General features: G+C 35.0%; 63 protein-coding genes, 1 pseudogene and 1 riboswitch (2 of these 65 cut by a window edge). Of the genes and pseudogenes, 49 read left to right on the forward strand and 15 right to left on the reverse strand.

Annotated elements, in window-relative coordinates:
- The 5 genes from ACFSTA_RS15385 to ACFSTA_RS15405 all read left to right on the forward strand — a co-directional run.
- On the forward strand, nt 1–559 hold the 3' portion of the coding sequence (locus ACFSTA_RS15385) for a permease prefix domain 1-containing protein (protein WP_377557679.1). 311 nt of this gene lie to the left of the window's left edge; the window shows 559 of its 870 coding nt (coding positions 312–870); its start codon lies off the left edge, out of view; the stop codon is at nt 557–559.
- A 125-nt stretch (nt 560–684) separates the two neighbouring features.
- Nucleotides 685–1,047, forward strand: coding sequence for a hypothetical protein (locus ACFSTA_RS15390; RefSeq protein WP_377557680.1), 363 nt, complete (start codon nt 685–687; stop codon nt 1,045–1,047).
- A 355-nt stretch (nt 1,048–1,402) separates the two neighbouring features.
- Nucleotides 1,403–1,918, forward strand: a complete 516-nt coding sequence (locus ACFSTA_RS15395) for a DUF6141 family protein (RefSeq protein ID WP_377557681.1) — start codon at nt 1,403–1,405, stop codon at nt 1,916–1,918.
- A 107-nt stretch (nt 1,919–2,025) separates the two neighbouring features.
- Complete coding sequence (locus ACFSTA_RS15400) at nt 2,026–2,223, forward strand: hypothetical protein (RefSeq protein ID WP_377557682.1); 198 nt, start codon at nt 2,026–2,028, stop codon at nt 2,221–2,223.
- A 177-nt stretch (nt 2,224–2,400) separates the two neighbouring features.
- Nucleotides 2,401–2,583: a PspC domain-containing protein gene (locus tag ACFSTA_RS15405; RefSeq protein WP_377557683.1), complete on the forward strand. Its 183-nt coding sequence runs from the start codon at nt 2,401–2,403 to the stop codon at nt 2,581–2,583.
- A gap of 160 nt (nt 2,584–2,743) precedes the next feature.
- On the opposite strand, the gene ACFSTA_RS15410 is transcribed toward ACFSTA_RS15405, so the two are convergent.
- Complete coding sequence (locus ACFSTA_RS15410; protein ID WP_377557684.1) at nt 2,744–3,226, reverse strand: DUF2798 domain-containing protein; 483 nt, start codon at nt 3,224–3,226, stop codon at nt 2,744–2,746.
- A gap of 274 nt (nt 3,227–3,500) precedes the next feature.
- Between ACFSTA_RS15410 and ACFSTA_RS15415 the strand changes: the two genes are divergently transcribed.
- The 13 genes and pseudogenes from ACFSTA_RS15415 (at nt 3,501) to ACFSTA_RS15475 (ending at nt 13,972) form a co-directional block, all read left to right on the forward strand.
- Nucleotides 3,501–4,031 carry a GNAT family N-acetyltransferase gene (locus tag ACFSTA_RS15415; protein WP_377557685.1) on the forward strand — a complete coding sequence of 177 codons (531 nt, stop codon included), beginning with the start codon at nt 3,501–3,503 and terminating at the stop codon, nt 4,029–4,031.
- Between the two features lie 27 nt (nt 4,032–4,058).
- The gene (locus ACFSTA_RS15420; RefSeq protein WP_377557686.1) at nt 4,059–4,619 is read left to right on the forward strand and encodes a hypothetical protein; all 561 of its coding nucleotides are present in this window, start codon (nt 4,059–4,061) and stop codon (nt 4,617–4,619) included.
- Between the two features lie 452 nt (nt 4,620–5,071).
- Nucleotides 5,072–5,362: a hypothetical protein gene (locus ACFSTA_RS15425; protein WP_377557687.1), complete on the forward strand. Its 291-nt coding sequence runs from the start codon at nt 5,072–5,074 to the stop codon at nt 5,360–5,362.
- Between the two features lie 318 nt (nt 5,363–5,680).
- Entirely contained in the window at nt 5,681–6,061 is a 381-nt protein-coding gene (locus ACFSTA_RS15430) for a hypothetical protein (protein ID WP_377557688.1), read from the forward strand.
- Nucleotides 6,062–6,145: 84 nt separating this feature from the next.
- The gene (locus ACFSTA_RS15435; protein WP_377557690.1) at nt 6,146–7,234 is read left to right on the forward strand and encodes a sensor histidine kinase; all 1,089 of its coding nucleotides are present in this window, start codon (nt 6,146–6,148) and stop codon (nt 7,232–7,234) included.
- A 24-nt stretch (nt 7,235–7,258) separates the two neighbouring features.
- A complete protein-coding gene (locus ACFSTA_RS15440) occupies nt 7,259–7,861 on the forward strand; it encodes a response regulator transcription factor (RefSeq protein WP_377557691.1) in 603 nt (200 codons plus the stop codon).
- 750 nt (nt 7,862–8,611) lie between these two features.
- Nucleotides 8,612–9,103, forward strand: coding sequence for a DUF2975 domain-containing protein (locus tag ACFSTA_RS15445; RefSeq protein WP_377557692.1), 492 nt, complete (start codon nt 8,612–8,614; stop codon nt 9,101–9,103).
- 10 nt (nt 9,104–9,113) lie between these two features.
- Nucleotides 9,114–9,335 carry a helix-turn-helix domain-containing protein gene (locus tag ACFSTA_RS15450; protein WP_377557693.1) on the forward strand — a complete coding sequence of 74 codons (222 nt, stop codon included), beginning with the start codon at nt 9,114–9,116 and terminating at the stop codon, nt 9,333–9,335.
- A 107-nt stretch (nt 9,336–9,442) separates the two neighbouring features.
- The gene (locus ACFSTA_RS15455; RefSeq protein WP_377557694.1) at nt 9,443–10,264 is read left to right on the forward strand and encodes a DUF817 domain-containing protein; all 822 of its coding nucleotides are present in this window, start codon (nt 9,443–9,445) and stop codon (nt 10,262–10,264) included.
- A gap of 469 nt (nt 10,265–10,733) precedes the next feature.
- Complete coding sequence (locus tag ACFSTA_RS15460; protein ID WP_377557695.1) at nt 10,734–11,501, forward strand: CAP domain-containing protein; 768 nt, start codon at nt 10,734–10,736, stop codon at nt 11,499–11,501.
- Nucleotides 11,502–11,554: 53 nt separating this feature from the next.
- Nucleotides 11,555–11,638: pseudogene (locus ACFSTA_RS15465) on the forward strand (IS200/IS605 family transposase); the annotation flags it as partial.
- A gap of 469 nt (nt 11,639–12,107) precedes the next feature.
- Nucleotides 12,108–13,373, forward strand: coding sequence for an MFS transporter (locus ACFSTA_RS15470; protein WP_377557696.1), 1,266 nt, complete (start codon nt 12,108–12,110; stop codon nt 13,371–13,373).
- A 158-nt stretch (nt 13,374–13,531) separates the two neighbouring features.
- A complete protein-coding gene (locus tag ACFSTA_RS15475) occupies nt 13,532–13,972 on the forward strand; it encodes a hypothetical protein (RefSeq protein ID WP_377557697.1) in 441 nt (146 codons plus the stop codon).
- Between the two features lie 54 nt (nt 13,973–14,026).
- On the opposite strand, the gene ACFSTA_RS15480 is transcribed toward ACFSTA_RS15475, so the two are convergent.
- The 4 genes from ACFSTA_RS15480 to ACFSTA_RS15495 all read right to left on the reverse strand — a co-directional run bounded on the left by ACFSTA_RS15480 (nt 14,027) and on the right by ACFSTA_RS15495 (nt 17,796).
- Entirely contained in the window at nt 14,027–14,458 is a 432-nt protein-coding gene (locus tag ACFSTA_RS15480) for a disulfide oxidoreductase (protein ID WP_377557698.1), read from the reverse strand.
- A gap of 3 nt (nt 14,459–14,461) precedes the next feature.
- Entirely contained in the window at nt 14,462–15,139 is a 678-nt protein-coding gene (locus tag ACFSTA_RS15485) for a DsbA family protein (protein ID WP_377557699.1), read from the reverse strand.
- A gap of 166 nt (nt 15,140–15,305) precedes the next feature.
- Complete coding sequence (locus ACFSTA_RS15490; RefSeq protein ID WP_377557700.1) at nt 15,306–17,441, reverse strand: heavy metal translocating P-type ATPase; 2,136 nt, start codon at nt 17,439–17,441, stop codon at nt 15,306–15,308.
- Nucleotides 17,410–17,796, reverse strand: a complete 387-nt coding sequence (locus tag ACFSTA_RS15495) for an ArsR/SmtB family transcription factor (RefSeq protein WP_377557701.1) — start codon at nt 17,794–17,796, stop codon at nt 17,410–17,412. The genes ACFSTA_RS15490 and ACFSTA_RS15495 overlap by 32 nt, the downstream gene beginning before the upstream one ends.
- Nucleotides 17,797–17,937: 141 nt before the next feature.
- Here ACFSTA_RS15495 and ACFSTA_RS15500 point away from each other — a divergent pair, with 141 nt between their 5' ends.
- The gene (locus ACFSTA_RS15500; protein WP_377557702.1) at nt 17,938–18,975 is read left to right on the forward strand and encodes a flavin-containing monooxygenase; all 1,038 of its coding nucleotides are present in this window, start codon (nt 17,938–17,940) and stop codon (nt 18,973–18,975) included.
- Between the two features lie 80 nt (nt 18,976–19,055).
- Complete coding sequence (locus tag ACFSTA_RS15505) at nt 19,056–20,003, forward strand: nucleoside hydrolase (RefSeq protein WP_377557812.1); 948 nt, start codon at nt 19,056–19,058, stop codon at nt 20,001–20,003.
- Nucleotides 20,004–20,280: 277 nt separating this feature from the next.
- Here the strand turns inward: ACFSTA_RS15505 and ACFSTA_RS15510 are convergent, their stop codons facing one another.
- The gene (locus tag ACFSTA_RS15510) at nt 20,281–21,339 is read right to left on the reverse strand and encodes a M42 family metallopeptidase (RefSeq protein WP_377557703.1); all 1,059 of its coding nucleotides are present in this window, start codon (nt 21,337–21,339) and stop codon (nt 20,281–20,283) included.
- Nucleotides 21,340–21,493: 154 nt separating this feature from the next.
- Here ACFSTA_RS15510 and ACFSTA_RS15515 point away from each other — a divergent pair, with 154 nt between their 5' ends.
- From ACFSTA_RS15515 to ACFSTA_RS15550, 8 genes are all read left to right on the forward strand, one after another.
- Nucleotides 21,494–22,012, forward strand: a complete 519-nt coding sequence (locus tag ACFSTA_RS15515) for a MarR family winged helix-turn-helix transcriptional regulator (RefSeq protein ID WP_377557704.1) — start codon at nt 21,494–21,496, stop codon at nt 22,010–22,012.
- Nucleotides 22,013–22,124: 112 nt separating this feature from the next.
- Nucleotides 22,125–22,829: a cytochrome c biogenesis CcdA family protein gene (locus ACFSTA_RS15520; protein WP_377557706.1), complete on the forward strand. Its 705-nt coding sequence runs from the start codon at nt 22,125–22,127 to the stop codon at nt 22,827–22,829.
- Nucleotides 22,830–23,009: 180 nt separating this feature from the next.
- Complete coding sequence (locus ACFSTA_RS15525) at nt 23,010–23,576, forward strand: RNA polymerase sigma factor (protein WP_377557707.1); 567 nt, start codon at nt 23,010–23,012, stop codon at nt 23,574–23,576.
- Nucleotides 23,554–23,874, forward strand: a complete 321-nt coding sequence (locus tag ACFSTA_RS15530; protein WP_377557708.1) for a hypothetical protein — start codon at nt 23,554–23,556, stop codon at nt 23,872–23,874. Before ACFSTA_RS15525 ends, ACFSTA_RS15530 begins: the two co-directional genes overlap by 23 nt.
- Complete coding sequence (locus ACFSTA_RS15535; RefSeq protein ID WP_377557709.1) at nt 23,864–26,134, forward strand: hypothetical protein; 2,271 nt, start codon at nt 23,864–23,866, stop codon at nt 26,132–26,134. The genes ACFSTA_RS15530 and ACFSTA_RS15535 overlap by 11 nt, the downstream gene beginning before the upstream one ends.
- 120 nt (nt 26,135–26,254) lie before the next feature.
- Entirely contained in the window at nt 26,255–26,695 is a 441-nt protein-coding gene (locus ACFSTA_RS15540; protein WP_377557710.1) for a VOC family protein, read from the forward strand.
- 73 nt (nt 26,696–26,768) lie between these two features.
- Nucleotides 26,769–27,707, forward strand: coding sequence for a hypothetical protein (locus ACFSTA_RS15545; protein WP_377557711.1), 939 nt, complete (start codon nt 26,769–26,771; stop codon nt 27,705–27,707).
- A gap of 168 nt (nt 27,708–27,875) precedes the next feature.
- Nucleotides 27,876–28,931, forward strand: a complete 1,056-nt coding sequence (locus ACFSTA_RS15550) for a M42 family metallopeptidase (protein ID WP_377557712.1) — start codon at nt 27,876–27,878, stop codon at nt 28,929–28,931.
- Between the two features lie 41 nt (nt 28,932–28,972).
- Here the strand turns inward: ACFSTA_RS15550 and trhA are convergent, their stop codons facing one another.
- Nucleotides 28,973–29,620, reverse strand: coding sequence for a PAQR family membrane homeostasis protein TrhA (gene trhA, locus ACFSTA_RS15555; RefSeq protein WP_377557713.1), 648 nt, complete (start codon nt 29,618–29,620; stop codon nt 28,973–28,975).
- Nucleotides 29,621–29,761: 141 nt separating this feature from the next.
- Between trhA and ACFSTA_RS15560 the strand changes: the two genes are divergently transcribed.
- The 7 genes from ACFSTA_RS15560 to ACFSTA_RS15590 all read left to right on the forward strand — a co-directional run bounded on the left by ACFSTA_RS15560 (nt 29,762) and on the right by ACFSTA_RS15590 (nt 35,416).
- Entirely contained in the window at nt 29,762–30,343 is a 582-nt protein-coding gene (locus tag ACFSTA_RS15560) for a DUF1836 domain-containing protein (RefSeq protein ID WP_377557714.1), read from the forward strand.
- Between the two features lie 205 nt (nt 30,344–30,548).
- Complete coding sequence (gene ltaE / locus ACFSTA_RS15565) at nt 30,549–31,571, forward strand: low-specificity L-threonine aldolase (RefSeq protein WP_377557715.1); 1,023 nt, start codon at nt 30,549–30,551, stop codon at nt 31,569–31,571.
- Between the two features lie 345 nt (nt 31,572–31,916).
- Entirely contained in the window at nt 31,917–32,276 is a 360-nt protein-coding gene (locus ACFSTA_RS15570) for a lmo0954 family membrane protein (RefSeq protein WP_377557716.1), read from the forward strand.
- A 14-nt stretch (nt 32,277–32,290) separates the two neighbouring features.
- Nucleotides 32,291–32,926 carry a PspA/IM30 family protein gene (locus tag ACFSTA_RS15575; RefSeq protein WP_377557717.1) on the forward strand — a complete coding sequence of 212 codons (636 nt, stop codon included), beginning with the start codon at nt 32,291–32,293 and terminating at the stop codon, nt 32,924–32,926.
- An 87-nt stretch (nt 32,927–33,013) separates the two neighbouring features.
- Nucleotides 33,014–33,748, forward strand: a complete 735-nt coding sequence (gene liaF / locus ACFSTA_RS15580) for a cell wall-active antibiotics response protein LiaF (protein WP_377557718.1) — start codon at nt 33,014–33,016, stop codon at nt 33,746–33,748.
- A complete protein-coding gene (locus ACFSTA_RS15585) occupies nt 33,745–34,791 on the forward strand; it encodes a sensor histidine kinase (RefSeq protein ID WP_377557719.1) in 1,047 nt (348 codons plus the stop codon). Before liaF ends, ACFSTA_RS15585 begins: the two co-directional genes overlap by 4 nt.
- Entirely contained in the window at nt 34,784–35,416 is a 633-nt protein-coding gene (locus ACFSTA_RS15590) for a response regulator (protein WP_377557720.1), read from the forward strand. Before ACFSTA_RS15585 ends, ACFSTA_RS15590 begins: the two co-directional genes overlap by 8 nt.
- Before the next feature lie 29 nt (nt 35,417–35,445).
- Here ACFSTA_RS15590 and ACFSTA_RS15595 read toward each other — a convergent pair whose 3' ends face one another.
- Nucleotides 35,446–36,474 carry an FUSC family protein gene (locus ACFSTA_RS15595; protein WP_377557721.1) on the reverse strand — a complete coding sequence of 343 codons (1,029 nt, stop codon included), beginning with the start codon at nt 36,472–36,474 and terminating at the stop codon, nt 35,446–35,448.
- A gap of 311 nt (nt 36,475–36,785) precedes the next feature.
- Between ACFSTA_RS15595 and ACFSTA_RS15600 the strand changes: the two genes are divergently transcribed.
- From ACFSTA_RS15600 to ACFSTA_RS15610, 3 genes are all read left to right on the forward strand, one after another.
- Entirely contained in the window at nt 36,786–37,976 is a 1,191-nt protein-coding gene (locus ACFSTA_RS15600) for a C40 family peptidase (RefSeq protein ID WP_377557722.1), read from the forward strand.
- Between the two features lie 124 nt (nt 37,977–38,100).
- Nucleotides 38,101–38,685 carry a nitroreductase family protein gene (locus ACFSTA_RS15605; protein WP_377557723.1) on the forward strand — a complete coding sequence of 195 codons (585 nt, stop codon included), beginning with the start codon at nt 38,101–38,103 and terminating at the stop codon, nt 38,683–38,685.
- 532 nt (nt 38,686–39,217) lie between these two features.
- Nucleotides 39,218–40,711 (forward strand): BCCT family transporter, encoded by a 1,494-nt coding sequence (locus ACFSTA_RS15610; RefSeq protein WP_377557724.1) that lies wholly within the window; start codon nt 39,218–39,220, stop codon nt 40,709–40,711.
- Between the two features lie 601 nt (nt 40,712–41,312).
- Here the strand turns inward: ACFSTA_RS15610 and ACFSTA_RS15615 are convergent.
- Nucleotides 41,313–41,903 (reverse strand): YitT family protein, encoded by a 591-nt coding sequence (locus ACFSTA_RS15615; RefSeq protein WP_377557725.1) that lies wholly within the window; start codon nt 41,901–41,903, stop codon nt 41,313–41,315.
- A gap of 171 nt (nt 41,904–42,074) precedes the next feature.
- Here ACFSTA_RS15615 and ACFSTA_RS15620 point away from each other — a divergent pair, with 171 nt between their 5' ends.
- From ACFSTA_RS15620 to ACFSTA_RS15650, 7 genes are all read left to right on the forward strand, one after another.
- On the forward strand, nt 42,075–43,295 hold the full coding sequence (locus ACFSTA_RS15620; RefSeq protein ID WP_377557726.1) for an MFS transporter: 1,221 nt from the start codon (nt 42,075–42,077) through the stop codon (nt 43,293–43,295).
- A gap of 85 nt (nt 43,296–43,380) precedes the next feature.
- Complete coding sequence (locus tag ACFSTA_RS15625; protein WP_377557727.1) at nt 43,381–44,325, forward strand: AAA family ATPase; 945 nt, start codon at nt 43,381–43,383, stop codon at nt 44,323–44,325.
- Nucleotides 44,322–45,539, forward strand: coding sequence for a DUF58 domain-containing protein (locus ACFSTA_RS15630; protein WP_377557728.1), 1,218 nt, complete (start codon nt 44,322–44,324; stop codon nt 45,537–45,539). Before ACFSTA_RS15625 ends, ACFSTA_RS15630 begins: the two co-directional genes overlap by 4 nt.
- Nucleotides 45,529–46,716, forward strand: coding sequence for a hypothetical protein (locus ACFSTA_RS15635; protein WP_377557729.1), 1,188 nt, complete (start codon nt 45,529–45,531; stop codon nt 46,714–46,716). The genes ACFSTA_RS15630 and ACFSTA_RS15635 overlap by 11 nt, the downstream gene beginning before the upstream one ends.
- Nucleotides 46,717–46,802: 86 nt before the next feature.
- Nucleotides 46,803–47,990 carry a hypothetical protein gene (locus tag ACFSTA_RS15640; RefSeq protein ID WP_377557730.1) on the forward strand — a complete coding sequence of 396 codons (1,188 nt, stop codon included), beginning with the start codon at nt 46,803–46,805 and terminating at the stop codon, nt 47,988–47,990.
- Between the two features lie 145 nt (nt 47,991–48,135).
- A riboswitch (guanidine-I (ykkC/yxkD leader) is annotated at nt 48,136–48,225 on the forward strand.
- 143 nt (nt 48,226–48,368) lie between these two features.
- On the forward strand, nt 48,369–48,698 hold the full coding sequence (locus ACFSTA_RS15645; protein WP_377557731.1) for a DMT family transporter: 330 nt from the start codon (nt 48,369–48,371) through the stop codon (nt 48,696–48,698).
- 5 nt (nt 48,699–48,703) lie between these two features.
- Nucleotides 48,704–49,018, forward strand: coding sequence for a DMT family transporter (locus ACFSTA_RS15650; protein WP_377557732.1), 315 nt, complete (start codon nt 48,704–48,706; stop codon nt 49,016–49,018).
- Here the strand turns inward: ACFSTA_RS15650 and crcB (ACFSTA_RS15655) are convergent.
- Genes crcB (ACFSTA_RS15655) through ACFSTA_RS15680 form a run of 6 tightly spaced genes read right to left on the reverse strand, consistent with a single transcriptional unit; the run spans nt 49,013 to nt 52,745 of the window.
- Nucleotides 49,013–49,357, reverse strand: a complete 345-nt coding sequence (crcB, locus tag ACFSTA_RS15655; RefSeq protein WP_377557734.1) for a fluoride efflux transporter CrcB — start codon at nt 49,355–49,357, stop codon at nt 49,013–49,015. The genes ACFSTA_RS15650 and crcB (ACFSTA_RS15655) overlap by 6 nt on opposite strands.
- On the reverse strand, nt 49,354–49,740 hold the full coding sequence (crcB, locus tag ACFSTA_RS15660) for a fluoride efflux transporter CrcB (protein ID WP_377557735.1): 387 nt from the start codon (nt 49,738–49,740) through the stop codon (nt 49,354–49,356). Before crcB (ACFSTA_RS15660) ends, crcB (ACFSTA_RS15655) begins: the two co-directional genes overlap by 4 nt.
- On the reverse strand, nt 49,737–50,150 hold the full coding sequence (locus tag ACFSTA_RS15665) for a Fur family transcriptional regulator (RefSeq protein ID WP_377557736.1): 414 nt from the start codon (nt 50,148–50,150) through the stop codon (nt 49,737–49,739). Before ACFSTA_RS15665 ends, crcB (ACFSTA_RS15660) begins: the two co-directional genes overlap by 4 nt.
- Before the next feature lie 10 nt (nt 50,151–50,160).
- A complete protein-coding gene (locus tag ACFSTA_RS15670; RefSeq protein WP_377557737.1) occupies nt 50,161–51,000 on the reverse strand; it encodes a metal ABC transporter permease in 840 nt (279 codons plus the stop codon).
- A gap of 18 nt (nt 51,001–51,018) precedes the next feature.
- Complete coding sequence (locus tag ACFSTA_RS15675; RefSeq protein ID WP_377557738.1) at nt 51,019–51,774, reverse strand: metal ABC transporter ATP-binding protein; 756 nt, start codon at nt 51,772–51,774, stop codon at nt 51,019–51,021.
- A gap of 20 nt (nt 51,775–51,794) precedes the next feature.
- Nucleotides 51,795–52,745, reverse strand: a complete 951-nt coding sequence (locus ACFSTA_RS15680; protein WP_377557739.1) for a metal ABC transporter solute-binding protein, Zn/Mn family — start codon at nt 52,743–52,745, stop codon at nt 51,795–51,797.
- A 191-nt stretch (nt 52,746–52,936) separates the two neighbouring features.
- Between ACFSTA_RS15680 and ACFSTA_RS15685 the strand changes: the two genes are divergently transcribed.
- The 4 genes from ACFSTA_RS15685 to ACFSTA_RS15700 form a co-directional block, all read left to right on the forward strand.
- Entirely contained in the window at nt 52,937–53,110 is a 174-nt protein-coding gene (locus ACFSTA_RS15685) for a PCYCGC motif-containing (lipo)protein (RefSeq protein WP_377557740.1), read from the forward strand.
- A 208-nt stretch (nt 53,111–53,318) separates the two neighbouring features.
- Nucleotides 53,319–55,718, forward strand: a complete 2,400-nt coding sequence (locus ACFSTA_RS15690; protein ID WP_377557741.1) for a 3-hydroxyacyl-CoA dehydrogenase/enoyl-CoA hydratase family protein — start codon at nt 53,319–53,321, stop codon at nt 55,716–55,718.
- Between the two features lie 18 nt (nt 55,719–55,736).
- Nucleotides 55,737–56,912 carry an acetyl-CoA C-acetyltransferase gene (locus ACFSTA_RS15695; protein ID WP_377557742.1) on the forward strand — a complete coding sequence of 392 codons (1,176 nt, stop codon included), beginning with the start codon at nt 55,737–55,739 and terminating at the stop codon, nt 56,910–56,912.
- Nucleotides 56,913–56,984: 72 nt separating this feature from the next.
- Nucleotides 56,985–57,671 carry the start of an acyl-CoA dehydrogenase family protein gene (locus tag ACFSTA_RS15700; protein ID WP_377557743.1) on the forward strand. It continues 1,098 nt past the right edge of the window, so only the first 687 of its 1,785 coding nucleotides appear in the window; it begins with the start codon at nt 56,985–56,987; its stop codon lies off the right edge, out of view.

Raw genomic sequence — 57,671 nt, forward strand, 5'->3', positions numbered from 1 at the left:
AGGGATACTAATTGGAGCATACTTTCAACCATATTTTATTGTTGCACCAATCCAAGCTTTAGTAGTCGCTTATTTTATCCATAGATTTATTATAAAAAAACAAACCTATTGGATGTTTTCCATCATTGGATTCATCCCTATTTACGTCATATTCTTGCAATTTCTAGCTCAAATGTATGGCTCGCCATTAACATTAGAGCTTTACCTCAGTGAAATCTTCAGCTTAGATTGGAATCGTTTAGCAGGATTAAACGGACTCTATGAATTCCCTACGCTACATATGTTCTGGTACATCATTTTGTTAGCTCAATTGGTCAGTGGAAACAATTATGTTTCTGTTTGGAAGCGAATGTGTAATGTTACATTTCATTACTGGGCGATGCTTTTAATTGCTTTAGTTATTGCTAGATTTCAATCGAGTGCTGAGTGGTCTGTAATATCGATGAATGTTATTCTTTTGTATGCCTTTTTACAGCAAGTTATCTCCAATCAACAATTCATTCAATGGAAAGAAAAGATCAATCGATTAGTTGCGAAATCAAGGAAGGAGGAAAATTGAATCGACTTAAAAAGAGTTATTTTCCTTTATTGTAATCGTGATCGTTGCTTTGCAATTCGTAATTAAATTATAGGGGGGTTAGTATTATAAAAAAAATATTAGGAATTTCAGCAGTTATTATAGGAATGATCATCTTACTTTCTTTTATGGTTGGGAATTACTTTGACCTTCAAATATCTTGGCAAAGAGCGTCAGAGGATGTACTTAAACTCCAAATAATGATGACATTGTGGGCATTTCTATTTGGTATATTGATGGAATGGAAAGGCTTAGTAGAACTTATCGAGAGAAGGGTTAAACTTAATTGGAAACTCCTTATACCAACAGTTGTATTGTCAGTTATTATATTTATACCAAACATCTATTGGGTGAAATGGTATGGAATATCACAGGATTTGTACCCTAACATCTTCTTATTGCCTGAAACAAATATGATTTTATCAGTTTTAGCAGGGACAATGTTTGTTCGTTCTTTTGTGAAAAAATAAAGTAGAGATTTATATAGGGTATGTTTTAAGTTTTATTTATTGTTTGGATGATTTTTCAGGATAATCGAAAACAGAAAAAAATTTCATGATCCGTAACAAGAAAAGACAGAATAAGAAAAAGAAGAAGAAAGAAAAATCGAAACAGATAAATACAAGAAAATGGTCCTCTAGGTAGAATCGGCTACGGAGGAATGTAACACTTGCGTTATTGAATTATCACAATAGTTAAACAAGGTGATTACCATGGTCTCCTTTTTCAATTACAAATAACATAAACTTTCGTAATATTATGTTATTATTGAAATAATTATTTACCTAGCAGTGCAGAATTGTTGAATAAAGGAGAGGGGATTAAGTGGAAAAACACACTAATGTAGTGTATCGAGAAACACAACGACCACGACAAATTTTGTGGTGGGTGTTGATTTTATTACCAGCTACTTTCATGTGGTACTGGTTCATTCAGCAGATTATTAATGGTGTTCCAGTTGGGAATAAACCTGCCCCAGATGTGGTCACAATTATTTTTTGGGCGATTTTTGGAATTGTTTTCCCAGTATTTATGCTAGGATTATCAAAGCTTATAATCGAAGTTCTCAATGATGGGCTTTATATACGTTTTGTACCTTTTCATTTTAAATATAAACAGTATCTCTTTAAAGATATCCGTCATTATGAAAGTATCACTTACAGCCCGCTAAAACGTTTTGGAGGTTGGGGAACACGAATAAATTTTAAAGGGGAAATGGTTTATAACATCAATGGAAAGAAAGGTATAGAGTTAAGGTTGAGAAATAATACAGTGGTAGTTGGCACTCGAAAACCTGATGAATTAAAAAAAGCATTGGAATTAGTACAAAGAACACAATGAAAATTATTCTCCAATAACTGGGGGCAAGAGTTAAAGAAGTACATTAGGGATCTTTATTCTATGGATCTCTTGGATTATTAAAAAGTTTTAAGGGAGAGAGAGTCTACATGGGAATTAGAATAATAGTAGGAATTGTTGCGGGTGGATTACTTGGTTTTATAAGTAGTCTAATTATAGGAAGTGCTTTAGGCGCACCAGATAGTACTGCAGTTATTGCTACCTATTTCGGAGTGCTTTCGGGTTTATTGGTTTGTTTGATTATAGAAGTTAATAAACTACATAATGTAAATAAAGGAAATGAGTGATTGTATATTGATAATTAACAATAGGGTGTGATTGTTCAAAAGGAGTAGTTGATTTTCGCTAATGAAGCAGATTAGTACAAAAATGTTGTATTGATTATAAATGAAACATTTTGATTAAAAATACGTAGAACTTTAGTAGAGTATGTTACTTTTTAATAATAGTTTGGGGGGATTGCAATGAATAGAAAACTAAAAAAATCATCAACCGATAAGGCTTTAACTGGAGTATGCGGAGGGATTGCCGAATATTTTGGTATTTCCTCGTTAGGCGTAAGACTTACTTTTATTTTTCTACCTGTTAATTTGATAATTTATTTAATCCTTGCAGTGACACTTCCTGATAGTCCTCCATCATTGTAAAGAACAACTTTGTTACCAATTTTCATTAACTGGCTTAAAAGTTAAAGATTCATAAACCGATCGCCAACTTTTGTCAATAATGCTAACCTGAAACAAGACATTGAAAACTATTTTGGAAGTTCTATAAACCAACAAGCTACCAAAAGTAGCTTGCTAGTTATTACACGTTTAATTTTGGCATTTGTGTAGATGGTTTAATGTATTTTGTTAGTAGCCAACGTGAGATTGGTCCAACAATTAGTAACTGCGATGGAAGCGCCACGATAAAATTTAGACCAACTGTTTTAAGGTATGCTGAGAAAATTGAACCTTCAATTCCTGTCATTAAAGCCGTTAAAATAAGTCCGTATACTGACATAATAAGAACCATTATAGGTACCATACAAAAAGCAATCGCCACAATAAAGTTGATTTCTTTCGATTTATCATAAGATAGTGATAATGCAAATTTACGAGCTTTCGGTTCAACTAATGACTCTGCGATAAAAGCGACGATAAATGTTATGGTAAATTGAATCACTATACTTCCTACTGTAAACGATGAAAATCCGTGTAAAGCTGTGTTGTAAACTGTCATAATAAGTACCATTCCAAAACACATAAAAATTCCAAATATAATACCTTCTTTTTTATTACTAGGCAAATAAAAACTCCCTTTCTTTAGAGCATAAAGGTAATTATATATCCCTAGATCTTTTTACATAAGTGACATTTTTGTGAATTTCACCTTAAGTTAGTTTAAGTTTTGACGTAATTCGCTTGACTAATTGAAATGCATAGCCTCGTTGATATTATCTGAGTCTGTAAGAAGTTTGCTTCAACTATAGGGTGATAGAGTGAAAAAAGGAGTAAGAGAATACATTTCCATTATGGTTTCGTGATAATGACAATTTCTTTTTATGGTGGAAGATATCGAGATGTTGAAAACTTTTGAAACAAATAGACTAATCTTACGAGAACGAACTTTGGAAGACATTGAGTCATGTATTGAAATGGATCGTGATCCGGAGGTTGTAAAATATATCCCTGAGATAGCAAACCTTGTAGTCGGGTCTTCAACTAACGAAGAAGAGCATAGGAAATTTGTTAAAGAAAGAATTATAACTGAATACCCAAAAGGAATGGGATACTGGACTATAGAAAAAAAGGGGGAGAATAAAGATTTCATTGGATGGATAATGTTAATTCCTATTAATATGGTTGGACCTGAAATAGAGGTTGGGTGGAGGTTAAGACGTAAATATTGGGGAAAGGGTTATGCAACTGAAGCTGCAAATGAAATTTTACGTTATGCTTTTGATATCCTTAAAATAAAAGAGTTAGTGGCTGATATTCATCATTTGAATAAGGGTTCTAGGAGAGTTGCTGAAAAAATAGGTCTTATTAATAAAGATATGCTTAAAAATAATACCAATAATCATATTAGGTACTCTATCTGTAAGGATTAGTCCCAACATTAAAGAGGAGAGTTATGTATGAATCAAAAAGATTTTGCTTTTATAGCGTTACGAATTTTTGCTTGTTATCTCTTCATAAAATCATTCATGGATGTATCACATATTGTTAATTATTATGTATTACCTATGTACTATGAGGATTTGCAAGAGCTTGCTCAATCCAATGTTATCAATTTGATTCTTGTCCTAGGTCCAGTTTTGGTCCAGATTTTGATAAGTATAGTTGTCTGGTTATATGCTGAGAAGTTTAGTCGTTTTGTTATTCCGAAATATAAAGAAATAAAAATCAAAGAAGAATCTAATCAAAACGAATTTTCATTAACCGCCCATCAGTTTCAAGTGGCTGCAGTTTCAATTGTTGGTCTTGTTTTTATCGTATATACCCTCCCAACATTTTTCTCTTTGGCACAAAGCTGGATAAGTCTCAAAGAAGTAGGAGTGGGTTTTGATACGACCGAAATGAAGAGAGAATTATTGTTTGCCTTTTTAGAGAAATTACTCCGATTGATATTGGGGATTGTTCTATTTTTCGGCAGCAAAGGTATTGTTGGATTACTAAGGAGAATTCGTGAATTTTAGTTTTAACTTAGAGTTCCATTCCATGAATAAATTATTTTATGGGGGTATTACATATGGATAATGCATTGTGGATAATTAGTTTAATCTTTTTTATAGTTATATTCGCTGGTACAATGGAAGTATTTTCCGTAAGTGAAAGGCAATTAGATGAATATTGGATAATGTAGATGAAAAATTAAATATACTATTGAAAAGGTGCCACAGTGTTAGTTTACCAGCTTGAAAGTTTTTTGAATGGAAGGGGAAAGAGAAAATTAGACCCTTCAAAAAAACGAGTACTACAGTTAAATAAGGTGATCATTGATCGGTTATTCAATAATGATTTTGGAATATAATGTTAGTATTGAAGTGTGGAGTTATTTAGCTAAAATGGCAGAATAGTATAAAAAAGGAGGGTGATTTCAATTAGAAATACATCGAAGTTTTTAGGTATAATTGGAGGGTTTTCCAGCATGATTTTATGGATGGTCCTTCATTTTTATAATCCGTATGTAAACCTAAATGAAATCGGACCAATGGGTAGCACATTTTTTATGTTATTTCTTCCTGCTTGTTTAGCAATCATTTCATCTTTAACAACTAAACAATGGTTAATGTTATTCGCTATTTTGTGGTCATTGCCATTCAGTTTATATTTCGTCCTTACACCAGGGATTTTTGCTTTGTTCGGAATAACTTGGATTACTTACTTAGTTAGTTTTCTTTTTATGAAATTACCCAAGAGCAAAAAAGTATTAGAGTAGCAATTCTTTTAATAAATGACACAGACAGCATGGAGAATAGTAAATCGAGTCTTCTCATTAGTTAACAGAAATTTTGAGAAGACTCTTTTTTGGCTTTTATATAATAATAAAACTTTTCCGTGAAAATAGTACCTTTAATCTTTCAACCGTATCACTAGTCCATTCATCAAATAAGAACCTGACTGAACTTTTATCCTTAGGTCATGTAAATTTTCCGAAATGATATTTATCATTTTTAATAAGTGATGTCCATAACTACTAATTAATCTCCCATTTATTTACGATAAAAACATCTTAAAAAAAGAGGAGATTTGATTTATGAAAAGAAGTATTATAATTGGATGTTATGTTGGAACTATTGCTGGTATTGCAGGAATAATGACGGTCTATTTAATTGGTATATTTACAGCACTTTGGTTTGATCAGTTGACTTGGATTTCTATCGGAATGGCGGCAATTGTAGCGAATATTGCTGGGGCATTAATTTACACAAAATGGTTTCGGTCTACCAATAAACCAAGAATTTACTACATCATTCTTGTTATGGGAATTACTTTGTTGATGACAGTTAATGATGTTTTAAACCCACCAGCAATGGATTTTGGGATTGTCGCGCATCCTTTGCATATTGTCGTCGCATTATTTTCGGTTTGGTTAGTACCTAAATGGCTGAAACCGAAAAAAACAGCACTTACATGATAAGTTCAGTATTGGATTAATTCTTTTTTAGCAACAATTCCATGATAGTTTAGTCATATATTAATTTTCGGGGAAGCGGTATAAATGAGAACACAATTGTTAATTAAACATTCGAAGGAAACAGCCTTACTGGGGCTGTTGATCCTTCCGGTTAGTTATTTATTTTTCATGCCTGTGGAGCCAGGTTATCTGGTATTATTCTTAATCCTCGGGATCAGCTACTACAAAAGTCTTGCAGATGATAAGTTTCGGATCGTATATATTATTGTCCAGCTAGGAACTGTGGCAATTATAGGTGCATTTTATACACCTTGGAGTTTATGTTTAGGTTTTTATCCAGCAATTGTGACTGGATTGCTTGACTCCTATCGTATAATCACACGGATCATGCTATCCATGACAATCTTCTATGCAGGAGCAATCTCTCTATATTATATGCTATCGTTGGACGAATTTCAGCCATATTGGATCCCAGTTGTCCTTTCATTGTATGTAATCCCTTATGTAATAAGGGCGTTATATCGGTCCTGGGAAACGAGTATGAAACTTAATAGAGCTAATAAGGAGATTGAGCGACTTGTGAAAAATGCCGAACGTCAACGTATTGCGCGGGATTTGCATGACACTTTAGGGCAAACATTGTCCATGATTACCGTGAAAAGTGAGCTTGTGGAACGCTTAATCCCTACAGATAAGGAACAGGCAATGGCAGAAGTTCGAGAGGTTCAAACTATTTCACGCTCAATTTTGCTTCAAGTCCGGGAGCTGGTTAGTGATATGCAATCTATTAATATTGAAGATGAACTCAAACATGCTGTGTCAATTCTTCATACTGCTGGAATACGATTTATTCATGAAAAAAATCCCTCAACCAGTATAGACTCTACTATTGAGCATATTCTCGGGATGTGTCTTCGTGAATGCATTACCAATGTCGTCAACCACAGTAATGCTGAAACATGCACTATCAGTCTGCAGGAATTTCAAGAGGAGTACGTGCTTGTTGTCAAAGATGATGGTAAAGGGATGAATAAAGAGAATACGAGATTCGATGAATTCGGTAATGGAGTACTGGGAATGAGAGATCGTTTATTATTAATTGAAGGGAAAATCAATTATGAGTCCAGTCTATCGCAGGGAACTAAAGTAACAATCACTGTTCCAAAAAAGTGAATTTCTTAGGATAGGGGAGATTATATGCTTATCGTTATAGCAGAAGATCAGGGAATGCTCCGAGGCGCAATCAGTAAATTGTTGGCTATGGAAGTGGATATTGAAATTGCTGGAGAAACTGATAATGGTAAAGAAGCATTGCAACTAATCCAACAGCATAAACCAGACATTGCCCTTTTGGATATAGAAATGCCTTTATTAAGTGGTTTGGAAGTAGCAGAAAGGTTAAAATCCGAGGGAAGTGAATGTAAGGTTGTAATTGTTACCACCTTTGCACGAAGCGGGTATTTGCAACAGGCTGTGAAAGCTGGAGTCCGGGGGTATTTGCTAAAAGATGCACCGGTATCAGAACTTGCTGAATCACTTCGAAAGATTCAATCAGGAAAGCGGTTCTTCAGTCCGCACCTGACCTTCTCAATGATGGAAGAAATAAATCCACTCACTGAACGGGAAACTGAAATCCTTAGTTGTTTGCAAGCAGGCGATTCTGTGAAAGATATCAGTTCTAAACTATATTTATCACCCGGAACCATCCGTAATTATATATCTGAAGTTATTCAGAAACTCGAAGCAAAAAATCGTATTGACGCCGTCTCCATAGCCGAAAATAAAGGTTGGCTGAAATAAATTACGTATTTATAGTTTTTGCGAGACTAAACGGATATTGTTAAACCGGATGAAGAGGGCGCATTTTGGAAAATCATTCCATTCATCTATTGAATTTTATTCCCTAGAACCTTGCAATTAGTTAATATTTACTTTGTTCAATTAAAGAGCGAATTGCGGACGAACGTCTATATAAACAACTTACTGATATATAAGGGTCTCAGAATGAAACTTTCCATTTTGGAAAGTTTCTTTTTCTATTCTACCAATGAATCACCTTCTCCTATTTGGTTTTTCTATAGGGCAATATTGTCAATCACCCGGGTATTTCCTTTCCGTCCAAAACAGTGTTGGTGAAAAAAGGGACACTGAGATGAGGGTGAATTCCCAGAGTAGAAAACCGATGACATTCTTTCTGTTTCTTTTGGGACCTAGCATTCATTAAAAGTTATAGGTTTTAGATTAATATCTTGTTTTCTATTCATGAAATTCACCACTTTGAAGCGCTGTCTCAAATTAGACCCGCGTTAGTAAAAATTCTGTCGTCTTTTTTTTGTAAACAAAGTCATGATTGCAAAGTAATGGTCATTCTACTAAATAACAGATTTAAGACGGCATAACTTGTGATGAAAAATGCTTTTTATCTTTGTCTAAAATTTCAAGGACATTTGCATAACAACATTAATATAATAAAATACAATAATATTTTATTGTGAAACGATAAATATCGTGTTAATATCAAATAAGAAATAAATTAGTGAGGTGCTTTTTATGAAACGAGGATCAACATTGTTTTTAAAAATAGCAGTTGTTATTATTGGAACTCCAATTCTTGCTTTGTGTATATTTTTGTTGCCTCAGATAGCGAATGAAGCAATTGAAGCAGCGGAAAGGGGTTCAGAGTTGGCATATATGGTATTTGGCATCTTAAGTATTATGTATTTATCGACGATACCGTTTTACGTAGCATTATATCAAGCATTTAGACTATTAAGCTATATTGACAAGAACCTAGCTTTCTCTGGATTATCTGTAAGAGCGCTAAAAAATATAAAAAATTGTGCAATCACAATTAGTTGCTTGTATGTGGTGGCTTTACCATTCGTCTATATCATAGCAGAGTGGGATGACGCACCAGGGCTCGTATTAATCGGAATGGTTATTAGTGGTGCTTCAATGGTTATCGCAATCTTTGCTGCTGTTCTCCAAAGACTTTTGGAAGAAGCGATTAATATAAAATCAGAAAATGATTTAACGGTCTGAGGTGAGTAACATGGCGATTATAATCAATATTGATGTGATGTTGGCTAAAAGGAAAATGAGTGTAACTGAACTTTCGGATAGAGTTGGAATAACAATGGCTAACCTTTCTATATTGAAAAATGGAAAGGCAAAAGCCATTCGATTATCAACTTTAGAATCGATTTGTAAGGCGTTGGATTGTCAACCGGGGGATATTTTAGAATACCGAAGCGATGAAGACGCTCAAGATTAATAAAAAGGAATATGTAACATTGAAAGGAAAGAACAGATTGCTTTTACTTATTTCATTAAAGGGAAGTTACTCATGAATTTTACCAATCAAAAATGGAGGAACAAGTCATGAGAGCACTAAAACAACTCATTCGTTTTGGTTGGGAGCAGGCCTTATCATGTTTGTTTCCTGTCGTTATTTTTGCATCTTTGGCTCTTACACAATTCATACCACTACCTTTCTTACCACGGTATGACTGGCTACTCATCATCTGTCTTCTGATGCAGTGGTGGATGGTAAGATCTGGACTTGAAACACGGGATGAACTAAAGGTGATCACGTTGTTTCACCTTATCGGACTTGCTCTTGAATTATTTAAAGTACATATGGGCTCCTGGTCTTATCCAGAGGAAGGATATTTCAAAATTTTTGGAGTGCCTTTGTATAGCGGATTCATGTACGCAAGTGTAGCGAGTTATCTTTGTCAGGCGTGGAGGAGGTTAAAGGTTGAACTGGTTAAGTGGCCGCCGTTTTTGGTAGTAGTGCCTCTAGCAACTGCCATTTATTTGAATTTTTTCACCCACCATTATTGGATTGATGTGCGTTGGTGGTTATCTGGACTTGTCCTGATCGTCTTTTGGCAATCATGGGTCACATACGAGGTTAATGGAACTCGTTACCGAATGCCACTTGCCATTTCTTTTGTACTTATCGGATTTTTTATATGGATAGCCGAAAATATCACAACGTTCTTTGGAGCTTGGGAATATCCGAATCAAACCGATGCGTGGAGTCTTGTTCATTTAGGAAAGGTTAGTTCATGGCTTTTATTAGTGATTGTTAGCTTTCTTATAGTCTCGACGTTAAAGCAGGTTAAGGGGAAAAATTCCACTAGTATAGATGCTAGTCAATATTTGATAACTTATAAGAACCCTCGGAAAAAGGCATGAATTCTTTTTGGATTCATGCCTTTTAACTTTACATTCGCAGTCCGTACGTCGCTAAACGGGGTCTTGCGCCTTTGATCTTGTTTTGTCCTCGTCAAATCTTATTGAAAAACATTTACCCTTCAGAAGCCTTCCATACTACCACAGTTAATAAGACACTCCAACTTTCAAATAAGTGACATTTCAATTACAAGTGGACATAGAATGTTACAATTCCCTAGCTATTAATATGTTGTCAATACTATTTTTATGGAATGTATTACCGTTAAGTGAATTTAATTCCAAATTATTTATGTCTAGTATTTTTCTATATTTTTTAATAGGTCAAGGTTTTAATAATCTGGAAGATGTTATGAAAGACTCAAAACATTGATAATGGAAAATTCATCCAAAATTATTACAAAAAACACGTGCTATGATGTGAATGTAAGTTGATTTACAAACTTGTAGCGAAAAGGAGAGGAATTTTTCAATGTTTAAGAAGATTGGAATGGTTACAGCTATATCAGCAGCTTTTATTTTTGGAGCGGCTTTTGATACAGCTAATGCCGAATCAAATAATTCGTTTAACCATAATGTCTACTATTCTTTTAATGGAGAAAATAGTAGTTTAAATGGGGAAAAAGCACAAACACAAATCAATGATCTAATCAATCAATTGTTGGAAAAATATCATATAGATTGGAAAGAATTTAATCAGAAGCAAGAACAAAAAGAAGAACCTGCACAAAAAGAAAAGTCTGAGCAAAATGAACAGTCTGTAAAAGACCCGGACGTCAAGGAGCCATCTGAAGAACAAGAAACAGAACAAGAAACAGAACAAGAAACAGAAGCTGACGAAAGCCAATCGCAAGAATCTGAACTTAGTCAATTTGAACAGGAAGTAGTGGGCCTAACTAATCAAGAAAGAGAGAAAAATGGCTTAGCCCCACTGAAAATTGATACGGAATTAAGTAAAGTAGCTAGAGAAAAATCACGTGATATGGCAACAAACAATTACTTTAATCATAATAGTCCAAAATATGGTTCACCATTTGACATGATGAAAAGCCATGGAATAACTTACCGTACTGCAGGTGAGAATATTGCCAAAGGTCAACGCTCTCCTGAAGAAGTTGTGAATGCATGGATGAACAGTGAAGGGCACCGTGCAAACATTTTAAATGAGAACTTTACGCATATTGGTGTAGGGCATGTTGAACAAGGAAACCACTGGACACAACAATTTATTGGGAAGTAATTTTGATGCATGAAGAGGTTAGCATAAATTGCTAACCTCTTTTTGTTAATTAGCTTAAAGAAGACTACATGGCTGATCAATTAACATTATTCGAAGAGTATGATCCATTTACAGGAAAAAGAAATAAGAAGAAATAGGAGATTCTTTAGAATCCGTGAGTGAATGTGGTGCAAGAGGGAAATCCGTTCGGTGGGCTATTAAGGCCAAGGCCGGTAACAAAGAATTTCAGCCGCAGAGCAAACCACAAGTTCACACTGGTGGTTTTAATTTTTAGTAATATTTTTTGGAATATCATGTTAGTATCAGTATAGAGTTATTAAACCAACAAGGAAGTTCAGTTTACAAAGGGAGGAGTTCTTTTGAATAAACTATTGTTGTTTATTATTCGAACTTAGTTTTAATTGGTGCGCTTTTCAAAAGGAATCGCATCATTTTTATTGAAATTAAGGAGCAGATTAGTGTTTTGAAAAGCCCTTGTGGAACGTGCTTAAAATCAAGATTATGAACTTCATGCCTGAATTACCAATGAGTGAATATGTGACGATTGCAGAATGAACTCTTTTTAAGCATTTAATACGGGCGAATTTTAATAAGAAGGTGTTTAACATGTATAGTGAAACGAATGATTTGGCACAAGGTTTTATAGATAATCCAGAAAAAATAAAAAAACTATACAAACGCACTCTAATTATTGTCGTTATTTCTCAAATGTTTGGTGGGGCAGGATTAGCTGCTGGAATTACTGTTGGAGCACTTCTTGCAGAGCAAATGCTAGGAACAAATGCATTTGCTGGACTGCCAGCTGGTTTATTTACTTTAGGTTCGGCAGGGGCTGCAATGATAGTAGGAAGACTTTCTCAACGTTTTGGACGACGTATAGGTCTCGTAACAGGTTTTATAACAGGTGGGATAGGAGCTGTTGGTGTTGTAATTGCAGCTATAATAAGTAGTGTGTTTCTTTTATTAGTTTCCCTATTTATTTATGGTGCAGGTACTGCAACAAATTTACAAGCTCGATACGCAGGTACGGACTTAGCTAATAAGAAGCAGAGAGCTACTGCTATAAGTATAGCGATGGTTTCAACAACCTTTGGTGCAATTGCAGGTCCAAACTTAGTGGTTGTTATGGGCAAATTTGCGCTTTCTATTGGTGTTCCAGAACTAGCTGGTCCTTTTATTTTATCCGCAGTCGCATTTATTTTAGCAGGTCTGGTACTATATGTTATGCTTCGTCCAGACCCATTCATTATAGCTTTAATGATTAATACGTATAAACAGGAACGGAATGAGGATTCAGAGGCTACTAACCAAACAAGAAATAAAAGAGGAATTACGGTTGGGGTAACAATTATGGTACTTACGCAAATTGTAATGCTTGCCATTATGACAATGACACCAGTACATATGGAACATCATGGTCATGGATTAAGTGACATTGGTCTTGTTATTGGTTTTCATATCGGTGCAATGTATCTTCCTTCACTCTTTACAGGAATCCTTGTTGATAAGATTGGTCGTACTGCTATGACAATAGCTTCTGGATTTACATTGCTCCTTTCGGGTGTAATAGTGGCGATTGCACCAACGGATTCTGTGATATTTTTAGTTATTTCTCTTTCTCTTCTTGGATTAGGGTGGAATTTTGGCTTGATTAGTGGTACAGCTCTAATTGTCGATTCAACAGATGCTTCATCACGTGCCAAGACTCAAGGAACAACAGATGTTTTTATTGCGTTAGCAGGAGCTGCTGGTGGTGCTTTGTCTGGAATGGTTGTTGCTGGTTCAAGTTTTGAAACATTGTCATTTGCTGGTGGGATTTTGTCCTTCATACTTATTCCAATCGTAATATGGTCTCGGAGAAGTAAAGTTTGATGATGCTTTTTCTTCTACAAAGGGACTTTAGTACATCAAGAAGATCGCCAATATGGGCTGCTTTCTTAATGAAACCAGCAGTAATGTATCTATTCATCACCCATACATGTTGAATAAGTATTGTAAGTTATTGGGATATTACTACAGAGGTGATGTAGATGAAACAAATAATCATAGTGATATTTTTAGTTGCACTATTCTTCATGGTGCCATACCAAATAAGTGCACAACCGAACATAGAATGTCCAAATGTTAAACAATTAGAGCGAACTTCTTTAAAAGATAAGGAAGAGCTTCTAGATGCACTGGATAAAATTGTGCCTGTAACTTACGGTCATGGCGACTACGGAAACTTCTATTCTGAATGGGAAGTAATTACTGCTCAACCCTTTCCGGAAACAGTTGGACAAGAGAAGGAAGAGGTTTATTATGAAATGGCAAAAAATTTCTGTGGAGAAGCAGTTGCAGATCAATCCTGGTTAGTTAAACTGTATTTTCCTAGGTGGGAAGGGAAAAGTGCGAGTGCTTTAGAAGGTCAGATCTTTTTAGCAAAAAGTAAGGAAAAAGACGGTTGGTTTGTCTGGTTTAGGTATCATTAAATAGTAGATTCCACTCAATAAAAGGTGCAATTCATGTCTGAATTGCACCTCTGCTTATTTTTGATTATTCTTCGATGGTTTTATAAGTAACATTAATATAATAATTAGAGTAAATGCTATCAATGCCAAAAATGGGATCGTAATAAATCCGCTCCAATTAATATACTCAGCACTACATGGAACACCATTGGCACATGGTTTAATATCTGCAAAACCCGGAACCTTTTGTTCCAGATAATGAAACAGTGATATAGACCAGCCAATTACTGCTAAAGGTAATACATATTTTTTAACAGACCAATCATTTTGAAATGTTGCTATTCCTAGAATCAAAGATAATGGATACATAAGAATGCGCTGATACCAACAAAGCTCACATGGAACAAAACCTCGTATTTCACTAAAGTAAAGACTCCCAAGTGTTGCAATAACGGAAACTAACCAAGCTACATAAAGTGATAATTGTCGAATACCTACTTTATTCATTTCCTAATTTTCCTCTAGTGCATTTTCTATAGCATTTGTAATTGCGTCATAATCAAATGGGTCCTCTATCATTGTTCCATCTACCATAATAGTTGGAGTAAGTTCTACCTCGAATTCATTTACCAATTCTGTATCTTTATTTACTTCGTCCATATATGAATTGCTTTCAATAGCAGATAGTAATTTATCTCTATCAATTCCTGATATTTCATCTGCTACTTCAAGAATCTTCTCTGTTGTAATCCAACTGCTGTTATGATTTTCACTTGGTTGTTCTTTAAAGAGCGCTTTGTGAAAGTCCCAATATGCATCAGGATTTTGCTTATATACCGATTCGGCAGCTAATGATCCTAATTGTGATTCTTCACCGTGAAATAAGACATTTATAAATGAGAATTTAACCTTCCCAGTATCTACATAGTCGCTTATTAGCTGAGGATAAATGTTTTTACCCCATGCTTTACATGCTGGACACTTAAAATCTCCAAATTCCACTATTGTTACAGGAGCATCGGAGTCACCTAATGTAGGTTGTCCCTCAATTGGCGGTTGTTTGTCAAACGTTTTTTCTTCGTTTGATTCAGAATTACTGTTATTAATAACAACCAACGCAATAATTAATGCAACAATTAATAATGTGACAACAACAACAAATTTAAATGGCGATTTTTCACTTTTCATTAAAACACCTCTCCATATTCTTATGTGCAATTAATTTTACCATCAAACTATTATGTACACGAGTTTACTAAGTATTGTTCAAATACTTTTCATAATTTTAAGATGTTATATATATTTAATAAGGGTGCAATTCCATCATAGATTGCACCCAATTAATGTAAAAATACTAGTCACTATACTTCGTTTTCATTAAACGCAATGAATTAAGCACTACAATTAATGTAGCTCCCATATCAGCAAATATCGCTAACCATAGCGTTAGCCAACCGGGGATGATTAATAGAAGTGCTAATATCTTCAATCCAAGGGCAAATGATACATTTTGCTTAATAATAGATAATGTTTTTCTACTCAAAGCAATTGTATATGGTAATTTTTCTAGATCATCAGCCATTAAAGCAATATCAGCTGTTTCTAAGGCAGTATCGGTTCCTGCACCACCCATAGCAATTCCAACAGTCGCGGTTGCAAGTGCTGGTGCATCGTTTACTCCATCTCCGACCATTGCTACATTTCCATTTTGTTCTCGAAGTGATTTAATTGATTCTAGTTTATCTTGCGGTAACAGTTCTGCTTTAATCTCACTTAACCCTAAATGATTGCCAATTGCCTTTCCAGTGGCCTCATTGTCTCCCGTGAGCATAATGGTTTTTTTTATACCAATCTGATGAAGTTTTTGTATGATTGATAAACTATCTTTACGAACTTGATCTGCTACTGCAATTAAACCTTTTAATTCTTGCTCCGTTCCTAATAACATAACTGTTTTACCTTGTTCTTGTAATTCATTAATCCGTTGTTTGGTGTCATCAGAAACCGAAGTCATTTCTTCAAATAATGTTGGACTACCAATGAAATATTCTGTACGATTTACTTTTGCTTTCGCACCCTTACCTGTTATGGATTGAAAGTCTTCTGCCTCATACGTTTCTATATGGTCATGTTCAGCCTTACGAATTATTGCTGAGGCAAGTGGATGCCCGGAAAATGATTCAATCGCCTTTGAAATTCCCAAAAGTTCATCATTATTCATTGTTGATAGTCTAACGATATCCGTAACTTCTGGTTTCCCCTCTGTAAGTGTCCCGGTTTTATCAAAAGCAATTACTTTTAATCTGCCAGTCTCTTCTAAGTGTATACCACCTTTTATTAGAACCCCCTTGCGAGCTGCATTCCCTATCGCTGTTACAATTGCCACAGGTGTAGAAATTACCAAGGCACAAGGGCAACCAACAACAAGTACTGCAAGACCTCGATATACCCATTCAGACCAAATGCCTCCGAAGAATAGCGGTGGTATGATTGCAACTAATAGAGCAATTAACACGATAGCCGGAGTATAATATTTTGCAAATTTATCAACAAATTGTTGAGAAGGTGCGCGTTCTGATTGCGCTTCCTCTACCAAGTGTATAATCTTAGAAATCGTTGTATCTTGCACATGTTTAGTTACCCGAACCTCTAAAGAGCCTTCTTCATTTAAAGTTCCAGCAAATACTTCATCACCTGTAGTTTTATAGACAGGGATTGATTCACCTGTTATAGTTGCTTGGTTTATGGAAGAATGTCCTTTTACAACTTCACCATCCATAGCAATTTTTTGTCCTGGTTTTATGATCATAATATCGTCAATACGAACATCTTCTACATCAATTTCAATGATGTTATTTCCGCGTCTTATAGTTGCTCGGTTCGGCGCAATATCCATAAGCGTGCGAATAGATTGCCGTGCTTTATCCATTGAGTAGCTTTCCAATGCTTCACTTAATGCAAACAAGAAAACTACTACTGCACCTTCACCCCATTCACCAATGACTGCTGCTCCGATAATCGCAATAGTCATTAGGGTTTTCATATCAAATTGCAACTTCGTTAAGTTTTTTAAACCTACTTTGAATAACTTAAAGCCACCAATTAAAATGGATAGCCCAAACGTTCCAATAGTAATTGGACTTTCTTCTCCTAATTGAAAAGAAAGAAAATAACCTATTAAAATAAGAAATAATGAAATCATTGTCGTAAGGTTTTCACGTTTTCTCCAGAATGGTTCCTTTTTTTCTACTAGACGTTGTCGTTCTGGAAATACTTTGATACCATCAAAAGCACCAGCCTGTTCTAGTTGCTCGATGGAAGCCTCTCCTTGTACGGTAATTTTAGATGCCCCAAAATTTAATTGAACATCTTCCACAGTTTGAATGTTACTTATGTTTTTTTCAAACTTAGCCGCACAATTTGTACAGGATAAACCTTGTAAGCGATAGACGTTTTTGTTATTTTCCACTCTTAACACCATCTTCTGCATGTATTATAGCGATTGATACGAGTTGACGAATATGGTCATCTTCTAGTGAGTAAAAAACTAGTTTCCCTTCTTTTCGATACTTAGCTAATCCCATGTTACGTAATAATCGTAAATGGTGGGATGCAGTTGCAGTTGTTGAGCCTATAATATTAGCAACATCACAAACACATAATTCTTCATCTAAGGTAAGAGCATACGCTATTTTCACACGAGTTGCATCTGCTAATGCTTTAAAAATCATTTCAGCCCCATTTACTTTTTCTACTTGTGGTTGAATACGATTTACTTTTTCCTCATCAAAACAAAATATGTCACATGTATCTTTAGATGTATTTAACACCTTTTCTTCACTCATTTTTCTCACCTTCATTCAAATGATAATTTGATTATTTGTTTTTAGTGTATGCTTTAACCATATTTTTTGTCAATTCATACATTCAAATGATTGTTTTAATGTGGTAATATTATCCTATATTAATCTGGAGATGATAAACAAGTGTATCAAACTATTATAATTGGTGCTGGTCAAGCGGGGTTGGCTATGGGGTATTACTTAAAACAATCCAATCATTCCTTCCTCATTTTAGATGAAAATCAAGAGGTAGGTGAAGTATGGGATAAACGCTACGATTCCTTGGTCTTGTTTACACCGAGATCGTTCAGTTCCTTACCGGGATTAAAACTTAAAGGGAAACCACAGGGCTTTCCGTCAAAAGATGAAATATCGCAATATTTGAAGGAATATGTGGAATCTTTTAAACTACCGATTAAGCATAACAATAAGGTTACTTATGTTCGAAAAGAGGATAACATATTTCATATTACGACTGAGCATACGGAGTATGAAGCTCAAAATGTGATAATAGCTACTGGTCCTTTTCAGAAGCCAAGAATTCCTGCCTTTGCGAATACGTTATCAAAAGAGGTTATACAGTTACATTCGTCTGAATATGAAAACCCCTCACAATTAAAAACAGGAAATGTGTTAGTTGTGGGCGGAGGGAATAGTGGAGCGCAAATAGCTGTAGAAATTTCACAAATAAAGAAAACTTATCTATCAACTAGTCAACGTTTAATATTTCTACCATTAGTTATTAGAAATAAAAGTATATTTTGGTGGTTTGATAAGGTTGGCATATTAAAAGCAACCTCCAATTCATTTATAGGGAGGCAAATTCAAAAAAGAGGGGACCCAATCTTTGGTCTTGAATTGAGGTATGCTATTCGAAATGGTGATGTGGTCGTTAAAAATAGATCCATTAGTGGTCAGGAAAATAAGATTTTATTCCAGGATAACACGCTTCTTAATGTACATAACATTATATGGGCTACTGGTTTCCTATTTGATTATTCCTGGTTACATGTAGCTGGTGTTTTGGATAGGAAAGGGAAGCCAATTCAGCATAGGGGTATTACCAACGTAGACGGCGTATACTTTTTGGGTTTACCATGGCAACATAGAAGAGGATCAGCTCTCTTGCAGGGTATAGGTTATGATGCAGAATATGTAATGAATCATATTAAGAAGAAATGATAACACAATAGGCTTTATTAAGATAAGAACTGTCCCTCTATTCCAGGAATGATTAATAGTTACCAGGAATATACATAGAGATTAGAAAGGGGGGAGTTCCTATCACGAAAAAAATACTTTTATTTTGTGACCCTGGTATTGATGATTCGTTAGCTATTATGTATACCTTGATAGATCCGGAACTTGAACTTGTTGGTATCGTCACCAGTTATGGGAATGTGACAAAAAACCAGGCTACAGCGAATGCAGCCTATTTATTGCAATTAGCAGGAAAAAACAACATTCCAATTATTCCCGGTGCAGCAAAGCCAGTTCAACAGGAAGAGGTTACTTTTTATCCGGAAATTCACGGGGAAGGGATCGGGCCGATACAGCCCCCAAGTAATTTGCAATATCAGACGTATCCTTTTGACACCATTCGGCTTATCATTGAAAGATATAAAAATGAAATTATCGTAGTCGACACAGGTCGATCAACCACTTTGGCTACCGCTTTTATCCTATTTCCGGACGATATGAAAATGGTTCATTCTTATTATGTAATGGGAGGGGCATTTTTTGTTCCTGGTAATGTAACGGCACTCGCAGAAGCAAATTTCTTTGGAGATCCGACTTCTTCCAATTTTGTTCTTAAGTTTGCACATAATCTAACAATTACACCATTAAATGCCACTCAATTCGCTGTTCTTACTCAGGAAATTGTGGATGCTATTTCTGAGAATGAGAAAAACATTTATGCGTTTATGATGGCTCCTGTATTCGAATATTACTATGAATTTTATAAGGAAACTGTTCCAGGTATTCCTGGTGCTCCTATACATGATTTACTTACAGTTATGCTAGTTAAAAACCCTACCATCGTTGATTACACATATTATGATGCAAAAGTAGTTGAGGAAATCGAAGCAAAAGGGATGTCCTATATCGATATTCGACCAACAAGTAAAACGGGGCAAACGAGAGTTGCGATAAATCTTCACTACGAAGAATTTTTAAGGGAATTTATTAAGGTAATGTTACCGGAGTGATAACGGATTCGAACAAGCACATTTGGAACAGTAAAACAAACAATTAAAATGACTAAAACAACACTTTATATTTTGACAAAAAATTCTAAATTCGATAAATCAATTTCATTTTCTTACGGAGAGCTTCAATAGTTGAAAGAGGCAGATATAGTTGATTGAAAATAGAAATCTTAAGAAGAGATTGCTCTACGTTATAAAAAGAAACTTTTTCATTTTATATGGCCATGTAGGTATCACTTTACCCACATGGCCATCTCGTTGTTCGATTCTTATGAGGTTAAATCTTCACCTTATATCCATCAGATGACTTCATCTCTTTCACAAATGCTACCAACAAATCCTTCGTAGCTTTCAGGTCCTTCAGATCAATTACTTCTATGGAAGAATGTGCATATCTAGAAGGAATGGACAAAACACCAGTTGGAATACCGTGTTGAGCTAAAGTTAATTCACCTGCGTCTGTACCAATCCCAGGAAAAACTTCCAATTGATGTGGAATAGTATGTTGCTCAGCGATTTCTACTAAATGATTCCGGACTTTTTTGTTAGCTATTAAACTAGCATCCATTACTTTGATACCTGTCCCAGCACCAAGCTCTAATGTTTGATCCATCATTTCTTCGGTTGTATCACTTACTGCAGTAGTGTCTAGGGCAATTGCTACATCAGCTTTTTGCTGATGACTAATGACCCTTGCTCCGCGTAATCCTACTTCCTCTTGAACTGTAAAAACTCCTATCAGTTCCCCAGAGAAGTCATTTGCTTCTAACTCCTCTATAGCTTCTATTAATACAGCACAGCCTGCTCGATCATCAAATGCTTTGCCGACTATACGGTTTTCCGTTAATTGATCAAAATATGGTTGCCACGTAATGGTATCACCAATTTTTATTCCTAATTCAATTACCTCTTGTTTAGATGCTGCCCCTACATCAATATAAAGCTGTTGATGAGTTCGCACTTTCTGAGGATCATCGAACTTTTTCATATGGGCAGAAATTGTCCCAATCACACCTGGGCGTAGTCCAACATTCGTATTTATTTGTACCCGTTGTGATAATAAAATACGATCATCATGGCCACCCAGTTTTTCAAATCGCAGTAACCCATTTTCTTCAATTTTTTTCACGATAAATCCAATTTCATCCATATGGGCAGCAACAACAGCTGTTGGCCCTTTTTGTTTTCCCTTTTTGCTAACAATCAGATTACCAACTCCATCTATGTCTAAAGAATCGACGGAGTCTTTAAGCCGTTTAGCTATGTACACTGCTACTTCCTCTTCAAACCCACATGGTCCATGAATAGTCGTTAATTCTTTTAATAAATGATTCATACTAGTATCCCTCCAATTGTTCTATTTATCATACTATATACGTTTCTACTAGGCATTAAATATGTTTATAAATAGGCGATAACTTGATTAGAATACTTTTTACAAAAAATGTTAATAATGGTTCATAACTATAGCTATAAGGGAGGAGGAGACGATGGATTTTATTTATAAGCAAAATACTGTTCTAATGGTTAGAGCATTATATTTTTGTATGGAAACGAACTGGTCTGAATTGGGAAGAATTCATAACCTTTCACCAGCTCAACAACATATCTTATTTATCCTATCTACTAATGGAAACACATTAACCCCTTCTGAAATCAGCGAAATCGGTTGCTGGCACATTTCTACTGTTACAAGACTACTTAAACCATTAAAACAAAGAGGTTTTATCACGGTTATTCAAGATCCCAAACGATCAAAATTCAAGAAAGTTACAATTACCTCCTCTGGAAATGAATTATTTCAACAAATCGTTGCAACGATAGTAGAACAAGACTCCTTTCCTTTTGAAATGAGCCATTTGTCTAAAGAGGAATTGGATTCTTTCTTACATACTGGCAGGAAAATTCTTGATGCAAATAAAGGAGAAATGTTCGGAGAAAAATTATTTAATGCGAAGATAGATGGAGTGGATTATACAAATATTAATTTGGATGAAAAACCGTTATAGTGATTTAATCTGAAATATTCTCCATTAAGCCAATGGCATTCATACAATTGTCATTTTTACTTGCTAATCGATCTGGTATGATTAGGACAGTGTATGTGTTGGGGGAGATATAATGTCAGATATCAATGTTTTTATTGCTTTCGGTGCGGGTTTGCTATCGTTCATTTCACCATGTGTTTTACCTCTTTATCCAGCTTTTTTGTCTTACATAACTGGTATGAGTGTTAGTGAATTGAAAGATGATAATCAGAAAGTGAATAAAAAAGCTTTATTGCATACTATTTTTTTCTTGCTTGGTTTCTCGATTATCTTTATAATTCTTGGTTTTTATACATCTTTATTTTATGAATTTCTAACAGCTTATAAAGATATCATTCGTCAATTGGGAGCAATTGTAATTGTGTTTTTTGGTCTTGTTATTGTTGGCATATTTAACTTCGAGTTTTTAATGAAAGATAGAAAGATATCACTGAAAAACCGTCCAGCAGGATTTGTCGGTTCGTTTCTCATTGGGATGACATTCTCTATCGGGTGGACACCATGTATGGGACCAATTCTTGGAGTTATAGTTTCACTAACAGCGACTACTCCAGACATTGGTATGGTTATGATGATTAGCTATGTCCTTGGGTTTTCCATTCCGTTTTTCGTATTGTCCTTTTTTGTTGGTAAATTAAAGTGGATTAGAAATCATAGTACGAAATTAGTTAAGATTGGTGGCTATATCATGATTCTTTTAGGTGTAGCTTTGTTTTTTGACTGGATGACGAAGCTATCTGCCATTGTAGCTGGATGGCTAGGATTATTTGGATTGTAAACGTATAAAATTAAATAATTTCTTTATTAGGTATTTCCAATCGCTCAAACCATAGTCGTTTGAGCGATTTTTACTATGTTAAACTAAAATTAATCATTACTAAAAACATAAAATAGTCCATATATGCAACTTTTTCTAAGGAAACTGCATCTAAGTAGTGCAAGGGAGGGGAGAGCTAGATTGCATCTTGTTAACAGGTTAATAGAGAGAGAAGAAAGTGCACTTATCGAGTTAATGAATGAATATGGAGATTACTTATTACGAACAGCATATTTATTAGTAAAAGATCACCAAATAGCAGAAGAGGCTGTTCAAGATACGTTTATGACAGCATTTGATAAAATTAATCAGCTCGATGATCCTAGTAAACTAAAAAGCTGGCTCACCTCGATTGCTGTAAATCGTTGCCGTACACAAATGCGAAAGTGGAATTGGAAAAATATATTTCTAAATTTAGAGATTGTTGAGAAGGTAAAAGAAGATAATTCTGTGCAAAGTCCAGAAGATGACCTACTTGTAGAAGTGTGGAATCAGAACTTAAGTAATGCCATTCAAAAACTAGATTATAAGTATAGAGAGGTTATCACACTGTTTTATTTTAGCGAATTTAAAATTCATGAAATTGCTAATCAAACAAATACCAAGGAGAGTACAATTAAATCGAGGCTTAAAAGAGGTCGGATATTATTAAAAGAAATTTTGATGGAAGGAGAGGATTTTACTGATGGAAGACAAGAGACAATTTAAAAAACAGCTGGATAAAGAATTAGCTTCGATTACGTTTTGTAAACAAAATAATGTGCTTGATCGTGCCTATCCAAGGACATGGAAGGATAAAATTCGTAACCTTTGGAATAAAGAAGTTGAAGTTCCTCTCCTGCCAATAAGTGCAGTTTGTGTGATCATTATGTTTTCATTTGGATATAAGGAATTTTACTTGAATCAGCACCAAGTGATAACTAATGAAAATGTGTTAATTGAGGTTGCTGGAAATACATATTGGAAAGAGGATTTGGAGAGGGCGATGATTAGAAATGAAGATTAAGATAAAGGTAAAACATCTTGTTTTAGTTATAGCTGTTTGCTTTTTATCTATACCATTTATGACATCTTTTATTGTCCCTCAAATTGAATTATATGTGGCGGATAAAAAACTAGAAGATGGAAAATCAGGGGGAAAGGCGCTGATGATGGATGCATTAGAGGGACCTCTGTTGCCTGGGCAGAAATGGGATAAAATTATAAAATATATCGTAGGAAGTGGAGTTGCAGGGGGATATGATATTTATGTTGGTCCTTCCATGACTACTCATAGCGGTCATGCTATAACTGAGGCAAATTTTACTTGGGAGGAGAAATTACCTTATTTATATGATTACTTGGATAACGGTCCAGTAGATGGTTATTTAGGAAGCGTGGCTAAAGAGCTAGCTTCCTATTATCAACGGGAAAGGCAGTTAAATAAAGCGGATGAAGTATTGTTAAAAGCGATAAATAGATTTTCAGCAACTCGATATTCAAGTCATCAGGATGAGCTGCTATTAGAGCGGGTAAAAATAGCTATAAACGAATCTAAATTAGAAAAAGCAAAAAAATATATTCAAGAGTTAATTCAAACAATTGATCCAGAAAACTACTATAAAAACGCTGAAATAGCAAAGTTAAGAGCGGAAATAATTATTCGACAAGGAAATTTAAAGAAAGCATACAAGGAAATTAAAACAGCTCTAAATAAATATGAAGATGATTGGGAAAAAGAGAATACTAGATTGACCGAGGAAATAGAAGGGGATACGGAAGAAATTAATATTGAAAATACGGTTATCTATCAACAATTGCAGTCATTAGAATGGCATTTGTCCAAAGCGATTGAAAATGGTGACGAATCAATTGTTACAGTTAATGGCAAGGTTGTTCGTAATGATGGAACACCACTAAAAAATGCTGGGGTTTTTCTACGCAAAGAAAGTGCTGTAAATAGTAGTATTACAGAAGATGAACCTTATCCAGTAATAACTGATGAAAATGGCAACTTTGAAATTAGCGGTGTAATACCAGGGAGTTATCAAATCTTTTTAGGTTTTATGTTTGAGCAAATCGACGGTTGGACATGGCCTATCAATAGTAATGAATGGATTGAAGTAGATGGGAGTGAGGATATTCAGTATAACATCACATTACATCCACTAATGGATATATATTCGCCAGTCAATCAAGAAAAGATCGCGGATAAGGAAGTAACGTTTACTTGGGAAGAGATAGATGGTGCCGCATATTATAACATTAATCTAGGAGTGGGTATAGAGTCAGGATCTGTTGGAGCAAGTTTTAAAACAGAAATCAAAGATACGCAACTAACGGTTCCAATTGAGAGGTTATATGATAAACAAATAGGATTATTAATTGGAGATGAAGATATTGTTGACCCGTATCCATTGTTGGGATTTACAAATCCAAATAATCGGTTTTCCTGGAGTGTTGAAGCATATAATGTTAATCATGAGCTCATAACTCGCAGCAATGGATATAGACTTAATGGGGATACAATTGGAAATTTACCCTTCTTTCATTTACATAAACGACAACTAACAAACGCCGATCGTCTATTGATAGAGAAAAAGGAAAAGGAAGCATTAGTTGCATACAAAAAAAACTATGAAGAAAATCCTGATGATATCCATAGTTTACGTATGATAGTTCGAATGATTGGGATGGAAGGAGACGGATCTCTTGAGACAAGGAATCAATTAGCATTGCCATACTTAATCGAATTGGCAGAAAAGTCTTCTTCTCCTGAGTATTCCTATGAAGTAGTAAATTACTATTATGAAAAAGAGGATTGGAAAGCTTATCACAAATGGTACGAACGATATGCTGAGTTAAATGATGGAGTGGTATCGGAATATATTCAAGGAACCTTTGCTAGTGCATTAATGAAACAAGAAAAGCTTGAAGAGTCTAGAGAACTTTTTCAAGAGGTAATGCAAAAAGATGAAAGTAACTATTTTGTTGGTAATTGGTTAGCTGTTGAGATATATCTAAGTGAGGATTTTAATAAAGCGATAGAAATAGCTAAAGAACATCCAGATAAAACGTATCTAGGTCATGGTGAAACTCGTAAAGATTGGTTGACCTTAGTGAAAAAACTACAAGAGGAAAGTGTTCCGTTTACAAATTACGAACAAGAATTAAAGAATGTACTAGAATTATATTTTAAAAGTAATGAAGAAGAGTTAACACAGTGGATAGAAGCAACCGATAAACAAGCATTAAAGAAGTTTATAAAAGCGATCAGAGAAATATAGTTACCTTACATTTTTCCCGATATTGGATGATTCCAATATACGGGTTTTTTTATAAAGGAAAAATACACTTGAATGGCGAATTAATTTAAATGGAACTATAAAATTAAAGGAGATGAAGAAATGAATCGATTAAATTTAGTGACCTTAGGTGCAAAAGATATGGTAGAATCGCTTAAATTTTACCGTGAAGGATTAGGTTTTGATGTTCTGGTATACGGAAGTGAAGAGTCTCCAGATGTTATTTTCTTTAAAAATGGGGGTACGAAAATATCACTTTTTCAAATTGATAGTTTAGTGAAAGATATTAATGAGGAGAACCCTCCAAAACTAGTAGAAGGTTTTGGTGGCATTACGCTTGCCTATAACGGTAAATCCAAAGAAGAAGTTGATGAAATATTTGAAATGGCAAAAAATGCTGGAGCAACTATAGTTAAACCACCAGAAAAAGTATTTTGGGGAGGCTATAGTGGCTATTTTCAAGACCCTAATGGTTATTATTGGGAAGTTGCTTATGGTGAGATGTGGGAATTTGATGAAAATGACATGTTAATCATTAAATAACCGATTCAAGATACATGAAACCTTTTTAAATCCTCCTCGTATGTAATAGTAAATAATAAATTGGGGGATTTATATGTTTCAAAATTTAAATGAGCAAATCGTACGGGTAAAGGGAGATATTCGTAAGAAGGGTAAATTCGAGAAGCAATTAACCGATTACGAAAATGAGTTACAAGAAGTTGAGGATACAATTAAAAACGTATCTGAACAGCTAGAAAAAGAAAAGAAAGATGTGCAAAAATTAGAGGGAATAAGTATTACGAATTTAATCTCAAGCATAGTTGGAACAAAATACGAAAGATTAGATAAAGAAGAAAAAGAAGTAGCTGCTGTACAACTTCAACTTGAAGAAGCAAAGAAAACGAAACATGAAATAGTAGATGAAATGACTGTTGTACACCAAAAACGGAAACTTGTAATGAATAGTGAGCAGGAATATCAAGAATTATTACAGACAAAAGAAGCGCTAATTAAGGATAGTAACTCAGATTACTCGGACAAACTATTTCGTTTAGATGAGGAAGAAGCTGATGTGCAAGCATATCTTACGGAATTGGGAGAGGCAATTACAGCAGGTGAAAATGTTAAATGGGCACTCCTTCAAGCAATTGACTCCCTTCAAAGCGCCAAAGGCTGGGGGACGTGGGATATGGTTGGTGGTGGAATGATATCCAGTGCGATAAAACATGACCATATTGATCAAGCCACGGACCAGATTCATATCGCACAATCGAAAATGCGAAAGTTTCAAAAAGAATTACTAGACGTAAATGAAGTAGCAGCTATGCATGTGGATATGTCTGGATTATTAAAGTTTGCTGACTTTTTCTTTGATGGATTTATCGTAGATTGGATGGTACAGGGACGAATTAACGATTCATTACAGCAAACAAAGGAACAATTATCACATGTTAATAACATTCTTTCCAAATTAAAATCACAAGAAGAACAAAGCGAAAATAACCTAAACCAGTTAAAAATAGACAAGAAAAATGTAATAGAAACATTGTAGGTTTACAGGTACTCTGACTAAAAAATCTGAGTACCTTTATTCATTTTAATATTTTAATAATAGAAGGTAAAATCATACAAATTCTACATAAATGAGTAGTTATTTCTGTTAATCTAACGATAGTATAGGTAAAATATGAAGTAGTATTAATGGAGAGGGGAAATTATCGTGAGTACATATCCAAATGTAAAAGAAACGAAAGAACTCATAAAAAAAATTGTGTCTATTCCAAGCCCATCAGGATTTACTTCCAATGTGATCGCATTTGTAGAAGATTATTTAAAAGCATTACATGTAGAAACGAAACGTAATCGTAAAGGTGGATTAATTGCAACCTTGCCTGGAGAGAACACTGATGAGCACCGCATGTTAACAGCCCATGTAGATACGTTAGGAGCTATGGTGAAAGAAGTGAAAAGTAATGGACGACTTCGCCTAGATTTGATTGGTGGCTTCCGCTATAACGCAATTGAAGGGGAGTATTGTGAAATTCATACTTCGAACGGTAAAGTTTTAACAGGAACCATTTTAATGCATCAGACTTCTGTTCATGTGTATAAGGATGCTGGAAAAGCAGAGCGAAATCAAGAAAATATGGAAGTTCGTATCGATGCAAAGGTAGAAAATGCGGATGATATTCGATCACTTGGAATAGAAGTAGGGGATTTTGTTTCGTTTGATCCACGTGTGCAGGAAACAGAAAATGGATTTATTAAATCTCGTCACTTAGATGATAAAGCAAGTGTGGCGATTCTTTTGCAATTAATTAAACGAATAAAGGAAGAAAATATCACATTACCATATACCACCCATTTCTTAATTTCGAATAATGAAGAGATTGGCTATGGTGGTAATTCCAATGTAACTCCAGAAACAGTAGAATACTTAGCTGTTGATATGGGAGCAATGGGTGATGGACAGTCCACAGATGAGTACACGGTATCTATTTGTGTCAAGGATGCTACTGGCCCCTATCATTATGGGCTACGCAAACATTTAGTTGATCTGGCAGAAAAAAATAACATCGGCTATAAACTTGATATTTACCCTTATTATGGGTCTGATGCATCTGCTGCTATCAAATCTGGGCATGATATTGTACATGGTTTAATTGGCCCAGGAATTGATTCTTCCCATGCTTATGAAAGAACACATGAATCCTCATTAGCACAAACAGAGCAATTAGTTTATCAGTATGTAAAATCTGAAATGGTATCCTATTAAAAAAAGTGAAGTAGCCTAAGTTGTGGCTACTTCACTTTTTTTTATAATATATAATAATATACACAAAGGAAGTGAAATAAACTTCCAAATAATATAAAGATATGAAAAATCTCGTGAAATCCCATATGTTTAAATTCTAGAAATCTAGGTTTTAGCCAGTATATAAAACCACCTAAAGTATAAGCAATACCACCAAGAATTAGTAAAAGCAATCCATTTGTACCAATAATATTTGCTAGTGAAGAACTAAAGAAAATAACAATCCATCCCATGGCAATATATAATCCGGTGGATAACCATCTCGGTGCTTGGAACCATATCAATTTGTAAAGAACTCCAATCAAAGCTAGTCCATTGATTACACCAAACAGAACCCAACCAGTAACCCCGTTTAAGCTTATTAAACAAATTGGTGTATAGGTCCCAGCTATTAATACAAAAATCATCGAGTGATCAATTTTTCGTAAAAATGCAATGACATGATCTTTTGCTACTACCATATGATAAGTAGCAGAAGCGGAATACAGTAATATCATACTGACTCCGAATATGATTACAGCCATGATGGTCAGTATAGAACCTGATTCAGAGGAGGCTTTTATAACAAGTGCAAGAAGTCCAATAAAAGCTAATAGGGCTCCAAATAAATGCGTCAATCCATTAATAGGTTCTCGAATATACAATCCCATGTACCATTACCCCTTTACTCTATAACATAGTTTTTAATACTACATAACACAATACACCCATTTCAATATGTAGTCAAGCTTTACTTTCATGCCGTTTTCACCGTATAATAGACCCATATCTTACGTAATGAGGTTTTTATAATGGAAAAATTAAATGAATTATTGGATGGTTTATATTTAGATAACCATCTATCAATTAAGGAAATGCCCGATTTAGACTTATACATGGATCAAGTCATTCAACTTTTTGAAAGTAAGTTTGCTAGTTCAAAAAGAAATGAAGAAGAAAAAATATTAACTAAAACAATGATTAATAATTATGCAAAAGGCAAATTATTATTTCCGATAAAAAATAAGAAGTATTCGAAGGACCATTTGATTTTAATCAGTTTGATTTATCAATTGAAAGGTGCTTTATCAATTAAAGACATAAAAACTGCTTTGGAGCATGTAAACGAAAAAATTACGAATGATAATTTCAATGTAGATGATCTTTATGAGATTTATCTATATCTATCCGAGTATAATCGGGAGCAGTTTCGAGAGGATGCGCATGAATGTGCAAGTGAAGTGAATCGTCAGGTTAGTTTGATGGAGAATAGCGATTCGGATTATCTAGAGCAATTGTTGTTGGCTATTTCTTTCGTCAATATGAGCAATTACTATCGAAGAGCGGCAGAAAGAATAGTTGATGAAATCGGAAAAGGGAAGGAAACTACTTAAGTAGGTTTCTTTCCCTTTTCCTTTATAACTAGGATAAGAAGTTATGGCTAGTGGTCGCTGTTATTTATACATGATATGGTAAAATATAAGTAGGTTTGGCATTATTTTCGATCATTGAAAAATATGATAAAAATGCTATTGATGAGGGTAGATACTTTATTATCTACGAAAGCGTATAAATAGATAAGAGTAAGGAGAGGTAGAAATGATAGATTTACGAAGTGATACGGTAACGAAGCCTACAAAAATGATGAGACAAGCAGCATTTGATGCAATTGTAGGTGATGATGTCTATAACGAAGATCCAACAATTTTAGAATTGGAGGAACTGTCTGCCAGTATGCTTGGCAAAGAGGCTGCGATGTTTGTGCCAAGTGGGACACAGGGAAATCAGGTAGCCGTACTTACTCACTGTGTATCTGGTCAAGAAGTGATATTAGAAGCGAATTCTCATATTTATTTTTATGAAGGTGGTACGATATCGGCGTTTGCGGGGGTACAGCCAAGGACAATTAAGGGTATTCGTGGTGAGATGAGTCCGGATGAGGTGGAAGCAGCTATTCGAGTTGATGATATTCATCAACCTGAAACGGGATTGATTTGTCTCGAAAACACACATAATCGTGCAGGTGGTGCCATTGTACCGTTAGCAAATATGAAAGAAATCTATCAACGTGTTCAGAATCGTAATATACCAATTCACTTAGACGGTGCTAGATTATTCAATGCTGCTGTTGCTACTGGTATAAGTGTGAAAAAGTATGCTCGTTATACAGATACCGTTCAATTTTGTCTTTCCAAAGGACTAGGAGCACCAGTAGGGTCTATCATAGCTGGTACGCAAGAATTTATTATGAAAGCTAGGAAATGGAGGAAACGATTAGGTGGTGGGTTAAGACAGGCTGGTATTATTGCTGCACCTGGCTTAGTTGCATTGAAAACCATGGTTGATCGTTTAGCGGAAGATCATGAAAAAGCTAACAAGCTGGCGACAGGCTTATCAGCTATACGCGGACTATCCATTGAAAATAAAGTTGATACGAATATTGTACTAGTAAACACAGAGCAATCGGGGTTAAACGCCAATCAATTTATCGAAATTTTAAAACGCGAAGAAATTTTGGCAGTAGCATTTGGTCCAAACACAGTTCGCTTTACAACACACTATGATGTTACAGAACATGAAATCAGTAATGTAATAGAAAAAATAGCGAAAAATTTGTTGTAATTTTACCTATCATAGCATAAAAATTTGTTGTTGAGTCTGATATTTTGTACTAGAAATGATTTGTTCTCCAAAGAATATATTGTGAAAAATTGTATCTACTGATATATAACTAAATAAAGTTATATAGAAATATAAGATCGTTTATTGAATGACTTAATAATATTAGGAAAAGAAATGGCTAATTAATAGTCAATCTAGAGAATCTATCATACGATAGATTCTCTTTTTTAATTGACTAGTCCTATATAGGCCTGAGGTCTTATTCTAAAATATTGCTTAGGCTCATTACGGCAAATTAAAATTCTCGGTAAGATGGAATCAAGATAAAGAAAGGAGGCAGAACAGATGAAAAAATTCTTGTTATTTATTGGAGGCTTGATTGCCTTACTCGTTTTACTTGCAAATCTCGGTCCGATGGTAATATTGGGTGTTAGCATCTGGTTACTATATGTAATCTTTAAGAAATTCATAAAAAGTGACTCCACAGCTGGAAAAGTTGGTTGGGTAATACTAGGGTTAGTTGTACTAAGTATTACGTTCTCCAATATGTTTGCAGTGATTGGTTTAGCGGCAGCTTTTGCGCTATATTTAGTAATTACAAACTGGAAAAAGGACAAGGATGACCCAGTCGTAAGCGAAGTAGAAGAAGATGATGACCCATTTAAAAATTTTGAACGTCAATGGGCAGAAATTAATAATTATTAAAGGAGAGATTTTTAATGACAAACATATTTACGCGTATGAAAGATTCTATATCAGCAGACCTACACCAATTTATGGATCAAAAAGAACAAAAGAACCCAATAGCTGCATTAAATCAGTATTTACGTCAAAGTGAACAAGAAAAAGAAAAGGTGCGTAAACTAGTAGATCGCCAATACAAATTAAAAGATGAATTTACAAGTGAATATCATAAAGCACAGGATCTTGCAGACAAACGGTTGAAACAAGCTAAAATTGCAGAAAAAGCTGGGGAACAGCAAATGTATGAATTTGCGATAAAAGAACATGAAGAGTATCACGCACGTGCAGAACGAATGAAAGCTTCTCGTGAAGAAGCTATTGAGCAATTAGATATGCTGGAGCAAAAGTATGAAGAAATGAAGCATAAGTTGAAAGATATGTATCTACGCCGAATGGAGCTTATGGGGAGAGAAAACATTGCACATGCAAATCACCAAATTAATAGGGTGATCGAAGAAGTATCTGATAAGCCATTCTCTCGTTTTGCTGAGATGGAACGTTACATTGAAGGGTTGGAGTACAAAGTAAATAGTGCCTATTACAAAAGCACATTCGATCATAAAATAGCTAAGCTTGAAAAGGAAATGCAAGAAAACGAGAAAGTAAATTAATTTCATGCAAATGAAAAAATGATATACTAAGTAGGCGCAGTTATCTGCGTCTACTTCATTATTATTGGATAGAAGGGGGTCACAAGATTGTTTCAACGATTAAACACAGAAACATTAAACTGGATATTGATCATTGGAGTGATCCTTTTTATTGCGGAAATTGTTTTCTTTAATGGTGGATTAATAATCTCTGCTTTGTTTTCAGGGTTATTTATTTATTTCGGTTGGAAAAACTTTGTCCGATTATGGGGAAAGATTTTATTCTGGATCGGATTAATTAGTTTGGTTTTATCCATTTTAAATATGTTGGCAGTTCGCTTTTTAGTAATAGTTGCTATCGTATTATTTATTATGAATTATGTAAAAAAAACACAAGAGGCAGAAAAGATATCACCAGATTTAATTACCCATCAAGAGGTAATTGTCGATCCTATGGTAATAAAACAACCACTATTTCACCATAAAATATTTGACGATCAACAGACAGATCAAACGGCTTACCAATGGAGAGATATTAACATACATGGTGGTTTTGGAGATCGAATCATTGATTTAAGTAATACCGTATTACCTAACGATACTGCCGTTGTTTCCATTCGACACTTTGTTGGTAATGTAGAAATTTATGTACCATATGAAGTGGAAGTAAGTATTCATCATAGTTCCATTTTTGGAAGAGCACATATTTTAGGGAAACATCATTTGAAAATAATGAACGAGTCGCTTATATATCAAACAGAAAAATATGATACAACTTCACTACCACGAGTTAAAATTATTACTTCCATCGTTTCAGGAGATATCGAGGTGAAGCGGATATGATCACTATTTTACGTCACGCTTTCACAGGTATTGCATTCGGAATACTAATTTCGGTAATGATTATTGGTATAACCTTTTTGGCTTTTCCAATTGAAGATTGGACTCTCATTTTCACACATAACATGGGGGACATTCCTTTTGCAGTGATTATATTATGTGTATCGGGTATGGTAGGATCCATTTTTGGTATTACAATAGGTCTTTTTTGGCGTCAACGATTTCATAAAATAAATCGTCAATTAGATGAACTTGCTAAGGGCCAAAAAGTTACAATAGATGAGCAGCCATATACGGAACTTCAGACAATACAGAATCAGATGGAACAAATTCAAGAAAAAATCCGTAAGCAAACAGAGCATGCTCAACGTTTGGCAACAGAAAGAGCCAATGAACGAGAGCAAAGTCTCCAAGAAATAGTTGTCCAAGAACGAAATCGTTTGGCACGCGAATTACATGATTCTGTGAGTCAGCAATTATTTGCCGCATCAATGATGATGTCAGCAATAAATGACACGAATGCTCCGATAGATGAGTCAGTTAATAAACAACTAAAATTAGTGGAGAAAATGATCCATCAATCACAGTTGGAAATGCGTGCATTACTTTTACACCTAAGACCTGTTCCATTAAAAGGAAAATCAATTCAAGAAGGAATTAATGAACTTCTAAGAGAACTGACGCAAAAAGTTCCAATGGAAATAATCGCACAAATTGAGGAATTCAATGTAGATAAGGGTGTTGAAGATCAGTTATTTCGCATCCTGCAAGAGTCTGTATCGAATACGCTACGTCATGCAGAAGCAACCAACCTACAAGTTATGTTGATTGAGCGAGATGACACCATAATATTACGTGTTGTTGATGATGGAATAGGTTTTGATACGGAAAAAATAAGAACAACTGGCTCTTATGGACTTTCCAATATGAGTGAACGGGCATATGAGGTTGGGGGAACGTTAAAAATTATTAGTTTACCGAATCAAGGAACCCGATTAGAAGTAAAGGTGCCTAGTTTAGGAAAAAAGGATGAGAATGATGATTAGAATTTTATTCGCTGATGATCACGAAATGGTACGAATAGGGGTTTCATCTTACTTGTCAGCTCAATCAGATATGGATGTAATAGCAGAAGCAGATGATGGTGGAGAAGCTGTTGAATTAGCATTGGAATTAAAACCAGATGTGATCTTAATGGATTTAGTGATGAAGGAAATGGATGGGATTGAAGCCACTAGACAGATTATCGAGAAGTGGCCAGATGCTAAAATTATTATTGTGACTAGCTTTCTTGATGATGAGAAAGTATACCCTGCCTTGGAAGCAGGAGCAACTAGTTATATGCTCAAAACATCAAAAGCTAATGAAATTGCAAAAGCGATCCGCTCTACTTTTCAAGGGCAATCAGTTCTTGAACCGGAAGTTACCGGAAAAATCATGACAAAAATGAGAGAAAAACCTGTGGAGCATTTACATGAGCAATTAACGGAAAGAGAAATGGAAATCTTACTTCTAATTGCTGCGGGTAAGACCAATCAAGAAATTGCAGATGAGTTGTTCATTGCATTAAAGACAGTTAAAGTCCATGTCAGTAATATTCTTGGAAAACTCGAAGTACAAGATCGGACCCAAGCTGTTATTTATGCATTCAAGCATCAGTTAGTACAATAGTTTCTAGGATTAGAAACTGTGTAGCGTGCCTACACAGTTTTTTCTGTGCTGTTATCGTTAATATAAAAAGCTGTTATGAGCTCGAAAATGGATAACAGTTCATATAAAATGATCAATTCTGGTGGGAAATGTGTCGGATGATGTTTGTTATTTTTTGTTATTTCTTCATTATCTTCCCAAAATATTTCTGTCAATTGTTTTAATTGCTTTTCATGATCCTCTATATTGTAATTTTTTTCATCTTCCATACTTTGTGAGAGTTTTTTAATAGCGAAATGAATAATTTCTCGCTCTTCTTTAGTCCATGAAACGGTATCGATAGGTGTATTTATTAAATTTTCGATATGATAATGCATCATTCTAATGTTTAATATTTGGTCCTGGGCGTGTTGGAAGACATGTTTTTCATGCCCAACTAATGGGTGATATTTTGTTTCCTCTTTTTGAAATCGAATTAACGTTTCCGTTTTATTTAAGGCTTTTCGAAGCTGTCCCATCCTATCTCGTACTTTAACATCCTCATCAAATAAAATGTTTTCAAAAACGTCCTCAATTAGTTTTCCTGTTTTTTTATTTAGTATCTTAATATGTTTTACGATATCATGTGTGTAATCTGGTGGTAAAAGGAACATGTTTACAGCAGTAGAAACAACTAATCCAATTGTTGTTGTTCCAAGACGGATAAAAAAGGATATAAGAAAGTTACTGTAAATGACTTCTACCATTGCTACTGCTGTTAATGTAGCTACTAATACCCCAGCATGTAATCGTAATTTTACACAAGTGGCGATTGTAAAAAATGCTGCTAACGTATATGTAATCGGTGAATTCCCAAATAGTGCTATAAATATCACAGCAAATGCAGAACCAATTGCTGAAGCTGGAAATCGAATCATTCCTTTTTTGATGGATTCGGATACAGTTGGTTCCAATGTCACAATAGCTGTAATTACAGCAAATACAGGCGGCCAACCGATTATGTCACAAATCCAAGCTGTAATTAAAATAGCTATAGCTGTTTTAATTAACCTATTTCCAATGAACTGCGATAGTTTCATGAGCAATACTCCAATACATGAATAGAATTTCATTTTTCCAGTCTTATTGCCATTATACAATATATTTTCCTATTATTTTTAGTTAATAAGGTATTTATACGGTTCATTTAATAGTAAAAATTATTATTTCATGGTAGATAGGATAACTAATTGTCATAATTTGAAACATAATTGTAACATTACTATAACACGACTGAAATTTTTAGGTGTTATACTACTAATTGCCTAGAATAATAGATTACATAGAAGTAAAATATATATGAACACTACTGCTAATAGATTGCAGGTGTGACTTGGGAAGCGAGGAAAGAATGTTGAAAAAGGCAATTATATCGATGGCCACTGTTACTGTAGTTGGCATAGGGAGTACTTTCTTCACGGATTCAGTCCAAGCCGAAACAATGAATGAATTACAGGATCGACAGTCACAAATTGAAAGTGAACGATCTGAAATAAAAGATAGTTTATCAAAAGCGGAAGCTGAAATTGCGGATGTTTTAATAGAATTAGAAGAGCTAAACGAAGAGATTAATAGGGTTGAAGAGGCTCTTAAAGAAAATGAAAAAAAGCTTAATGAAACAAATGATGAGATTTCAACGAAAGAAGCGGAGATAGTAGAATTAGAAAATGCTATCCAAAAACGTTCAGATATCTTAAAAGACCGAATGGTTTCTTATCAGAAAAACGGTGGAAACATTGGGTTCCTTGATATTATTTTTGGTTCAAAAAGTTTTGGTGATTTTGTTAGCCGCGTATCTGCTGTAACAAAAATTACGGAATCTGATAATGACTTAATTAAACAGCAAGAAGAAGATAAAGCATCAGTCGAAACGAAGCTTGCAGAATTAACAGATATGCAAGTGGAATTAGAAGGGATGCAGGAGTTAATCCTCGTACAAAAAGATCAAAATGAAGAACAAAAAAGTGTATTAAAACAAAAAGAAAAAGAATTAACGGAGAAAAAAGAAGAATTACAAATTAAAGATAGTAGTCTTGCATCCATTGAAGCGCAAGTACGTAGGAGTATAGCTGAAAAGCGCACACCTCCGGCAACTGCAAGTGCAAGTACTTCTAGTAATTCAAATGGTAATCTAACTACATTAAGTAAATCATCCGCTCCAGTATCGGGAAGTGGAAACCTAAGTACAGTAATAAATGCTGGATATCAATATTTAGGTGTACCGTACGTATGGGGAGGAAAGACACCAAGTGGGTTTGATTGCTCTGGGTTCGTATCATGGGCATTCGCCCAAGGTGGTTATAATATTCCATCTAGTACAGCAGCATTACAATCCGTTGGTACAAAAGTTTCGTATAGTAATATACAACCAGGTGATATGGTATTCTTTAATACGTATAAAGTAAATGGCCACGTAGGTATCTATGTTGGTAATGGTAATTTCATTGGAGCGCAAAACTCAACAGGATTAGCTGTTGCTAATATGACTAGTGGATACTGGAAGAATCATTTTACAGGTCATGTAAGACGAGTTGGAAAATAATATCGTACTAAAGGCTCTAGCATTTTTATGCTAGAGCCTTTTATTTTGTCTAGTTCGTTATAAGTAATATAATTAAATCGAAACTTTTACTGGGGTTAAAATAATAGAGGAGTGTTGTCATCTTATGAATGAAGTAGAAGGTATTCGAGAGAGTAAGTATGATATTGATCCAATCTACTTGAAGCGTTGGTCACCGAGATCGTTCCAAGAGAAGGATATACCAAAAGATGTTTTGAATAGTTTATTTGAGGCGGCAAGATGGGCGCCATCTGCAGGAAATGCCCAACCGTGGCGATTTGTTCTTGCCAATAAAAAATCGGATCGTGATAAATTTTTAAGCTATATTAATGATGGAAATGTAGCATGGTGTCGTCATGCGCCTGTCTTGGTCGCTGTTTTGTCTAAAAAAGAGGAAGAGCGTTTTGGTGGTTTTAACCAGTCGCATGCATTCGATACGGGTGCAGCATGGGGATATTTAGCATTGGAAGCAACCAGGAAAGGCTTAATAACTCATGCAATGGGTGGATTTAATAAAGAAAAAGCAAGAGAAATATTATCTATTCCAGAAGAATATGCAATACATGCAATAGTAGCAATCGGTTATCAAGGTGGTAAAGAAAATCTTTCAGAAAAATTACAGAGTCGTGAAAAGCCATCTGATCGAAAATTAATAGATGAGCTTGTTTCAGAAGGCAGCTTTTCTAAATAATACTTGTAATAAAGATGATCTCATTGCTAAGGGTCTCATTAAAGTGCATAAGTATAAATTTCATGATAAATAAAGTTTATTTGTTTATAATTTTAGTCACATAGAAATTAGTAAAGGAGCTTGGATCCCAAGCTCCTTTTGATATATCTTTTTAGGAAGCAAGCAATTGTCTTTGAGAAGGGCTATAACAGATAATAACTCCTTTTGGAACAATAAATGGTAGTATTTAAAGATGATTATAAAAGGGATTTCTGTAACCTACTTACTTAATTTACTCTTTTTTTGCAATAAGTTATTCTAATGGTTCTTCTAATCTACACATTGAATAGTTTTAAAATTTCTCTGTAATAGCGCTTTTGTTCTTTTAGATTCGGTTTATGTGAATAATTTTTACCATTCGTTTAAAAATATAGTTTACTACGGCATGATGTAGGGTATTATTTATTTCTCATGTAACCGGAAGTAATACTTCACTGATTGAAAATTACACACATATTAGATATGAATTGACATCTAAGAAAGGGCGGAATACATGAAGAAACATACATATCGAAATCCAGTATTTTATATATCTGCTTTGATTATTCTTTTATTAGTAATTATTGGTGCAGTATTACCTGAGCAATTCGGAACAGTTGCACAAGCATTGTTCGATTTTACTACGAGTAATTTTGGGTGGTTTTATTTATTAGCGGTTTTCCTATTTGTTTTATTTTTAGTTGGTATATCCATAAGTAAATATGGAAAAATTCGATTAGGACCACCAAAATCAAGACCGGAGTATCCATTTTTCACGTGGGTTGGTATGTTATTCTCAGCAGGTTTCGGATCAGGATTGGTTTTCTGGGGTGTAGCGGAACCGATGAGCCATTTTTTTTCGACTCCATTTCCGGGTTTGGAAGGACAAACGGAAGAAGCAGCAAGAATTGCGATGGGATATTCCTTTTTTCACTGGGGAGTTAGTCAATGGTCCGTTTTTGCAGTAGTAGGTTTGATCATCGCCTATATACAATTTCGTAAGGATAAAAATGGCTTAATATCTACATCTATAAAACCTGTTGTTGGTAAAAATAAAGGGGTAGGAGTTACCATTGACTCGTTAGCTGTAATTGCAACAGTTATGGGGGTTGCTACTTCTCTTGGACTTGGTATCATGCAAATGAATGGTGGGTTAAAGAATGTATTTAATTTACCTAATACCGTATGGATGCAAGTTGGAATAGCTGCAGTTATCCTTGTATTGTATTTACTTTCTTCAAGTACGGGGTTAAATCGAGGTATTAAGTGGTTAAGTAATATAAATCTTGGCATTTGTATTATTTTATTATTGTTTGTGTTTATCACAGGACCAACTGTATTTATTTTAAATTCATTTGTTTTAGGATTAGGAGATTATTTAACAAATTTTGTAGAGTACAGTCTACGACTAACACCTTATCAAGGTGGTACGTGGGTACGTGATTGGACGATTTTTTATTGGGCATGGGCAATAGCATGGTCGCCATTTGTAGGGGCATTTGTTGCACGTGTATCCAGAGGTAGAACAATTCGTGAATTTGTTTTCGGAGTGCTGATCGTTCCACCGATTATTGCTTGCTTATGGATTGCTGCATTTGGAGGTACGGCACTGAATAGTGATTTAAATAAAGATAGCGCCATAGCTGAAGCAGTCAATAATGATGTTGCTGTTGCTTTATTTGAAACGTTTGGCACTCTCCCATTATCCAATATCATGTCCTTGCTAGCGATTCTATTAATATTTACATTCTTAGTTACGTCTGCAGATTCAGCAACTTATATTTTGGGAAGCATGACTTCAAGGGGAAGTTTGAATCCAGCGTTATATGTAAAAATGATTTGGGGAGTACTCATTACTGCTATAGCTGTTGTGTTATTACTTGCAGGGGGTCTAGATGCCCTACAAACAGCCTCTTTAATCTCTGCCTTACCTTTTACGGTTATTCTTATTTTAATTGTAATTTCATTTCTTAAAATGATCTCTAAAGAATATAAGAAGGATAATTAACAAAACAAAAGTAGCTAATAGGAGTAATCCGTTAGCTACTTTTTTACATGAGGCGGCTTTCAAATAGATTATTGATTTTTTTAAGTAAATAATATTATTCGTTATTCGTAGTTGATGTAAACTGTGCATTAACTTAATATGTTGGTTGGTGCCTTTACCTCGCTCCAGAAATACACTTCGCTTTCCGCGGGCGGCTGGTGAGCCTCCTCGTGCTACGCACTGTGTGGTCTCACCGATGCCTATTCTCCCGTAGGACATGGAACGCTACGTCAGCGACACATCGCACGCAGAAAAAGTGCTTTTCTTTTTCAAGGAGTCTTCGTGTATTTCCTACGCTAGTGAAGTAGTAACACTATTCTTTAAACAAGAAATCACCATCAGCGGAGGCAGAATACGAAGACTCCTGTGGGAACAGCACGTGTCCGAAGACCCCGGAAGAAGTGGTTTTCTTCTGAGGAGGCTGAGGCCGTGCCCACGGAAAGCGAAGTATTCTGGCTACTATGAACGACCGAACAGCACTTTATTCTGAACCGACCCATCTAATTACGTTATTGCGCAGTCTATATAAAAGTTGAATCAATCAAAGTTAGAAGAGTCTTATTTAAAATCGATATGAATGTCTATCCTTTTTGAAGAGGGATAGTATGGTAGAAGTAGTTATGCCAATTACCGTTACCATAATGGCTGAATACAGAATGGTTACTTCTTCAACCGTAAAATAACCAAGAAGTAGGACCATGCAATCAATTAAAAAGATAATTATTCCGGCATTCATATTTGTAATCTTCGCAAGCATCAATGCCAACAGGTCACTAGCTCCCGAGCTAATATCTGCTGTTAGCATAATCCCAATTCCTAACCCTACTAGAATTCCTGCGAGTAGTGAACTGATAAGAATTGGCGGTGCATCCCAAAATGATAATGGATAAAAAAGATCAATAAAAAAAGATGAAACCAACAATCCATGAATTCCATTGTAAAAAAAAGCTCGATTATGAAAAAAAGCTAAGGTATATAGAGGAATGCTGAGTAGGATGATAGTCATTCCCGGTCTTAACTCAAATAAATATTTACCAATTAAACCAATACCAACAATACCACCATCAAGTAAGTGATTTGGGATAATAAATAAATTTATTCCAGCTGCTACTAAAATACTTCCACCTAATATTGCTGCAGTTTTCTTAATCACAAAGTAGCCACCTTGTCCACATTAGTTTCTATTATCATTGTTATGATATCTACCTCGTTTCCATGCTTAAAACTTTTGATGTGGTATTTAAATAATTGTAAAATTTAGTCGAAATAGTTTAAACTAAAGAAGTATTTCGTGATTTTTTACAATTAAAATAGGAGAGACAACATGGGGAATCAATTAAATAAATGGAAAGACCCTATTATTCTACTAAGTTCTGTAGGCATTTCTGGGATAGGAGATTTTATTTACTTAGTAGCTATCAACATACTTGTTTATCAGATGACCGGATCGGCTACAGCTGTTGCAGGGTTGTGGATTATTGGACCAGCAGTAAATGTTTTAACAAAGTTTTGGACAGGTAGTTTTATCGATTATCGTAGTAAACGACTGATTATGATTGGCACTGATATGATAAGGGCAATATTCGTGTTCAGTATCCCTTTTTTGCCAAGTATTTGGCTAATTTATGTTGTATTAATCGGTATAAGTGCAGCAAAATCCTTCTTTACTCCAGCTTCCATGACTTATATTACACAACTAGTTCCGAAAGACCTTCGAAAACGTTATAATGCTATTCAATCATTAACTATTTCTGGTGCTTTCATAGTTGGACCTGCTATTGGTGGGGCGTTAATTCTTATTGGTTCTGTACACATCGCAATTTATATTAATGCTATTTCTTTTATTATTTCGGCCTTGCTACTTTATCTTTTACCGGAAAAAGAAGAACTGGTTAGGAGTGACATCCCTCGATTGACAGTAGAACAAGTAAAATCCGATTGGTATGTAGTGATTAACTATTTTAAGGAAAGAAAATATATTGTAATTGTTTATGGTGCATTTGTAGCCACGGTAATTTTTAGCTTTGCGATGGATGCACAAGAGGTTGTTTTTACCCAAAAAGTTGTAGGGCTATCAGAAATGGATTACAGTCTATTGATTAGTATTACCGGTATTGGTGCTATTTCAGGAGGCGTTATTGTTTCACTATTTGCTCAACGTTTGTCATTACGATCCATGATTGCTATCGGTATTGTAATGGAGACGATTGGTTATATTCTATATTCTGTTTCATGGTCTTTTATCTCCATAACGATTGGCTTTATTATTTTAGGCTTCTTTAATGCTTTTTTGAACGCTGGTATCACAACATTTTATCAAAATAATGTATCTACTAACATTATGGGTAGAGTTACTAGTATGTTTCAACTAATACAAAGCTTTATGCAAGTGGTGTTTGTACTGTTAGTAGGGGCAGTTGCTGATATCATTCCTTTACGTGTCACCATCGTTTCATTAGCAATTGGTATGTTGATAATAGCTACTATTTTAACTGTTCTGGTACGACTTCCTAGTAAAAAAATGTATTTTAATGAAACAGAATAACTACTATTTACGTATGGAAAAGTGTTACAATAAAATAAATTATCTAATTTTTGTAAATAAATGCTATTGTGGGGGTTATTGAAAAATGGAGAAAATAGTTCAAGCAAAAGAGACATTAAATCAAGTCATTTATGGTAAAGAGGAAGTAGTAGATCTGCTCTTTATTGCCTTACTTTCACAAGGTCATGTGTTACTTGAAAGTGTACCAGGTACCGGTAAGACAAAATTGGCAAAGAGTTTTGCAAAAGTAATAGATGGTAACTTTAATCGTGTCCAGTTCACTCCGGATGTTTTACCTAGTGATGTTACCGGTATTCGCTTTTTTAATCCAAAAACCCAAGAATTTGAATTGCGTATTGGACCAGTAGTTTCAAATGTATTATTAGCAGATGAAATTAATAGAGCAACACCTAAAACCCAGTCGAGTTTACTGGAGGTTATGGAAGAATATCAATCGACTATCGACGGAGAAACAATTAAAGTAGAGCCTCCATTTATTGTCCTTGCAACACAAAATCCAGTGGAAAGCAATTATGGTACATTTCCACTACCGGAGGCCCAATTAGACCGTTTCTTATTCAAAATTGATTTAGGTTATCCTGCAAAAGAAGAAGAAAAGAAAATATTACATACCTATCGGACAAGTGATCCGTACAATGAAATTTATGCTTCCCTTACGTTGGATGATATTAGAGAATTTCAACAACAAATAAAACAGGTTTCTATTTCAGATGTAGTTTCCGATTACTTATTAGGACTAATACATCAGTCAAGAGAACATAGTGAAGTGGAATTAGGAATAAGTCCACGAGGAATGCTTGCGTTAATGCGTGCAGCTCAGGCTCGTGCATACTTGCAAGGAAGAGATTTTGTAACTCCAGAGGATATTAAGCAGTTAGCACCATATGTGTTTGAACACCGCTTAATTCTAACGATGGAAGGTTCTATTAAGAAAACCGCACAACAAGTTGTGGATGAAATAATGAAAGCTGTACCTGTGCCAGTTGAAGAAGGGGCAGTTAGCAAATGACGTGGAAAAAAGAAGTGAATTCAGAGCATTCCAGGAGTTCTGATTACATCCTAATCGCTTTGATTGTATTCTTTTTAATTGGGGTTATTTTTAGAACTCCTGTAGCTTTTATTGGAGTAGGTATATTTGCAGCGTATTTAGTAGTCTATAAAATTTATGATCGTGGACTTGGGAGGAAATTAGAATTAGAAAACATATCTAAAACCGTTAGACTTTTTCCAGGAGAAGAAGCGAATTTACGCTTTCAACTTAAGAATTATTCTACTTTTCCGATGGTTAACGGAAGTTTTAAAGTTCAATTAGGTCCATCTATTAAAGCATATACGCTTGTAGAAGACAAAGGGGATTATTGGAAGCAGTTAAAGATTCCTTTATCTGTATTACAGAAAAGAAATACTATCATTGAATTTCCAGTTGTTGCAGAACAGCGAGGTGTTTCCAAAGTTAGTAATGTGAAATTTGATTTTCCGCATTTACTAAACTTTAATTTAGTAACGTTAGTTTATAGACGATTATATCAAACAGAGTTTATTGTATATCCAAAGTTACTACCAGTACATGGTGTAGAAGCAATATTTCATATGATCCCAGGAGAGGGTAGAGCAAATTTTTCACCATTTGAAGATATTCAAAGTCCTTTAGGAACAAGGGATTATAGTTATAGTGATCCTTTTCATAGGATTAATTGGAATGCTTCCGTAAAATCACAAAAGATGCAAACAAATGTCTACGAAAGAGTTGTAGATATGTCATATGTATTCATCGTAAATCTAGGTACCGAAAATGATTTAAATATGTCTAGTTTTAGTAAGAATTTAGAAAATCTATTAAGTTATACAGCTTATTTAAGTGAATATGCGACGAAAACAGGTGTACCATATGAAATTTATATTAATTCACGTAGACCTGGTAAAGTTCCATATGTTTATTTACCAGAGGGAGAAGGAAAAACTCATTTTGCTCACACCTTAGAAATGCTTGCTAGAATTCATAAACAATCTATGATTCTGCCGTTCAACCAAATGTTATACCGTTTGGGTAAACAATTCATAAAACCGAAGACGGTTATTATTATAGGAGATGTGCCAACTGGAGCAATGGAAATGATAAGCACTTGGAAACAAACTCAAAACACTGTATTTCAAATAACTGGTACAAAGGATGGTGCAGTGGTTAGACCTTTGAGAAAGGAGAAAATGACGTATGCAACCTAATCTATCTGCTTCGATTACGTATGCATATCACTTCCTTTGTGAAGTAATAATTATGTTTCTCATAGCTTTACCATTCTTTTACTTTCGCTTTATGTTTGTTCCATATGGGAGTTATTTAGTCATCAGTATTGTTGCTTGTATATTGTTTACATTTATTACACAATATACCACTCGAAATATATGGTATATCGTAATAGCTCCTTTATTATTTATTATTTTTAATATGTTGGATTACCCTATGATTTTCACTGTATTATTTTCTCTTTTATTTGTATGGCGGTATATAGATATTCGAAAGGAAGAATTAATTAGTAGAGAGAATATATATATATTATTTACGCTACTACTCACTGCCATTCTAAGTATATTAGTTCGTGATAGTTTCATCATGTTTTATCCATTTTTACAATTTGTAATTTTATTTCTTGGATATATAACTAGTCAGTTGGTGGTTGTAAATAAAGATGATAGAAAACAGATTGATTTTAAATTACCTCTATATTTTATAGGGATATTAGCAGCTGGAGCAGCAGTATTTTTCTTTATTTTTGAAGCTGCTCGTAATTTAGCACTAAATGTTGGCCAAGGTTTTTTAAACACTATAGGTGGAGTTATTAAAGGTTTTTCAGATATCTTAAGCTTTTTAACAGTGAATCAACGAGATTGGCCTGAACAAACAACAGAGGAAGCAAAGCATGGGGATGGCTATTGGAACCAGCTTGAAGAATATAATGTAGTGGAAGGCATGTCCATATTTCTAATACTTGCTATCGCTATATTATTACTTACAATAGTGACGTTTTTCATTATTATATTATGGAAAAAACGATCTAAACAAAAGCTAAAACAAGCTGAGCAAAACAGTGCCGTATCTTATTCGAATCTATCCAGTACAGCGGGAGAAGGTACTTACTCAAGAAATCCGTTTCGTAAATATTTTACTAAACCAAGTGATCCGATTAGAAAATTAGTCTATCAATTTGAAAGAAAAGCATCAAAACAGAATAAAGGTAGACGATCATTCGAAACAATTGAAGATTGGTTTGCTCGAATTAATGTCGGTACAACTATAAATGTATACCAAAAGGTACGCTATGGAGATAAACAAGCTAGTGAAGAGGAAGTTAAAGCTTTAAAAGTCCATATGAAAGAGATGGAAGCTAAACTGGATAATTAATGTTGGCAATAAAACATTAGTGAAGATCATCAGATGCGATCATTAATAAATTCCTCTAATATCTCCTGATAAAGGATTAGGTGACTATGGAAAATAAACATTTATTAATTACTCACGCTTATCACTTTATAAGTGAAGCAATTATTATCTTTTTGCTTTTATTTCCAGCCACATATCATCATTATGAAGGTATTCCTTATTGGGTTTACTTAGCTGTTATATGTTGTATCTGTATTCCTTTTTCATTATTTGCTAAATTGGATTGGAATCATGCACCATATATAGTGACTATCCCAATAATAGTATTGCTATTAAGTATAGTTGGTTTTCCGCTGCATTTAAGCGTTGTTTTTGCTTTCTTATTAACTTGGAGATACATAGCAATACGTAGTGAAATGCATGTCAAACGGGAGAACTTTTATCTAATCTTAACAATTGTCCTAGGTACTGGATTGGTGGTTTTAATAAAAGATACCCAAGTATTAATGTTCGTTTTTGTTCAACTGATACTTGTTGTGATAGGAAACATTAGTAGTCATGTAGCGGTAATTAAAAAAACGGACCAAAAAGCATTTAATCGAAGCTTTTGGTATAGATTTTTAGGGATTATTTTTCTTGTATCTTTATCTTTTTTTCTATTATCAGATGTGATCCGAAATGCATTTTTAAAAGGGTATTTACTTTTTACTAGTGGTCTAACTTCAGGTTTAAGTAATATTCTTGAACCCTTACCTGATGTTAATTTATATGATTTTGTGGATTATGGTACAGAAGAGGAACAAATATCAGAATTAGAAAACCCTGAATTCAAAAAATCTATTAGTAATATTCCTGTGGTTGCCATGATTTATTTTGGATTAACAGCGATCGCTATTGGTTTTGGAGCCTTTTTTATCCTTAGATTTTTTAGAACGCGTTTTAAATTTAAGAAAGAAACACATGAGGACAATAATATCTATCAAAAATCAGAAGAAAAACTAGTACATGTAAAGTCGCAAAAAAGAAAGTATCGAAAAAAACTTAAAAGAATCCAACATCCTGCACGAAAAGTTATCTATCGCTTCGAGCACCAAGCAGGCAAATTCCAAAAAGGTAGGAAACCTTTTGAGACGATAGAGGAATGGTTACAACGAATTGGCTTTGATGTGAATTTAGAGGTGTATCAAAAAGTTCGTTATGGTGATATAGATGTTAGTGACAAGGAAGTTGAGCAATTGCTAGTTGAAGTTACAAATATGGAAGTGAAATTTAAAGATTTAACAGAACGGCATTGATGTTGAACCCTACAAAAATTAGCTATCTTACCTTGACGTATATCAAAAAGTTCGTTATGTTGGAATGAATGCTAATATACTAGAGTTGAAATATTATTTTTCGAGTAAAGGTAAATTGAAATTAACGTAGAAGAGAATAGGTGTAATAATAGTTTTCTAGGGTTCCGCATTTTAAATGGCCTGGTCCGAGAGAGAACGCACATTGTGTACACGGAGGGACAAAAGCCCGGGAGGATATCTGATAATTGATATCTTCTCGGGTATTTTTATCCCGCAACTGCCAGTAAATGTCTGATTCTGTTCAACTAACAATCAGTGGGGGATGAAAGAAAACCCTCCACTGATTGAATCTTCACTTTATGGATGGGGTGATTAATTTTGAATAAAGCTTGGTTATTCGTTTTTGCTGCAGGGTTATTTGAAATAGGATGGGTTGTTGGATTGAAGCATGCAAATAATTGGTGGTCTTGGGGATTAACCGTAATAGCGATTTATGCCTGTATGCATTTATTGCTTACTGCTTCTAAGAGATTGCCGGTTGGTACGACATATGTAGTATTTACAGGAATGGGGACAGCCGGTACAGTTTTAGCCGAAATGGTTCTTTTTGGTGAACCATTTGAAATGGTCAAAATCCTGTTAATTTTAGTTTTATTAATTGGTGTAATCGGACTTAAAGCAGTTACTGTGGATCAGGGAGGAGACTGATAAATATGGAATGGATATATTTATTGATCGCTGGAGTTGGAGAAGTGATTGGAGTTATCGGTCTTAATAAAGTTAATATGGAGAAAAGCATTACTTCTTTAGGATTCTTAATTGGTGGTTTTATCGTTAGTTTTATATTTTTATCATTAGCAATGGATACTATCCCAATGAGCACTGCATATGCCGTATGGACTGGAATGGGAACAGTGGGGAGTACATTAGTAGGTATGTTTGTATATGGTGAATCGAAGGATTGGCGTAGAATTCTCTTTATTAGTATGGTTCTATCGGCAGTGGTTGGATTGAAGTTAATCTCATAACAAGGTAAGTGTCAAAACAACCACTCCGATGGAAACTGTAATGGAGCTAACAACATAAGACAAGGCAGTTCGGTATTTTTTATCAACTAGCAATTGAATGGTTTCATTTCCAAACGTGGAGAACGTTGTATACGCACCACAAAAACCGACTCCCGCAAAAAGCCAAAATCCATCAGAGATCTCTTCTGCATGATAAAAGAAAAATAGAAAACCAAGGATAGTAGAACCAGTTATATTGGCAATCCAAGTACCTACAAAATGCTTGTTTGTTTTCGTAGCAATGTAAAATCGGAGGATACTACCTAAAAATCCTCCTATTGCTACAAATAAAAAACTCATGAAGTTGCCCTCCTTTTACTAGGAGCTATTCTAAATCCAACATAACAAAGTGCCAGTCCACCTAATATATTACTTGTCATATAAATTATAGCTAATAGTATACTAGTCTGCCATGTTGTTATCGTTTCCACTGCGAAGGTTGAAAACGTGGTAAACGAACCAATTACTCCTGTAGTAAGAGCAGTAAATAATTGTGGAGGCAGTACATCTTTAATTACGTAATGGTTTAGAAGATAACTTAATAGAAAACAGCCAATTAAATTCGTGATTAATGTTGCATATGGAAATACTGTTTCTTCCGCAATAAATAACGCAATACTGTATCTAGAGATTGCACCAATCATACCACCTAATCCAACTGCTAGTACTAATTTCGGGTTCATGCTGATTGACAGTTTGGACAGAGACCATAGATTTCAAATTTATGGTCTTCGATTGTATAATTCTTTAATGTTTTCTGCACTTCATTCATTGGACAAACTTCAATCTCCTTCGTTTTTCCGCAGTCTTTGCAAATGAAATGGTGATGATGGTGGTGGGTACAATTCATTCTAAAAAGTTTTTCCCCATTTAGTTCTGTTGTTTCTAAAATACCAACCTCATTGTAGAGGTGCAGGTTTCGATAAACAGTATCAAAACTTATCCCATCATAGGTTTCTTCTAGATACTGAATTAAGTCTTTAGCAGTTCGATATCCGTCTGCTTCTGCAAAGAAACTTAGAATATCTTTCCGTTTTCCTGTTGTTTTATAACCTTGTTCTTTTAGTAGTTCGATTGCCTCTTCTATATTCATTGTCTATCCCTCACTTTTGTTTTCGATAACTAAATTTTTTTAAGCCAATGGAAAGCAATAATATAACTATAGAAACCATAACAATCGTACCCCCTGGTGGGATACTTAAATAATAACCTGTTATTAATCCAATAATAACAGCTAACTCACCAAAAACAATAGAAAGAAACATCATTTGCTTAAATCCTTTTGCTAATCGCATACTTGCGGCCACTGGTAAAGTCATTAATGCAGACACAAGAAGTACGCCAACAATACGGATCGAAGCTGCAATTACCAACGCAGTTAAAATAATAAATAAGAAGTGTATGCGCTTTGCATGTATCCCGGATACGGTTGCATGCTCTTCATCGAATGATAGAGTGAAGAGTTCTTTGTAAAATAATGTAATGATGATAGCAATAAAAATGGATATACCTAAAATAGATAGAAAGTCATTCTTACTAACCGCAGATACTGATCCAAATAAATAATTAAATAATTCTGTATTAAACCCGTCTGCCAAAGCAATAAATATAACACTTAACCCCACCCCACCTGATAAAATAATGGGGATCGCAATTTCTTGATACGCTTTATAAACTCCGCGCAATTTTTCAATAAAAATAGATCCAATAACCGAAAATGCCATACCACTATATAGTGGTGTAATAAAAGCAATGGCAAACTTTTTTTCGAGAAATAATCCAAATGCAATACCTGCTAAAGTAACGTGGGATAATGCATCTGCAATTAATGAAAGTCTTCGAACAACAATAAACGTACCTAGAAGCGGTGCAATTACACCAATTAATATTCCTGTTAAAAAGGTATGCCTTAAAAAATCAAATTCCAAAAAATCAGCTAGCATGTTTAATCCTCCAATGAATTAGTGGTCGTGTGTAACAAGATTTACAGGGTGACCATAAACTTTCGATAAATCGTTTTCTGTTAATGCAAGATACTCTTTTGGATCGCCATGAAAATGAAGGGATTTGTTTAAACAAGCAATATTCGTTGCGTATTCTGTCATCGTTCCTGTGTCATGGGTAACTAAGAGTAAAGTAATTTGTTGCTGTGTATTTAATTGATGTAATAGCTCATAAAATCGTTGTACATTTTCATAATCGACACCTACAGTAGGTTCGTCCAATATTAATAATTCTGGATCACTTACAAGGGCACGAGCAATAAATACTCGTTGTTGTTGACCACCAGATAAATTCCCAACATTCTCATACGTATATTCTCGCATACCTACAAGATCGATTGCATGTAATATTTTTGCTTTATGCTTAGAATTGAAAAATTTGAAATAACCTACTTTCGCAGTTAAACCCATGGAAACTACTTCATAAACAGTAGCTGGAAAACCTTTATTAAATGAATTTGATTTTTGGGAAACAAATCCAATTTTATTCCATGCTTTAAATTTTTCAATCGGCTCATTAAATAGTGTTATCGAACCTTGATCCGGCTTCATTAGCCCAAGAATAAGCTTGATTAAAGTAGTTTTCCCTCCACCGTTTGGACCAATTAGCCCCATAAATGACCCACGAGGAAGGACAAAGTTGATATTATCTAGAACTTGCTTTTGTTCATATGTGTAACCAATTTTTTTCATTGCAATGATAGGTTCAGTCATATCGTTATTATTCCTTTCTGTCAGTTTGTGGCTTTATCAAGTACTTCCAAATTCTGTTCCATAAGAGATAAGTAGTCCTCATTCGATTCCATATCATTCTCCATTAAAACTGCTAAATTATGAATGATCAGTTCCTTCATATGAAGATGATCTTGAATGATTTCGGACACGCGATTGGAACTATTTTGCTCAAAGATGATATATTCAAGATTGTTTTCTTCTGCTTCTTCGATTATTTCCGTTAACTCCTTTTGTGACGGTACATTGCCAGAGGATAATCCGTGGATAGATAGTTGCTCTAACCCATAACGTTCCTCCCAATATCCGAATGCTGCATGAGATACAAGCAGTTTTTTATTTGTTTTCTGTTGCAATGTTTGACGATATAGGTCGTCAAGTTCTATTAATTCATTTTGCAAGGTAGTAAAGTTCTCCTTGTATTTAGATGCTTTATTAGGATTTAAATCAGATAATATATTTAGTACTAATTCGGACATGTCTAGCATGCGTAAAGGGTCGAGCCAAATATGTGGATCGTGATCACTGTGGCTATGACCTTCATGATTTTCGTTCTCTTGTTCTGTTTCATCATGTTCCACTAGTTCCGAGTGGAATAAATCTTCGTCTGTCCCAAGTTCTACGATTGAAATATCTTGTGATGCAAGCGCACTAGCCATATTTTCAGCAAATCCTTCCATCCCTGCTCCAAGGTAAATAAATGCATCACTTCTTGCTACTTCCGTCATTGTTTTTGATGTAGGCTCATACGTATGCGCATCAACTCCTGGTGGGTAAACTGTTTTAACAGTAACGGATTCACCACCAATACGCTCCACAGCGAATTGTATAGGGTAAATGGTTGTATAAATCGTAAGGTCTGCATCGGAATTTGGAGATTGATCTGTTGATGTACAGCCGATAGTAAGTGTTGCTATTAAAGAAATAATTAAAACGCTCATTATGTTTTTCATCGTTGTTACCCTTTCCAGAATATAATTCATTTCATCATATATATTATCGTAATGATTACGATCTGTAAATAAGAATGATTACGATTAAGCTGATAACAGAATTAGTTTTACTATAATGTTCATTAATTTGCCACCATTAATCAGAACATATTCGATATCATAGATGATAGGAAGTAAATAAAGGAGAAATCGTGGAGTTAGATAGTATGGGTTTTGGTTGTAATATTTGTATTGAAATTGCGGAGACCGCTGTGGCAAAATATGAAGCTGGAGAATCGCTTCTAGACATACGTAACTTTATTGATAAGACTTATAGTGGAAGTGGTGTTGGACCAACGCCAACTCCAATGCCTAAAGGGGAATAGAATATCGTGTGTTCAAGATACAAAAGAAGTGATTGCCAAGGTTTCGCTTCTTTTGTATCCAAAATTTCAAAAAAATATAATTTATTTTTATTGCGAAATATTAGAATATATTTTATAGTAGAGTATAGATGGACGGATAGGAACTGTCTTTTATTTTTTAGCAAAAAATGAATGAGTATTCATTCAAAAACTGATTGGGGGATAAAATATGAAGCGAACAATCAAGCGTGCTGCGGTATTGGGTTCCGGTGTAATGGGATCTGGAATTGCCGCTCACTTAGCTAACGTAGGAATACCAACAATTATGCTTGATATTGTGCCGCGTGAGCTAACCAAGGATGAAGAACAAAAAGGGTTAACACTTGATGATAAGGTAGTGCGTAATCGTATCGCTACACAAAGTAAACTTGCATTACTTAAACAAAAGCCATCTCCAATTACAACGAAGGAAAGCCTCGATTTAATTGAGGTTGGAAATATGGATGACGATATGGAGAAATTGGCAGAAGTAGATTGGATCATTGAGGTTGTAGTTGAGAAATTATCGATTAAGAAATCAGTATTTGCTAATGTTGACAAATACCGAAAACAAGGTGCAATCGTAAGCTCTAATACATCAGGAATATCAGTAGAAGAAATGTCGGAGGATTGTTCCGAAGATTTTCGTAAACATTTTCTAGGGACACATTTTTTCAATCCGCCACGGTACTTAAAGCTACTTGAAGTGATACCAACTAAGGATACAGCCCCAGAGGTATTAGACTTTGTTAAAACGTTTGGTGAAAATGTTCTAGGTAAGGGTGTTGTGGAAGCAAAAGATACACCTAACTTTATCGCTAACCGTATCGGAACGTATGGTTTGCTAGTGACATTAAGAGAAATGGTTGAAGGCGGTTATAGTGTTGGGGAAGTTGATTCTGTGACAGGTCCTATGATTGGCCGACCAAAGAGTGCTACATTTCGAACATTAGATGTTGTTGGCCTAGACACATTTATTCATGTAGCAAAAAATGTCTATGGTCAAGTAGAAGGGGAAGAGAAGAAAGTCTTTGATGTACCTGATTTTATGCTGAAAATGCAAGAAAATGGCTGGTTGGGTGCTAAAAGTGGTCAAGGATTTTTCCTTAAGAAAAAAGGGAAAGATGGCAGTACCATTTATGAATTAAACCCGCAAACATTGGAATATGAGGATCGAAAAAAGCTAAAAACAGCTGCGACAGAAATGGCGAAACAAGAAAAAGGTTCTCGTAGAAAATTGAAAGCGCTTGTATCCGCCAAAGGGGATCGAGCAGGAGACTTGATTTGGTCTATCATAAAACCAGCGTTACTCTATTCAGCCGAGTTAACTGGTGAGATAGCTGATGATATCTTATCCATTGATCAAGCAATGAAGTGGGGGTTTGGCTGGGAGATCGGCCCTTTTGAAACATGGGATGCAATTGGCTTACGAAAATCAGTAGAACGTATGCAAGAAGAAGGGGAGATCGTACCAGAATGGGTATTAAACCTGTTAGAACAAGGGCATGAATCCTTTTATAAAACAGAAGATGGGAACGTGTTTTACTACGATAATGGAGAATATAAGCAACAGGACTTTAATCCAAAAGAAATAAATCTTAAGCGTCTGAAAGATGTAAATGGGGTAATTAAGAAAAATACCAGCGCTAGTTTAATAGATTTAGGGGATGGCGTCGCAGGACTAGAATTCCATTCACAAAGCAATGCGATTGGTCTAGATATTATTCAAATGGTTAACTTTGCTATTGAGGAAGTAGGCAAGAATTATGAAGGACTTGTGATAGGTAACCAAGGCAAGAACTTCTGTGTGGGCGCAAACCTTGCGATGATGCTAATGGAAGCTCAAGATGATAATTTCTTTGAGCTAGACATGGTTGTACGTCAATTCCAAAACATGGCGATGAATATTAAGTACGCTGACAAACCAGTTGTTACTGCCCCATTTAACATGACTTTGGGTGGAGGTGCGGAGGTTTCCCTTCCAGCCGCGGCAATACAAGCTTCAGCAGAAACGTATATGGGGCTTGTCGAAGTTGGTGTTGGTTTGATTCCTGGTGGTGGTGGAACGAAGGAACTTTATCTAAAAGAACTTCGTAATTTACCAAAGGGTATTAACTTTGATTTAACGAAAGTAGCCAACGATGTATTCGAAAAAGTCGCAATGGCAAAAGTATCAACATCTGCTGCGGAAGCAAGAGAAAATGGATTTTTAGATCGCAATGATCGTATAAGTGTGAATCCTGATCATCTTATCCATGATGCAAAAGAAAGAGTACTAGAATTAGCTAAGGATGGATATCAAGCTCCGAAACGAGAAAAAATTCCAGTAGTTGGTGAGGCAGGTTATGCCGCAATGGTTCTAGGTGCAAAAACACTACAATTTGGTGGCTATGCATCTGACCATGATGTGAAAATTGCGGAGAAATTAGCATATGTTTTATCAGGTGGTCGTATTAAAGAAGGAACGTTAATTGATGAACAAGTAATGCTCGATTTAGAGCGTGAGGCATTCTTAAGTTTAATTGGTGAACCAAAAACACAGGCTAGAATGCAACACATGCTCATAAAAGGAAAAGCCTTACGTAACTAAACAAGAGGGGGAGTAAATGTGAAAGAAGCAGTTATTGTTGCAGGAGCAAGGACCCCTGTAGGAAGAGCCAAAAAAGGAACGCTAGCAAATACTCGTCCAGATGATTTAGCAGCGTTAACGATAAAAGAAACGTTAAAACGTGCAGGGAATTATAATGGAAATATTGATGACGTAATTATCGGATGTGCCATTCCGGAGGCGGAACAAGGAATGAATATGGCTCGAAACATTGCAGGTCTTTCTGGATTAAGAAACGATGTACCTGGAATTACAATCAATCGTTACTGTTCTTCTGGCTTACAAAGTATAGCCTATGCATCAGAACGAATAATGCTAGGTGCGAGTGACACGATTATTGCTGGCGGCGCTGAATCGATGAGTTTAGTACCGATGCCAGGTCATGTTATTAAACCGAATCCAACCCTAGTTCAAGATGCACCAGGGTATTATATGGGGATGGGACATACAGCAGAAGAAGTAGCAAATCGTTTTCAAATCTCACGTGAAGATCAAGACGCTTTTGCTGTTCAAAGCCATGAACGTGCAGCTAAAGCAATTCAGGAAGGTAAATTTAAAGATGAAATAGTACCAGTAGAAGTAACAGAGCGAGTAATAGGTAAAAACAATAAGGTAGAAGAAAAAACAGTGATATTTGATACGGATGAAGGAGTGCGTCCTGGAACATCGATGGAAGCACTTGCGAAGCTTCGCCCTGCATTTCATGTAAAGGGATCTGTTACTGCAGGAAATTCATCACAAATGAGTGATGGTGCTGCATCTGTATTAGTCATGGAACGTGAGAAAGCAGAAGCGGAAGGATTAATTCCATTAGTAAAGTTCCGTTCATTTGCTGTCGCAGGTGTGGAACCAGAAATAATGGGTGTTGGTCCAGTTGAAGCAATACCAAAAGCATTAAAAATAGCAGGTTTAGAAGTTTCCGATATTGGTTTATTTGAGCTCAATGAAGCATTTGCATCTCAGTCTGTAAGAGTAATTCAAGCACTAGATTTAGATCCATCTATCGTGAATGTTAATGGTGGAGCAATTGCTCTAGGGCATCCGCTTGGTATGACAGGTACCAAGCTTACATTAAGTCTTGCACATGAAATGAAACGTCAGAATGTCCAATTTGGAGTTGTTACGATGTGTATTGGTGGGGGAATGGGTGCAGCAGGAGTATTTGAACTCTTGTAAGCTTTGAAACTATAAGTATTGTAATACGTAATGTTTCTAGATAATCATTTTTCATAAAGGGAGGAAGAAAGTATGAGCGAAACGAAAGAAAAGATTTTTAAAGGTGGCGCATTTCTAGTTGAAGAATTACATGGTGAAGATGTGATTACACCAGAAGACTTTTCTGATGAACATCAAATGATTGCAAAAACAACAGAGGAATTCGTTGCCGGTGAAGTATTACCTTTAGTTGATAAATTAGAAAATCATGAATTTGAACATTCCGTAGAATTATTGAAAAAAGCAGGGGAGTTAGGATTATTAGGTGCCGATGTACCTGAAGAATATGGTGGACTTGGCTTAGATAAAATCAGTTCATCATTAATAACAGAAAAGTTTTCCCGTGCTGGTGGATTCTCCGTCACACACGGTGCACACGTAGGAATTGGGTCTTTACCAATAGTATTCTTCGGAAATGAAGAACAAAAAGCGAAGTACTTGCCTAAACTAGCTTCTGGTGAGTTATTAGCAGCTTATGCTTTAACAGAGCCTGGCTCTGGATCTGATGCTCTAGGTGCGAAAACTACTGCCAAATTAAATGAAGCTGGAACGCATTTTATTTTAAATGGAGAAAAGCAGTGGATTACAAACTCTGCATTTGCTGATGTTTTCGTTGTATATGCCAAAATTGATGGAGAGCATTTTTCGGCATTCATAGTAGAGCGTGAATTTCCAGGTGTTTCTACTGGACCAGAAGAAAAGAAAATGGGTATCAAAAGC

Origin of the sequence: Ornithinibacillus salinisoli, from assembly GCF_042684965.1 — a bacterium.
Taxonomy (GTDB): domain Bacteria; phylum Bacillota; class Bacilli; order Bacillales; family Amphibacillaceae; genus Ornithinibacillus; species Ornithinibacillus salinisoli.

Excerpts from the sequence above, each read along its gene's own strand:
- ACFSTA_RS15390 (WP_377557680.1), top strand. The coding sequence starts at position 685 with ATGATCATCTTACTTTCTTTTATGGTTGGGAATTACTTTGACCTTCAA.
- ACFSTA_RS15400 (WP_377557682.1), top strand. The coding sequence starts at position 2,026 with ATGGGAATTAGAATAATAGTAGGAATTGTTGCGGGTGGATTACTTGGT.
- ACFSTA_RS15405 (WP_377557683.1), top strand. The coding sequence starts at position 2,401 with ATGAATAGAAAACTAAAAAAATCATCAACCGATAAGGCTTTAACTGGA.
- ACFSTA_RS15415 (WP_377557685.1), top strand. The coding sequence starts at position 3,501 with ATGTTGAAAACTTTTGAAACAAATAGACTAATCTTACGAGAACGAACT.
- ACFSTA_RS15420 (WP_377557686.1), top strand. The coding sequence starts at position 4,059 with ATGAATCAAAAAGATTTTGCTTTTATAGCGTTACGAATTTTTGCTTGT.
- ACFSTA_RS15425 (WP_377557687.1), top strand. The coding sequence starts at position 5,072 with ATGATTTTATGGATGGTCCTTCATTTTTATAATCCGTATGTAAACCTA.
- ACFSTA_RS15430 (WP_377557688.1), top strand. The coding sequence starts at position 5,681 with ATGAAAAGAAGTATTATAATTGGATGTTATGTTGGAACTATTGCTGGT.
- ACFSTA_RS15435 (WP_377557690.1), top strand. The coding sequence starts at position 6,146 with ATGAGAACACAATTGTTAATTAAACATTCGAAGGAAACAGCCTTACTG.
- ACFSTA_RS15440 (WP_377557691.1), top strand. The coding sequence starts at position 7,259 with ATGCTTATCGTTATAGCAGAAGATCAGGGAATGCTCCGAGGCGCAATC.
- ACFSTA_RS15445 (WP_377557692.1), top strand. The coding sequence starts at position 8,612 with ATGAAACGAGGATCAACATTGTTTTTAAAAATAGCAGTTGTTATTATT.
- ACFSTA_RS15450 (WP_377557693.1), top strand. The coding sequence starts at position 9,114 with ATGGCGATTATAATCAATATTGATGTGATGTTGGCTAAAAGGAAAATG.
- ACFSTA_RS15455 (WP_377557694.1), top strand. The coding sequence starts at position 9,443 with ATGAGAGCACTAAAACAACTCATTCGTTTTGGTTGGGAGCAGGCCTTA.
- ACFSTA_RS15460 (WP_377557695.1), top strand. The coding sequence starts at position 10,734 with ATGTTTAAGAAGATTGGAATGGTTACAGCTATATCAGCAGCTTTTATT.
- ACFSTA_RS15470 (WP_377557696.1), top strand. The coding sequence starts at position 12,108 with ATGTATAGTGAAACGAATGATTTGGCACAAGGTTTTATAGATAATCCA.
- ACFSTA_RS15475 (WP_377557697.1), top strand. The coding sequence starts at position 13,532 with ATGAAACAAATAATCATAGTGATATTTTTAGTTGCACTATTCTTCATG.
- ACFSTA_RS15480 (WP_377557698.1), bottom strand. The coding sequence starts at position 14,458 with ATGAATAAAGTAGGTATTCGACAATTATCACTTTATGTAGCTTGGTTA.
- ACFSTA_RS15485 (WP_377557699.1), bottom strand. The coding sequence starts at position 15,139 with ATGAAAAGTGAAAAATCGCCATTTAAATTTGTTGTTGTTGTCACATTA.
- ACFSTA_RS15490 (WP_377557700.1), bottom strand. The coding sequence starts at position 17,441 with ATGCAGAAGATGGTGTTAAGAGTGGAAAATAACAAAAACGTCTATCGC.
- ACFSTA_RS15495 (WP_377557701.1), bottom strand. The coding sequence starts at position 17,796 with ATGAGTGAAGAAAAGGTGTTAAATACATCTAAAGATACATGTGACATA.
- ACFSTA_RS15510 (WP_377557703.1), bottom strand. The coding sequence starts at position 21,339 with ATGAATCATTTATTAAAAGAATTAACGACTATTCATGGACCATGTGGG.
- ACFSTA_RS15515 (WP_377557704.1), top strand. The coding sequence starts at position 21,494 with ATGGATTTTATTTATAAGCAAAATACTGTTCTAATGGTTAGAGCATTA.
- ACFSTA_RS15520 (WP_377557706.1), top strand. The coding sequence starts at position 22,125 with ATGTCAGATATCAATGTTTTTATTGCTTTCGGTGCGGGTTTGCTATCG.
- ACFSTA_RS15530 (WP_377557708.1), top strand. The coding sequence starts at position 23,554 with ATGGAAGACAAGAGACAATTTAAAAAACAGCTGGATAAAGAATTAGCT.
- ACFSTA_RS15535 (WP_377557709.1), top strand. The coding sequence starts at position 23,864 with ATGAAGATTAAGATAAAGGTAAAACATCTTGTTTTAGTTATAGCTGTT.
- ACFSTA_RS15540 (WP_377557710.1), top strand. The coding sequence starts at position 26,255 with ATGAATCGATTAAATTTAGTGACCTTAGGTGCAAAAGATATGGTAGAA.
- ACFSTA_RS15545 (WP_377557711.1), top strand. The coding sequence starts at position 26,769 with ATGTTTCAAAATTTAAATGAGCAAATCGTACGGGTAAAGGGAGATATT.
- trhA (WP_377557713.1), bottom strand. The coding sequence starts at position 29,620 with ATGGGATTGTATATTCGAGAACCTATTAATGGATTGACGCATTTATTT.
- ACFSTA_RS15560 (WP_377557714.1), top strand. The coding sequence starts at position 29,762 with ATGGAAAAATTAAATGAATTATTGGATGGTTTATATTTAGATAACCAT.
- ltaE (WP_377557715.1), top strand. The coding sequence starts at position 30,549 with ATGATAGATTTACGAAGTGATACGGTAACGAAGCCTACAAAAATGATG.
- ACFSTA_RS15570 (WP_377557716.1), top strand. The coding sequence starts at position 31,917 with ATGAAAAAATTCTTGTTATTTATTGGAGGCTTGATTGCCTTACTCGTT.
- ACFSTA_RS15575 (WP_377557717.1), top strand. The coding sequence starts at position 32,291 with ATGACAAACATATTTACGCGTATGAAAGATTCTATATCAGCAGACCTA.
- ACFSTA_RS15585 (WP_377557719.1), top strand. The coding sequence starts at position 33,745 with ATGATCACTATTTTACGTCACGCTTTCACAGGTATTGCATTCGGAATA.
- ACFSTA_RS15590 (WP_377557720.1), top strand. The coding sequence starts at position 34,784 with ATGATTAGAATTTTATTCGCTGATGATCACGAAATGGTACGAATAGGG.
- ACFSTA_RS15595 (WP_377557721.1), bottom strand. The coding sequence starts at position 36,474 with ATGAAACTATCGCAGTTCATTGGAAATAGGTTAATTAAAACAGCTATA.
- ACFSTA_RS15600 (WP_377557722.1), top strand. The coding sequence starts at position 36,786 with ATGTTGAAAAAGGCAATTATATCGATGGCCACTGTTACTGTAGTTGGC.
- ACFSTA_RS15605 (WP_377557723.1), top strand. The coding sequence starts at position 38,101 with ATGAATGAAGTAGAAGGTATTCGAGAGAGTAAGTATGATATTGATCCA.
- ACFSTA_RS15610 (WP_377557724.1), top strand. The coding sequence starts at position 39,218 with ATGAAGAAACATACATATCGAAATCCAGTATTTTATATATCTGCTTTG.
- ACFSTA_RS15620 (WP_377557726.1), top strand. The coding sequence starts at position 42,075 with ATGGGGAATCAATTAAATAAATGGAAAGACCCTATTATTCTACTAAGT.
- ACFSTA_RS15625 (WP_377557727.1), top strand. The coding sequence starts at position 43,381 with ATGGAGAAAATAGTTCAAGCAAAAGAGACATTAAATCAAGTCATTTAT.
- ACFSTA_RS15630 (WP_377557728.1), top strand. The coding sequence starts at position 44,322 with ATGACGTGGAAAAAAGAAGTGAATTCAGAGCATTCCAGGAGTTCTGAT.
- ACFSTA_RS15635 (WP_377557729.1), top strand. The coding sequence starts at position 45,529 with ATGCAACCTAATCTATCTGCTTCGATTACGTATGCATATCACTTCCTT.
- ACFSTA_RS15640 (WP_377557730.1), top strand. The coding sequence starts at position 46,803 with ATGGAAAATAAACATTTATTAATTACTCACGCTTATCACTTTATAAGT.
- ACFSTA_RS15650 (WP_377557732.1), top strand. The coding sequence starts at position 48,704 with ATGGAATGGATATATTTATTGATCGCTGGAGTTGGAGAAGTGATTGGA.
- crcB (WP_377557734.1), bottom strand. The coding sequence starts at position 49,357 with ATGAGTTTTTTATTTGTAGCAATAGGAGGATTTTTAGGTAGTATCCTC.
- crcB (WP_377557735.1), bottom strand. The coding sequence starts at position 49,740 with ATGAACCCGAAATTAGTACTAGCAGTTGGATTAGGTGGTATGATTGGT.
- ACFSTA_RS15665 (WP_377557736.1), bottom strand. The coding sequence starts at position 50,150 with ATGAATATAGAAGAGGCAATCGAACTACTAAAAGAACAAGGTTATAAA.
- ACFSTA_RS15670 (WP_377557737.1), bottom strand. The coding sequence starts at position 51,000 with ATGCTAGCTGATTTTTTGGAATTTGATTTTTTAAGGCATACCTTTTTA.
- ACFSTA_RS15675 (WP_377557738.1), bottom strand. The coding sequence starts at position 51,774 with ATGACTGAACCTATCATTGCAATGAAAAAAATTGGTTACACATATGAA.
- ACFSTA_RS15680 (WP_377557739.1), bottom strand. The coding sequence starts at position 52,745 with ATGAAAAACATAATGAGCGTTTTAATTATTTCTTTAATAGCAACACTT.
- ACFSTA_RS15690 (WP_377557741.1), top strand. The coding sequence starts at position 53,319 with ATGAAGCGAACAATCAAGCGTGCTGCGGTATTGGGTTCCGGTGTAATG.